50 protein-coding genes, 1 pseudogene and 1 riboswitch are annotated in these 42647 nt (G+C 35.8%); of the genes and pseudogenes, 29 read left to right on the top strand and 22 right to left on the bottom strand.

Annotated features, from left to right (window positions below):
* The first annotated feature begins 336 nt into the window (after positions 1-336).
* The 5 genes from CN288_RS23220 to CN288_RS23240 all read left to right on the top strand — a co-directional run bounded on the left by CN288_RS23220 (position 337) and on the right by CN288_RS23240 (position 5800).
* Complete coding sequence (locus CN288_RS23220; protein ID WP_098303200.1) at positions 337-1518, top strand: galactokinase; 1182 nt, start codon at positions 337-339, stop codon at positions 1516-1518.
* Positions 1519-1680: 162 nt separating this feature from the next.
* The gene (gene galT / locus CN288_RS23225) at positions 1681-3165 is read left to right on the top strand and encodes a UDP-glucose--hexose-1-phosphate uridylyltransferase (protein ID WP_176527724.1); all 1485 of its coding nucleotides are present in this window, start codon (positions 1681-1683) and stop codon (positions 3163-3165) included.
* Positions 3166-3182: 17 nt separating this feature from the next.
* Entirely contained in the window at positions 3183-4229 is a 1047-nt protein-coding gene (locus CN288_RS23230; protein WP_098303202.1) for an aldose epimerase family protein, read from the top strand.
* Positions 4230-4253: 24 nt separating this feature from the next.
* Positions 4254-5243 carry a LacI family DNA-binding transcriptional regulator gene (locus CN288_RS23235; protein ID WP_098303203.1) on the top strand — a complete coding sequence of 330 codons (990 nt, stop codon included), beginning with the start codon at positions 4254-4256 and terminating at the stop codon, positions 5241-5243.
* A 149-nt stretch (positions 5244-5392) separates the two neighbouring features.
* Positions 5393-5800 carry a DUF5412 domain-containing protein gene (locus CN288_RS23240; protein WP_090688326.1) on the top strand — a complete coding sequence of 136 codons (408 nt, stop codon included), beginning with the start codon at positions 5393-5395 and terminating at the stop codon, positions 5798-5800.
* A gap of 315 nt (positions 5801-6115) precedes the next feature.
* Here the strand turns inward: CN288_RS23240 and CN288_RS23250 are convergent, their stop codons facing one another.
* From CN288_RS23250 to ytzI, 3 genes are read right to left on the bottom strand one after another with little or no spacing between them, the layout of a single operon-like run.
* The gene (locus CN288_RS23250; RefSeq protein WP_090688123.1) at positions 6116-6346 is read right to left on the bottom strand and encodes a DUF3953 domain-containing protein; all 231 of its coding nucleotides are present in this window, start codon (positions 6344-6346) and stop codon (positions 6116-6118) included.
* A 29-nt stretch (positions 6347-6375) separates the two neighbouring features.
* Positions 6376-6606, bottom strand: coding sequence for a DUF3953 domain-containing protein (locus tag CN288_RS23255; RefSeq protein ID WP_026593823.1), 231 nt, complete (start codon positions 6604-6606; stop codon positions 6376-6378).
* Between the two features lies 1 nt (position 6607).
* Positions 6608-6757: a YtzI protein gene (gene ytzI, locus CN288_RS23260; protein WP_026593822.1), complete on the bottom strand. Its 150-nt coding sequence runs from the start codon at positions 6755-6757 to the stop codon at positions 6608-6610.
* A 108-nt stretch (positions 6758-6865) separates the two neighbouring features.
* Between ytzI and CN288_RS23265 the strand changes: the two genes are divergently transcribed.
* Together CN288_RS23265 and mutTA are read left to right on the top strand one after the other, a co-directional pair.
* Entirely contained in the window at positions 6866-7183 is a 318-nt protein-coding gene (locus CN288_RS23265; protein WP_026593821.1) for a hypothetical protein, read from the top strand.
* Positions 7184-7268: 85 nt separating this feature from the next.
* Positions 7269-7748 (top strand): antimutator 8-oxo-(dGTP/GTP)ase, encoded by a 480-nt coding sequence (gene mutTA / locus CN288_RS23270; protein ID WP_026593820.1) that lies wholly within the window; start codon positions 7269-7271, stop codon positions 7746-7748.
* Positions 7749-7765: 17 nt separating this feature from the next.
* Here the strand turns inward: mutTA and CN288_RS23275 are convergent, their stop codons facing one another.
* The gene (locus tag CN288_RS23275; protein WP_026593819.1) at positions 7766-8416 is read right to left on the bottom strand and encodes an HAD family hydrolase; all 651 of its coding nucleotides are present in this window, start codon (positions 8414-8416) and stop codon (positions 7766-7768) included.
* Positions 8417-8625: 209 nt separating this feature from the next.
* Here CN288_RS23275 and CN288_RS23280 point away from each other — a divergent pair, with 209 nt between their 5' ends.
* Positions 8626-9711: a hypothetical protein gene (locus CN288_RS23280; protein WP_098303204.1), complete on the top strand. Its 1086-nt coding sequence runs from the start codon at positions 8626-8628 to the stop codon at positions 9709-9711.
* A 34-nt stretch (positions 9712-9745) separates the two neighbouring features.
* Here the strand turns inward: CN288_RS23280 and CN288_RS23285 are convergent, their stop codons facing one another.
* From CN288_RS23285 to CN288_RS23295, 3 genes are read right to left on the bottom strand one after another with little or no spacing between them, the layout of a single operon-like run.
* Entirely contained in the window at positions 9746-10552 is an 807-nt protein-coding gene (locus tag CN288_RS23285) for an ABC transporter permease (RefSeq protein ID WP_026593817.1), read from the bottom strand.
* A complete protein-coding gene (locus CN288_RS23290) occupies positions 10545-11309 on the bottom strand; it encodes an ABC transporter ATP-binding protein (RefSeq protein ID WP_026593816.1) in 765 nt (254 codons plus the stop codon). The genes CN288_RS23285 and CN288_RS23290 overlap by 8 nt, the downstream gene beginning before the upstream one ends.
* Positions 11310-11320: 11 nt before the next feature.
* A complete protein-coding gene (locus tag CN288_RS23295; RefSeq protein WP_026593815.1) occupies positions 11321-12325 on the bottom strand; it encodes an ABC transporter substrate-binding protein in 1005 nt (334 codons plus the stop codon).
* Positions 12326-12445: 120 nt separating this feature from the next.
* On the opposite strand from CN288_RS23295, the gene CN288_RS23300 reads away from it, so the two are divergent.
* The 5 genes from CN288_RS23300 to CN288_RS23320 all read left to right on the top strand — a co-directional run bounded on the left by CN288_RS23300 (position 12446) and on the right by CN288_RS23320 (position 18198).
* Positions 12446-12742 (top strand): DUF3986 family protein, encoded by a 297-nt coding sequence (locus CN288_RS23300; protein ID WP_026593814.1) that lies wholly within the window; start codon positions 12446-12448, stop codon positions 12740-12742.
* 1 nt (position 12743) lies between these two features.
* A complete protein-coding gene (locus tag CN288_RS23305) occupies positions 12744-12959 on the top strand; it encodes a hypothetical protein (RefSeq protein WP_090688112.1) in 216 nt (71 codons plus the stop codon).
* A 471-nt stretch (positions 12960-13430) separates the two neighbouring features.
* Complete coding sequence (locus CN288_RS23310; protein ID WP_098303205.1) at positions 13431-15239, top strand: acyltransferase family protein; 1809 nt, start codon at positions 13431-13433, stop codon at positions 15237-15239.
* Between the two features lie 374 nt (positions 15240-15613).
* Positions 15614-16813, top strand: coding sequence for an ATP-binding protein (locus tag CN288_RS23315; protein WP_098303206.1), 1200 nt, complete (start codon positions 15614-15616; stop codon positions 16811-16813).
* Between the two features lie 164 nt (positions 16814-16977).
* Positions 16978-18198, top strand: coding sequence for an ATP-binding protein (locus CN288_RS23320; RefSeq protein ID WP_098303207.1), 1221 nt, complete (start codon positions 16978-16980; stop codon positions 18196-18198).
* Between the two features lie 370 nt (positions 18199-18568).
* Here the strand turns inward: CN288_RS23320 and CN288_RS23325 are convergent, their stop codons facing one another.
* Both CN288_RS23325 and CN288_RS23330 read right to left on the bottom strand, forming a co-directional pair.
* Complete coding sequence (locus CN288_RS23325; protein WP_026593809.1) at positions 18569-18901, bottom strand: hypothetical protein; 333 nt, start codon at positions 18899-18901, stop codon at positions 18569-18571.
* Positions 18902-19819 carry a Nif3-like dinuclear metal center hexameric protein gene (locus tag CN288_RS23330; protein WP_098303208.1) on the bottom strand — a complete coding sequence of 306 codons (918 nt, stop codon included), beginning with the start codon at positions 19817-19819 and terminating at the stop codon, positions 18902-18904.
* A gap of 126 nt (positions 19820-19945) precedes the next feature.
* On the opposite strand from CN288_RS23330, the gene CN288_RS23335 reads away from it, so the two are divergent.
* A complete protein-coding gene (locus CN288_RS23335) occupies positions 19946-20269 on the top strand; it encodes an iron-sulfur cluster biosynthesis family protein (protein ID WP_026593807.1) in 324 nt (107 codons plus the stop codon).
* 112 nt (positions 20270-20381) lie between these two features.
* A complete protein-coding gene (locus CN288_RS23340) occupies positions 20382-21287 on the top strand; it encodes a DMT family transporter (RefSeq protein WP_098303209.1) in 906 nt (301 codons plus the stop codon).
* A gap of 28 nt (positions 21288-21315) precedes the next feature.
* Here the strand turns inward: CN288_RS23340 and CN288_RS23345 are convergent, their stop codons facing one another.
* Positions 21316-21537, bottom strand: coding sequence for a hypothetical protein (locus CN288_RS23345; protein ID WP_026593805.1), 222 nt, complete (start codon positions 21535-21537; stop codon positions 21316-21318).
* Positions 21538-21983: 446 nt separating this feature from the next.
* Between CN288_RS23345 and CN288_RS23350 the strand changes: the two genes are divergently transcribed.
* Positions 21984-22355 carry an ATP synthase subunit I gene (locus CN288_RS23350; protein WP_026593803.1) on the top strand — a complete coding sequence of 124 codons (372 nt, stop codon included), beginning with the start codon at positions 21984-21986 and terminating at the stop codon, positions 22353-22355.
* Positions 22356-22682: 327 nt separating this feature from the next.
* Here the strand turns inward: CN288_RS23350 and pckA are convergent, their stop codons facing one another.
* The gene (gene pckA / locus CN288_RS23355) at positions 22683-24269 is read right to left on the bottom strand and encodes a phosphoenolpyruvate carboxykinase (ATP) (RefSeq protein ID WP_026593802.1); all 1587 of its coding nucleotides are present in this window, start codon (positions 24267-24269) and stop codon (positions 22683-22685) included.
* 229 nt (positions 24270-24498) lie between these two features.
* Positions 24499-24620, top strand: a riboswitch (SAM riboswitch).
* Positions 24621-24788: 168 nt separating this feature from the next.
* Here pckA and metK point away from each other — a divergent pair.
* Complete coding sequence (gene metK, locus CN288_RS23365) at positions 24789-25988, top strand: methionine adenosyltransferase (protein ID WP_026593801.1); 1200 nt, start codon at positions 24789-24791, stop codon at positions 25986-25988.
* Positions 25989-26029: 41 nt separating this feature from the next.
* Here the strand turns inward: metK and CN288_RS23370 are convergent, their stop codons facing one another.
* From CN288_RS23370 to CN288_RS23380, 3 genes are read right to left on the bottom strand one after another with little or no spacing between them, the layout of a single operon-like run.
* Positions 26030-26554: a GNAT family N-acetyltransferase gene (locus CN288_RS23370; RefSeq protein WP_026593800.1), complete on the bottom strand. Its 525-nt coding sequence runs from the start codon at positions 26552-26554 to the stop codon at positions 26030-26032.
* Between the two features lie 14 nt (positions 26555-26568).
* Positions 26569-26760, bottom strand: a complete 192-nt coding sequence (locus tag CN288_RS23375; RefSeq protein WP_026593799.1) for a hypothetical protein — start codon at positions 26758-26760, stop codon at positions 26569-26571.
* Between the two features lie 6 nt (positions 26761-26766).
* Entirely contained in the window at positions 26767-26946 is a 180-nt protein-coding gene (locus tag CN288_RS23380; RefSeq protein ID WP_026593798.1) for a hypothetical protein, read from the bottom strand.
* Positions 26947-27235: 289 nt separating this feature from the next.
* Between CN288_RS23380 and CN288_RS23385 the strand changes: the two genes are divergently transcribed.
* Together CN288_RS23385 and CN288_RS23390 are read left to right on the top strand one after the other, a co-directional pair.
* Positions 27236-27745: a MogA/MoaB family molybdenum cofactor biosynthesis protein gene (locus tag CN288_RS23385; protein ID WP_026593797.1), complete on the top strand. Its 510-nt coding sequence runs from the start codon at positions 27236-27238 to the stop codon at positions 27743-27745.
* Positions 27742-28350: a molybdenum cofactor guanylyltransferase gene (locus CN288_RS23390; RefSeq protein ID WP_026593796.1), complete on the top strand. Its 609-nt coding sequence runs from the start codon at positions 27742-27744 to the stop codon at positions 28348-28350. Before CN288_RS23385 ends, CN288_RS23390 begins: the two co-directional genes overlap by 4 nt.
* Before the next feature lie 47 nt (positions 28351-28397).
* Here the strand turns inward: CN288_RS23390 and CN288_RS23395 are convergent, their stop codons facing one another.
* The 3 genes from CN288_RS23395 to CN288_RS23405 form a co-directional block, all read right to left on the bottom strand.
* Positions 28398-29543 (bottom strand): glycosyltransferase family 4 protein, encoded by a 1146-nt coding sequence (locus CN288_RS23395; protein WP_098303210.1) that lies wholly within the window; start codon positions 29541-29543, stop codon positions 28398-28400.
* A gap of 12 nt (positions 29544-29555) precedes the next feature.
* Complete coding sequence (locus tag CN288_RS23400) at positions 29556-30098, bottom strand: phosphatase PAP2 family protein (RefSeq protein WP_098303211.1); 543 nt, start codon at positions 30096-30098, stop codon at positions 29556-29558.
* Positions 30099-30244: 146 nt separating this feature from the next.
* On the bottom strand, positions 30245-30757 hold the full coding sequence (locus tag CN288_RS23405; protein ID WP_098303212.1) for a gamma carbonic anhydrase: 513 nt from the start codon (positions 30755-30757) through the stop codon (positions 30245-30247).
* 74 nt (positions 30758-30831) lie between these two features.
* Here CN288_RS23405 and CN288_RS23410 point away from each other — a divergent pair, with 74 nt between their 5' ends.
* From CN288_RS23410 to CN288_RS23425, 4 genes are all read left to right on the top strand, one after another.
* The gene (locus CN288_RS23410) at positions 30832-31635 is read left to right on the top strand and encodes an alpha/beta hydrolase (RefSeq protein ID WP_026593792.1); all 804 of its coding nucleotides are present in this window, start codon (positions 30832-30834) and stop codon (positions 31633-31635) included.
* 36 nt (positions 31636-31671) lie between these two features.
* Entirely contained in the window at positions 31672-32733 is a 1062-nt protein-coding gene (locus CN288_RS23415) for a tetraprenyl-beta-curcumene synthase family protein (RefSeq protein ID WP_026593791.1), read from the top strand.
* Positions 32734-32849: 116 nt separating this feature from the next.
* Complete coding sequence (locus CN288_RS23420) at positions 32850-33788, top strand: helix-turn-helix transcriptional regulator (RefSeq protein ID WP_303745783.1); 939 nt, start codon at positions 32850-32852, stop codon at positions 33786-33788.
* Positions 33789-33848: 60 nt separating this feature from the next.
* Positions 33849-34235 (top strand): GyrI-like domain-containing protein, encoded by a 387-nt coding sequence (locus CN288_RS23425; RefSeq protein WP_098303214.1) that lies wholly within the window; start codon positions 33849-33851, stop codon positions 34233-34235.
* 224 nt (positions 34236-34459) lie between these two features.
* Here the strand turns inward: CN288_RS23425 and CN288_RS23430 are convergent, their stop codons facing one another.
* From CN288_RS23430 to CN288_RS23450, 5 genes are all read right to left on the bottom strand, one after another.
* Positions 34460-35143 (bottom strand): aspartate/glutamate racemase family protein, encoded by a 684-nt coding sequence (locus tag CN288_RS23430; RefSeq protein WP_098303215.1) that lies wholly within the window; start codon positions 35141-35143, stop codon positions 34460-34462.
* A gap of 53 nt (positions 35144-35196) precedes the next feature.
* Positions 35197-35889, bottom strand: a complete 693-nt coding sequence (locus CN288_RS23435) for an ABC transporter permease (RefSeq protein WP_098303216.1) — start codon at positions 35887-35889, stop codon at positions 35197-35199.
* The gene (locus CN288_RS23440; RefSeq protein ID WP_026593786.1) at positions 35858-36745 is read right to left on the bottom strand and encodes an ABC transporter ATP-binding protein; all 888 of its coding nucleotides are present in this window, start codon (positions 36743-36745) and stop codon (positions 35858-35860) included. Before CN288_RS23440 ends, CN288_RS23435 begins: the two co-directional genes overlap by 32 nt.
* A gap of 95 nt (positions 36746-36840) precedes the next feature.
* Positions 36841-37413, bottom strand: coding sequence for a class I SAM-dependent methyltransferase (locus CN288_RS23445; protein WP_098303217.1), 573 nt, complete (start codon positions 37411-37413; stop codon positions 36841-36843).
* A complete protein-coding gene (locus CN288_RS23450; RefSeq protein WP_098303218.1) occupies positions 37410-38369 on the bottom strand; it encodes a TIGR01212 family radical SAM protein in 960 nt (319 codons plus the stop codon). Before CN288_RS23450 ends, CN288_RS23445 begins: the two co-directional genes overlap by 4 nt.
* A gap of 112 nt (positions 38370-38481) precedes the next feature.
* On the opposite strand from CN288_RS23450, the gene CN288_RS23455 reads away from it, so the two are divergent.
* The 6 genes and pseudogenes from CN288_RS23455 to CN288_RS23480 all read left to right on the top strand — a co-directional run.
* Positions 38482-38745 (top strand): YtzC family protein, encoded by a 264-nt coding sequence (locus CN288_RS23455; RefSeq protein WP_026593783.1) that lies wholly within the window; start codon positions 38482-38484, stop codon positions 38743-38745.
* Between the two features lie 16 nt (positions 38746-38761).
* A complete protein-coding gene (locus tag CN288_RS23460) occupies positions 38762-38911 on the top strand; it encodes a hypothetical protein (RefSeq protein ID WP_003208774.1) in 150 nt (49 codons plus the stop codon).
* Positions 38912-39007: 96 nt separating this feature from the next.
* Positions 39008-39370, top strand: coding sequence for a VOC family protein (locus tag CN288_RS23465; RefSeq protein ID WP_026593781.1), 363 nt, complete (start codon positions 39008-39010; stop codon positions 39368-39370).
* A 201-nt stretch (positions 39371-39571) separates the two neighbouring features.
* Positions 39572-40333 (top strand): ABC transporter ATP-binding protein, encoded by a 762-nt coding sequence (locus CN288_RS23470; protein ID WP_026593780.1) that lies wholly within the window; start codon positions 39572-39574, stop codon positions 40331-40333.
* A 16-nt stretch (positions 40334-40349) separates the two neighbouring features.
* The gene (locus CN288_RS23475) at positions 40350-42200 is read left to right on the top strand and encodes an FtsX-like permease family protein (protein WP_098303219.1); all 1851 of its coding nucleotides are present in this window, start codon (positions 40350-40352) and stop codon (positions 42198-42200) included.
* A 53-nt stretch (positions 42201-42253) separates the two neighbouring features.
* Positions 42254-42493 (top strand): annotated as a pseudogene (locus CN288_RS23480) (potassium:proton antiporter); the annotation flags it as partial.
* Positions 42494-42647 lie beyond the last annotated feature (154 nt).

A 42647-nucleotide genomic window follows, 5' to 3' on the forward strand; every position in this document is an offset into this window, starting at 1 on the left:
ATTTTCAGGGTTCACTTCATAAAAACAGGGAGCTTTTTATAGTCTCAAGAACATCTTAGGGGAGTTAATCAATAAAAATTCAGAGGATTTTCTGCGCGATTAAACCAATTATGAGAGATTGAATTATTATATGTAATCCATTTTAAACTGCAAAGTAAAATTATGTGGTATTTTTTTACTAAAATATGTACAAAAATGATGCAGTTTTTTACTAAAAAATTTTGACTTTTTTGAATTTTTTTAGTAAAAAGATAATAAGTCTTTATTTTTGGTAGAATGAATTCGGAGTTAGAATGGAAAAACTTTTTAGTTCGTATTATATAAGGGGGCCTTTAGATGATACATAACCAGTTAATGGAGAACTTTAAGAAAATATTTCATCAAGAGGAGTATCGTACTTTCTTTGCGCCTGGTCGGATTAATTTGATTGGAGAGCATACTGATTATAACGGAGGAAATGTGTTTCCATGTGCTATTACTTTCGGCACGTATGCGTTAGCAAGCAAGCGAGATGATGCGTTAATATGTGCCTATTCATTGAACTTCCCCGAAAAGGGTGTTATTTCATTTTCTTTACAGGATTTAGATTATAAGCAAGAACATGAGTGGGCGAATTATCCAAAAGGTATGATTCGTTATCTCATAGAAGCTGGATATAGCATTGATTCAGGAATTAACATTATGTTTTATGGAAATATTCCAAACGGTGCGGGATTGTCATCGTCTGCCTCTATTGAGCTTGTAACAGGGGTAACGATGGAAGGATTATTTCAATTCGAATTAGATCGTATAGAATTGATTAAAATTGGTAAAAAAGTAGAGAATTATTTTATCGGTGTAAATAGTGGCATTATGGATCAATTTGCTATTGGGATGGGAAAGGCAAGATATGGGATGTTATTAAATTGCCAAACAATGAATTTTACGTATGCGCCACTGCACCTGGATAACTACAATATCATTATTATGAATACAAACAAGCGGCGAGAGCTTGCTACTTCTAAATATAATGAGAGAAGAACGGAATGTGAACAGGCACTTGCAAATTTACAAGAGATAATTGATATAAGCTCCCTAGGAGAAATAACTGAAAAAATGTTTGAACAATATAAGCATGTAATTAAGGAAGAGAGCTTAAGAAAACGGGCTAAACATGTTGTGTATGAAAATTGCCGAACATTGCGATCTGTAAAAGAATTAAAAGAAAATAATATAAAAGAATTTGGAAGGCTGATGAATGAATCCCATTGTTCTTTACGTGATGATTATGAAGTGACAGGGCAAGAACTAGATACATTGGTTGAATCAGCCTGGAAACAAGAAGGGGTTATAGGAGCACGTATGACAGGTGCGGGGTTTGGTGGTTGTGCAATTGCGATCGTTGGGAAAGAATATACGGATCAATTTATTTGCAACGTTGGACAAAAGTATAAAGAAGTCATCGGTTACGAAGCGACATTTTATGTTGCTGATATTGGGGATGGGGCACGAGAGCTGCAGAGAGAGGCAATGCAATAAATGGCAGGTTATATCGGTGTTCGTGCTTGTATAGCAATTCGTAGGGCAAAGTTTAATGTAGTAGTTACAGCTAATGTGTAACTATTTTATTTTTCTTTATAGTTTAGGATGGGAATGAAAATAGTCCGAATGGATATAACGATTCAGCGGAGGGAAAGTATCATGAATGTTTATCAAGTCATTGAGCAACTTATAAAACGAGCATGTTCACTTCGGTTTATCGAAAGAGAAGATGGAATTTATATAAGAAATCAAATTCTTCACCTTCTTCATTTAGAGCGTTTTGAAAAGCAAGAAAGTAAAGCGGAAGAAAAAGAAATAACAGATTTACTAGAAGATTTAGTTCAGTATGCGAGTGAACAAGGAATTATTGATGATTCTTCTTATAAAAGAGACATATTAGCGAGTCAAATTATGAACTGCTTTATGGCAAAACCATCAACTATTAATCAATGTTTCTATCAACATTACGAGTGCCATCCAGAACATGCAACGGATTATTTTTATGAATTAAGTCGAATAAGTAACTATATTCAAACGAAGCATGTTCAGAAAAATATTAATTATAAAGCCAATACAGAGTATGGAGAACTGGACATTACGATTAATGTATCTAAACCGGAAAAAGATCCAAAAGAAATTGTAAACGAAAATCTAATACAGAATAAGGATTATCCGAAATGCTTACTTTGCATTGAAAATGAAGGATATGCGGGTAGACTTGGCCATCCGGCACGTTCTAACCATAGAATGATTCGAATGGAATTATTAGGAGAGCGCTGGTACTTACAATATTCTCCTTATGTATACTATAACGAACATTGCATTGTGCTAGCGGAAACACATCGGAATATGGAAATAAATCGTCAAGCTTTTGAAAGATTACTTTCTTTTGTGAAACGGTTCCCTCATTATTTTATTGGCTCCAATGCGGATTTACCTATTGTAGGCGGATCCATTTTATCACATGATCATTATCAAGGTGGTAAATACGAATTTGCAATGGCAAAAGCAGAAGATGATTATGTATTTCAATTAGATAGATTTCCGAAGGTTCAATGTTCAGTAGTGAAATGGCCTATGTCTGTTATTCGCTTAAAAGGTAAAAATTCTAATTTATTAGTAAACGTGGCAGCTTCCATTTTGGATAAATGGAAGCAATATAGCGATCCATCCGTTCATATTTACGCAAGTAGAGACGGTGTGCCGCATAATACGATTACACCTATTGCTCGCAAGCGAAATGAACAGTATGAGTTAGATCTTGTACTACGAAATAATCGTACAAGTAAGGAGTATCCTTTTGGTATCTTTCATCCGCATCAAGATGTACAACACATTAAGAAGGAAAACGTAGGTTTAATTGAAGTGATGGGATTGGCTGTACTTCCAGCAAGGTTGAAATTAGAGTTACAAGAGGTAGAACGATATGTATTGTATAAAGACAATTGTGTAGCAGAATATCACAAACGATGGGCAGAGCAATTGAGAGAGCGGTACAAAGTAGAAGCGAATGAAGAGAATATTCATCACATTGTTCAAAAAGAGCTAGCAGCTAAATTTTTAAGGGCATTAGAAGATGCTGGAGTTTTCAAACGAAACGATGGAGGAATAGCTGCATTTAAACGTTTTATACAAAGTTTATAGGAGCGGGCGATAGGGATATGACAGTCTTTCAAAATATATTTGGTAAAGTAAATGGAAAAGATGTGTACGCTTATACATTAAAAAATGCCCAGGGTATAGAGGTTACGTGTTTAAATTACGGTTGTGTGATTACGAAAATTATTACGCCTGATAGGAAAGGAAAGTATGAAAATATCGTTTTAGGGTTTGAAGAATTGGAAAACTACGAGAGATATTCTCCATACTTTGGAGCAGTTGTAGGAAGAGTAGCTGGTAGAATCAAAGGGGCTCAATTTGAGTTGGATGGCAACACCTATACGTTAGTAAAGAACGAGCAAGACAATCACCTTCATGGTGGTTTGAAAGGATTTAGTTATATCGTTTGGGATGCTAAAATAATAGAAAATGAGAAGGAAATCGGAATTGAATTCACTTATACTAGCCCTAACGGAGAAGAAGGATATCCAGGAACTGTACATGTAAAAGTATTCTATACATTAAATAATGCGAATGAATTTTTGATTCGTTATGAAGCACAATCGGATAAAACGACGATATTAAACGTAACGAATCATACGTATTTTAACCTAAGTGGAAATTTAAAGCGGGATGTCTTACAGCATACTTTAAAAATTGACAGTGATCAATTTCTAGAATTAAACGAGCAATTATTACCAACCGGTGAAATATTGGATGTAATAGATACGCCCTTCGATTTCCGAGCAGGAAGGCAAATAAAAGAGGGAGTATATTCTCGCTATTATCAAAATGAATTAGTAGGGAAGGGATATGATCATCCTTTTCTGTTGAATAGCAACTACGATCAGGAAATTATATTATGGGATGAAGAAAGTGGCCGCAAATTAGTCGTGGAAACAGATGAGGTTGGCGTAGTTTTGTATACAGGAAACCAATTACCAAGTGAGTTTGAAATATGTGGGGTACAATCCAAAAAGTATTTAGGACTTTGTCTAGAAACGCAAGGATTGCCTGATGCCATTCATCATTCGAATTTTCCTTCGTACATTTTAAATAAAAATCAATTATTCTCTTCCTCGACGAAATATACGTTTCGGGTTGAATAATTGAGAAGAGTAGGTGGATTAGGTATGGCAACGATTAAAGATATAGCAGAGAAGGCAGGCGTATCCATAGCTACTGTTTCTCGGGTGTTAAATAATGATGTATTACTTTCTGTCAGTGATGAAACGAAGAAGAGGATATTTGAGGCAGCAGAGGAGCTTTCTTATAAGAAGCGTACAAATCGTAAAAAAGAATTACCGAAAATTGCTTTGATCCATTGGTATACAGAGGAAGAAGAGCTTAACGATTTATATTATATGTCCATTCGTTTAGGAATAGAAAAAAGATGTGAACAGCAAGGGGTGAAAATTGTAAAACTTTTTCATAGCCAAATGGAAGAGTTGATGAAGGAAAATATTCAAGGCATGATTGCAATAGGGAAATTTAGTGAACGAGAAATAGGTTTATTTGAAATGATAACAAAAAATATTGTATTTGTAGATTATTCTCCAAATGAAGAGATTTTTGATTCGGTTGTGGTAAATTTTGAGAAGGCAACAATGAAGGTGATTGATTATTTAATAGAAAAGGAACATCAAAAGATTGGATACATAGGAGGACGGGAAACATTTAAAGATCAGACTTCCGAAATTGAAGATTCAAGGGAACGTGCCTTTATAACATATATGAAGGAAAAAGAATTATTTTATGAGAACTATATATACACGGGTCAGTTTTCAGTAAACGATGGTTATTTATTAATGAATCAGGCGATAGAAGAGCAGCAGGATCAGTTACCGACGGCTTTTTTTGTTGGAAATGACGCGATGGCAATCGGATGTCTAAGAGCACTAAATGAACATGAAATTGCTGTTCCAGAAAGAGTAAATATAATTGGTGTAAATGATATTAGTATTTCCCAGTATCTTTCTCCAGCGCTCAGTACAGTGAAAGTATATACAGGACTTATGGGAGAAACGGCAGTGGATTTATTAATGGAACGATTGTTAGGACGGAATGTAGCTAAAAAGGTAATTTTGTCAACGAAATTAAACATTAGGGAAAGTAGTTTTTAGTAAATGAATAAATGAAAAAAGAAACTTCTGCTTATTGAAACAGGGGTTTCTCTTTATGAGGTTATCTTAAAGGTTAGTGTGTAGTGTAATATGGTTTTAAGAGGATTATATTCAATATTATAGGGGATGGTTGAGTGAGCGATACAAAAATGCAAATCAAAAAGACAAAGAGAAAAGTAGCATTGGTATTATTTGCTGCGCTAGTAATAATCATTGGCTTCGGATATTGGAAATTTTTTAGTTTGCAAGGCGTTCCGAAAGGGGAATGGATTCGAACTGTGCAATCCCCAGATGGAAAGCATGCTATAAAAACTTATTTTCATAATGCTGGGTCATTAAGTGCAGATGCTGTTAGAGGAGAGCTGGTTAATCTTAGTTCCGATTCCACCAAGAATATATATTGGAACTATCCAGATACAGATCCATACATTCAATGGATGGATAAAGATAGAGTTAGAATTGGAGATCAAACTTTAGATATTTCACGGGAAGAAACGTATGATTGGCGTGAGGATGATAAGCATATTAAAAAAGAGCCGAAACAGTTTATTCAGTAAATGATATGTAGTAAGAGAAGTAGAGTATGGATGGTTATTTTAACTCTATAAATTGCTCTATTTAGTGAAAAAATTTGGATACCATAACGAAGAACATAAGAGCGGAAATCCCAAAATACGGAATGCTCATTGATTTTCGCCCTGCTTTTATTTCATTTATGCCGATAAGGATAAATGAACAACTAAAACTAAGTTGTACGTAAGGGGTGATTGCGAGGCTATTGGTAAAAAAAGAATATATACAAAGAATAAGTGTAAGCAAGAGAAAAATACGTAATCCAGTTAGCATTAAAGTCCCTCCTTTGAAAGTTCGAATTAACAGAATAAATCGAATGTAGCTAGAAATAAAGTAAGTGTTTCGGCTAATAAATAGAATGTTCCACTTGCTTTCTTTTGTTCACGTAATTCGTCAATGCTCATAGTGAAAGACACTAAGCCTAAAGCAATGAACATATAAAGCAGAATACCTCTGTTATCTGTGATAAAACTATAGATAGATAAAGCTAATGCAATGAATGCAAAGGTAACCCGAACGGTCTTTAACATATGTTCATTCCTCCGTAAGAAAATAGTTGTTACATAATATACTTTACTGCGAGGACAGCCCACACGAAAACTCCTGCCACCATACAAGTTAGGCCAGTACTTGGGTCTTTCTTTTGTATTTGTTCAATTGCGATTATAAACATTAAGGCTCCTACGAAAAATTGTGAGAGTGTAAGAAATGCATCATTCTGTGTAATGAGGCTATATAAGGATACGATAATGACAATGAAAGTAGTGAGGAGGCGGGATATACGAAGCATATTATTGATCCTCCTGTTTATTTGTTAGATAAGGATTAGCCTCTGGTTTGTCCACTGAATGTTTGTAAGAATAACCTTTATTGATTGTCAGCACAGAGAGAACCAATACGATAAGTACAATAATGACTCCAATAATTAATATTTTAATCAAATGGACCCCTCCTTTTCTCCATTTTATCACTAAACGAAACTTCGTTTTACATAATTTTGTAATTGTTGAAAACAATAGAAGTTAAAAAGGTGAAAGAAGGAGCGTTATATGGATAATAAGAAAACTTACTATATATCAGTAGGAAATGGACAGATTTCGCAGGTGAAAACGGCGGATACATATAGCTTTGAAATCCAGGCGAATGATGAGGAAATTATTGAGTTACGGGAATGCTTCGATCAGGCATATCGCGAAGATCTTGGCTCTTTTGTACGTTCACATGTTCCATATGTGGAATATCATCATGATTCAAATAATGACCGGTATGATGCTGAGCTGCAGAAAGCATATAAGATGATTTATGATTTAGGGAATCATGAAACGAAGGAATTAGTCGCACAAATGGGAATAATCAATGGATTATAGTTGGATAACATTATGCATATGAATACGAATTGTGCTACAATTTGTGGTAGGAAAATCTTGTAACCATCTATAGGGGAGTAATGGCATGTACAAATTTAAAGATTATTACCACAATACTGTACAATTATCGTTTGAACGTTACCCATTTTCTCCTGAGCCAAAGCATGTTTGGGTTGTATGCCGGTACGGGGATCAATGGTTATTAACGCATCATTTGCGCCGCGGTCTTGAATTTCCAGGTGGTAAGGTAGAACTCGGGGAAACACCGGAAGAAGCGGCAGTTCGAGAGGTTCATGAAGAAACTGGCGGGATTGTTTCTGATTTAACTTACTTAGGACAATACAAAGTATCTGGAAAAGACAAAATAATCATTAAAAACATTTATTTTGCAACAATTAGCGCAGTAGAAGAACATACGCACTATGAAGAGACAAAAGGGTCTGTTCTATTAAAAGAAATCCCTGATAACATTAAAAGTGATAGGAAATTTAGCTTTATTATGCGCGATGATGTATTAGCGCGTACGATGAAACATATAGAAGAACTCGGCTGTTTTACGAAGTAAAGGAGCCGAGTTCTTTTTTATACAAAAGATAGTATTTCAAGCAAATCTCGAACTGTACGAGAATGTTCAAAATCCTTCCAAAATGAATCCTTCTTCCAAACCGCAGTCATCCCAGCCTTCTCAGCTCCCATGACATCATTTTCAGGATGATCTCCAACATAGATGCATTCTTCTGCCTGAACGTTTAATTGTTTGAGAGCACGCTCAAAAATAGCTGGATGAGGTTTCTTAATGCCTTCTGCTTCTGAAACAAGAATTGTATTTGTATACGTATGTAGCTGCAAGGCACGAAGGTTATTCATTTGGAATTCGGTAAAGCCATTCGTAATAATTCCAATTGCGATATTCTGATTTTGTAATTGTTGTAGCAATTCGTGCATATTTGGAAATGGAATACAGTGGTTTGTGAATTCTGTGACGTAGTCGTGTAAAAGTTGTTCAACTGTTAGAGTCGTAATGTTATATTCTTTGAGCAAGATGGCATAGACTTTATCTTTCCAAGTGTAGCCGTTATTATCAAGTTGGACAAAGCGAGTACAATACTCATTTTTTTCTATTTCAGTAAAGTGCGCTGCGTAACGACTATATTGGTCGCCAATAAAACTTTCCAAAGATTGACGTCGATCTAATAATGTCCCGTCTAAATCAAATAATACAGCACGTATCATAATACATTCCTCCTTCTTAAAGTAAAAAGCCCACTTAAAATAATTATCGCATATTTTCAAAAAAATGATTATCCCACTATTTGCAGGCGGTAATACTCCCAATTTAAAATGTAAATAGAAATGAGGAAATTAGGGGGAAGAAAAGGTTCACCTACTGATTAAATTTTCACTGTATAATATCTTTGTAGAATGGAATAATGGAGGGTTATATGGAGAGATATTATGGTAAGATATTCCTTTTTATTTTAGCGATTTGTTTTACGGTAAGTTGCAATAAATCGGTGAATGTTGCCGAAAAGAAAGAAATATGTAAAACAGAAGAAGAGTGTACGAAGATTGGGGATGGTATGATTCAAAAAGTATATAAGAAGATGGAAAATCTGTCTCAGCTAGAAGTACCGGGGGAATTTGAAGAAGGTGCAGAAGTAATTAAGGAAGCGCAGCAAAAGAAGAATGATGATGAAAATTATTTCTTTTTAGCATCTTACTATATTGATAATGAAGATATTATAGATCCTTATTTTGAAAAACTAGATAAGAAACGTTTAAATAAAGTGTTTGCGGATGATAAAGAAGCAAAAGAAGAAGTCATCGCCCAGCATGAGGATATGGATTATCATGATACATTATGGGAAATGTATCGTACACTGATCCCTGCTAAATATAGAGAGAGTATAAAAGAATTTGATATTGTGACAGATGGATATGATGGAGTTGTTGCACATGTGGCTCCTAGTATGGAAAATCAGAAAGAGTGGGTGTTAAGTTTAGATACACTTGATTCCGGCATAAATATAGATGAAGTGATGAAAACGTTAATTCATGAAACAGCTCACGTATTAACATTAAATGATACGCAAATTCCAGTAGATAAAAAGTATATAAAAGCATTTGAAGAGGATAAAGATATTTCATCGTATAAAGCCAAATGTGAAAATCTTTTCTTACAAGAAGGTTGTACGAAAGAGAATTCTTATATCAATAAGTTTTATGAATCGTTTTGGAAGCAAATTGAAAATGAATGGAAAGAAAAAGAAATTGAAACAAACTTAGAAGCACAAATCCAATTTTTTAAAGATAAACAGGATCAATTTGTTTCAGAATATAGCACAACAAATGTAGCAGAAGACATTGCTGATACATTTACTGCATTCATTTTACAAGATTCAAAGAAAGTGAAGGAAGGTACAGAGATGAAGTATAAAAAAATTGCTTTCTTCTATCAATTCCCTGAGCTTGTAAAAATGCGTACTGAAGTGTTATCTGGCCTATATGAAATTTCAAAGGAAGTATAAACGAAAGAAGCTGACCTCGGCATGTTGCCTTGAATCAGCTTCTTTTTCTTTTCCCTACAAGTAATTTTTCAAGTCCTTCCACAAATACATACATAAGAGTCGCGAGGATACATGTCAGTAACACACTCAGCAGTACAAGTGTAAAGTTAAACACTTGGAAGCCATAGCTAATTAAATAACCGAGGCCTTGTTTGGAAACGAGAAGTTCACCGAAAATTACACCAACCCACGATAATCCAACGTTTACTTTTAAAGTTGAAATGATAGATGGAAAGGAAGACGGTAAAATAACTTGTTGATAGGTTTGCCATTTATTTGCGCCAAACGTATCCATTACTTTTATATAATTCGAATCAACTTCTTCAAATGCACTGTAAATAACAAGAATGGTGATGATGATGGAAATAATGACTCCCATTGCGATTGAAGAAGAAAGATTTGGGCCGAAAATAACGATAATAATTGGACCAAGTGCTACTTTTGGCATCGCATTTAACACGACAAGGTATGGGTCTAATACACGTGCTAGAAGTGGTATCCACCAAAGGAGTGTGGCGATAATTGTTCCGAGCACCGTGCCGAGAATAAAGCCGATACTTGTTTCTAAGAGTGTCGTCCATATGTGAATCCAAAGTGAGCCATCTCCCCATTTACTTAAAAATAACTCCCAAATACTTGAAGGAGAGCTGAACAGTAAGGGGTCAATCCATTCTTTCTTACTAGAAATTTCCCATAATGTAAGAAAGAGTACGAGCAGTAGTAATTGTAAAAAGGCAGCAGTCCAGGTACGCTGACGTTCTTTTTTTCGAAACTGTTCGTGTAATTGTTTAATATTATCCAAGACGTTCCAGCTCCTTCCATATGTCTTGAAAAAGGGCCGGAAAATCGGAATGGTACCTTGCCTCAAGTGGTGGTAGAGAGCGAATGCTTTCTGGTACGGTAAATGTTTTAGCAATTTTCCCAGGGTTTGCTTGAAGCAAGTAAATGCGATCACTCATTGCAATTGCTTCTTCAATATCATGTGTGACGAGAAGAGAAGTTTTCTTATACTTGTGTAATAAAGAAAATACGAGCTCCTCTAATTTTAATTTTGTTTGATAATCAAGAGCTGAAAAGGGCTCATCAAGCAAAAGGATTTTCGGATTTGTCGCAAGTGTACGAACGAGTGCGGCTCTTTGACGCATACCACCGGATAATTCCGAAGGATATTGCTTTTCGACGCCTTCGAGGCCAACTTGCTTTAAAAGTTGTAATGTATGCTCCTTTGTTTCCGTTCCGTATGTTTTTGTAATATGCAGTCCAAGCATTATATTTTCTTCAATCGTTTTCCAAGGGAATAAGTAATCTTGCTGAAGCATATATCCCATTGAATCTGTTGATTTTATTACTGGTTTATCATCAAAAGAGACAAAACCTTGGATTGGTTGAAGTAGTCCTGCAATAATAGAAAGGAGTGTTGTTTTGCCGCAGCCACTTGGGCCGAGAAAGGATATAAATTCCCCTTCTTCTACGTGTAAGCTAATATCTTCAAGGATAAGCCGAGCTTTTTCTTTTGAAAAAAAGCATTGGGAAACATGAGATATTTGTAAGAAACTCATCGTATTCGCCCCTACTTCTTAATAACGCTTTCGGCAATTTTTGTATTGACGAGCGCCTCATGTGGAACCTCTTTTTGTAATTCCCCAGCCTCTTTCATAATGACTTGAAGTTGCTTCCATTCTTCCGCATCTAATAATGGATTCGTTGCGTAGGAATGTTGCTTTTTGTAACGTTCAATGACCTTCAGCGTAATGTCTTGTGAAGTATCTTTGAAAAGAGGTGTAACAGTTTTTGCGATTTCTTCTGGGCTATGTGTATCTACCCATTGCTGTGCTTTATATAATGCACGTGTGAATTTCTCCGCAGCTACTTTATCTTTCTTTAAAAAGCTTTCCTTTGCCATAAATGTTGTGTAAGGAACAGTTCCGGATTCAGTACCGAAAGAAGCGACGATATAGCCCTTTCCTTCTTTTTCTAAAATACTTGCAGTTGGTTCAAAGAGCTGCACAAATTCACCTGTACCAGACGCGAAGGCATTTGCAATATTGGCAAACTCAACATTTTGAATTAAATTTGTATCTTTGTGCGGATCAATACCATTTTTCTTTAAAACGTATTCCCCAACCATTTGCGGCATACCGCCTTTACGTTGACCAAGGAACGTAACACCCTTTACATCGTTCCAATTAAAGGAGCCTAACTTTTTACGTGAAACTAAAAATGTACCATCAGTTTGCGTGAGCTGTGCAAAGTTAATAACTGGATCTTTTGCCCCTTGCTGGTGAACATAAATGGATGTTTCAGAGCCCACAAGTGCAATATCAATTCCGCCAGATAATAAGGCTGTCATTGTTTTATCGCCACCAGCTGTCGTTTGCAGGTCAATATCTAATCCTTCTTCTTTAAAAAATCCTTTTTCAATGCCAACATATAGCGGTGCATAGAAGAGAGAGTGTGTAACTTCACCAATGCGAATCTTTTTTGTCTGCTGCTTCGCGTCATCCTTTTTATTACACGCTACAAACGTAAAAACAGTAAGTACAAATATACAAAAAACAGCTATGAATTTTTTCAAAATATGACACCTCCTAGAAATGAATCTACTGCCATAATATGTAGGTAAGTGCCTAGATGTGAGTGGACATAGAAGGAATTTTTTGGATGGTAAAGAAGTACAAATATAAGGGGTGATAAAATGAAGTATGAATATGATGATAGCATGCATTTACATCTTGATTATTTCGGAGAAGAGTACGATATGGAATCGATTGCTTATAAAAGAAAACATGAAGATGTGTGGGATGTCTTTTTCAACTTTTCATTTTATGGGATTTCGCCAAGCAAGATGCAAGAAAATGCGTATATGGATGAGTATGCAGGTTATCGCGTTTTTTCCGTACATGCCAATGATTTAAGCTGGGAATTTGGCAGTGCGAAGTTTGAAGAATGGCTTTTGGGGCACGGTATATTGGAAAAAGCTGTACAGAAATAGGATGGTTGATTTTTTTGTTTTGTTATTTATATTTGTAGCGGGTTTTATGATTTTGCAGGTTCTTGTTTATCGATTTGCAAAGAAAAATATTCATAAATATAAAAGAATAAAGCTCGTTTATATGTGGCTGGATATGCATGTGAAGAAGGGTCCTACATTAGATTTTGGTGATTATACACTTATATTGGTTATATGCATTCTATGGGGGATTTGGTAGAGTCTAGCGTGTCGGTTAATACAAAAAGAGGTTATCCTAAAAGTAGTTTTTTAGGATAACCTCTTTTTATATATCCACTTTGATTTTTCAGCTACAAGTTACGGCCTCTGAAACAAAAGCGAATTCCCCCTCGTTTTCTCCCTCTGTTTTTATGGCATGAGGCAAGCCCATTTCTATCTATGAGCAGACGCTCTCTTTCACCCTAAAAAGGATTTATGCAGGTTTTTTAATTTGTATATTTGAATTTTTATTTATTTATAAAAGAAAGTTTATGCATGAAACTATTTTATGTAGTTAGATAACATGTTAAAATTCTAATTACTGTGCATGCAATTATAAACAGTGAGAGTGTTTGTAATTTGGTTCTGTAATATTTTGACTAGGTTTATATGTTTTTAGAGGATTGATAGCGCTTTATATTACTGTTGTTATTGACGGAATTTTTAGATAAATATAGGGAGGTGACTGTGAATGCCTAAACCATTACAGAAAAATAGTCGCTATATGGTTGGATTGGACAGTCTAAGAGGTCTAGCCATACTAGGTGTTATTTTATATCATATCAATTTTAATTGGATGCCTGGGGGGTTCCTAGGGGTTACTGTATTCTTTGTATTGTCGGGTTATTTAATTACGGATATTCTCGCTATAGAATGGAAGAGAAATAAGAGAATTGACTTGAAGAATTTCTGGTTGCGTAGGGCAAGAAGATTGCTTCCAGGAATGTTTGTCATGCTTGTAGTTGTTTTAGCATGGATTACAATTTTTCATAGCTCTTTGCTAGGAAAGATGCGAGGAGATTCACTAGCAGCTTTATTATACTTCAGTAACTGGTGGTATATTTATCACAAATTATCATACTTTGATAGTTTTAACCAACTGTCCCCGTTGAATCATTTTTGGTCGTTAGCAGTTGAAGAACAGTTCTATGTAGTCTGGCCATTTATTATTAGCCTGGCATTTCGTTACATAAAACAGAAATCACGTATCATTTTATTTATTGTTTTAGGGGCAGCTGCTTCTGCATTAGCGATGGCTATTCTGTATGAACCAGGAGTTGATCCAAGCAGAATTTATTACGGTACTGATACGAGGGCTTTCTCCTTATTAATTGGAGCGGCACTTGCTTTAATTTGGCCAAGCAGTAGACTTGCGAATAAAATTATTCCAAAGGCACGTCTTATTCTTGATGTAGTTGGAGGAATTGCTCTTATCGTCATCCTCGTTATGTTTTGGAAAACGAATCAATATGATCCGTTTTTATATCAAGGAGGAATGGTCCTTTTATCAATCGCTACAGCATTGCTAGTAGCGAACCTTGCTCATCCAGCTAGCCGAATCGCTCTATTTTTAAGGTTTAGACCATTACGCTGGATGGGTGTACGATCGTATGGGATATATCTTTGGCATTATCCGATTATCGCATTGACGACTCCGAAGGTACATGCTGGAGAGTTTTCACTTACAAGAGCAATTCTTCAATTTGTACTTATTATAGTTGTGGCACAAATTTCATGGAAGTTTATTGAAAATCCAATCAGACAAGGGGCACTCCGGAACATTCGATCTAAGAACTGGAAAATAAGAAACTTAGCATTAAGTGGTAAGTTAGCTATAGTAGGTGCATTATTAATTTCTTCGATAGCTGTTTTTGGATTATCAACAGCTAGTAAAGCAAAGGAGAATTCTCAAAAAGATAAGGTAGAGTCGGTACAAGCGGAACCGGCGAAACACCCAGTTGCAGTTCAGGAAAAATCAGCTGAGGAGCCGCCTCAAAATAAAGAACAACAAGAAGCTAATACGCCGCCTAAAGATCCTCTAACAGTTACAGCTGTAGGTGATTCCATTATGATTGATATCGCTCCGTATTTGAAAAATGCATTTCCTAATATTGTAATTGATGCGAAGGTTGGTCGACAGTTGTCTAAAGCAATTCCTGTTGTAGAACAGCTAAAAAATCAGGGGAATTTAGGAAATCATGTTATCGTTGGATTAGGTACAAATGGAGCGTTTACTAAGGATCAATTAGTATCATTAGTACAATTGATTGGGAATGAACGTAAAATTGTATTAATCAATACGAGGGTACCACGTCCATGGGAATCATTAGTGAATGAGAAATTAAAAGAGGTAGCATCTGAGTATAAAAATGTGACGTTAGTCGATTGGTATACAGCAAGTGCTGGAAATAAGGCATATTTTGAACCAGATGGTGTACATTTAACGAAAGCAGGTGCAGAAGCATATGCTGCGCTTGTAGCAAAAGCGGTGAATCAATAATTTGATTTGCATCACATTTTGACATAACTTCAAAGTGTGATGCAATAGATTGATTGAAAACAAAAGAGAACTTGTAGAGATGCTACAAGTTCTCTTTTGACTTATATTTCATAACGGGGTAATCAGACAAAATAGCTCAAACACAAAGAACCGGGGAGTTCTCTTTACAGTTAACCTGACAAGTTCAGTATATAACACATAATAACGTTTTTAAGTACATATTATTGAAAATTATGTGAATTATCAAATTCGTGAATTAGGTTAAAATTTTCTGCATTATTAGATATTATTTTGGTCAAACACTACTATCATTTATTATAATAAATATTGATAATAATATAGTGAAAGTATATGGGATTTGGGGAAGTGTTAAAGTGAAAGAAAACTTTATCTCATTTCAAGAAGAAAAGAAAAATGCTCGACTCTTTTTATGGGTATTGAATATTGTATGGGGTATATATGAAACAGCTTATTCTGTTATGCTAGGAGATTCTGAACTACTAATAAGATTAAAGGTTCAAGTTCCAACGCTTTTGTATGGAGCTTGCTTAATAGCATACAGTATGTATCTAGTAAACAAGGAACAGTCATATCGTATTAAGTATATATATTTATTAGCTTATATGCTTTCGGAGATTTTCAATTTGTACTGGTATGCAACTCACAATAAAGTAGCATTTGATGGTGGGAATATACTTGAATTTGTTTTTATTTTATTTGTGCCAATTTTTATGAGTAAACGGTACTTGAAGTGGTTATTTTTAGTTATTATGGGTAAATATAGTGCACTTTTGATCCTGGGGAAAAAAACAGCATTTATGCAGTTGGTTATGTATAGTCTCTTATTATTTGTAGCCTATCTCCTATTGAATCGATTTTTACAGTACCTTTCTACTGTAAACAGTGTGATGATAGAAAAACGAGAGTCCGAAAAGCTCGCGGTTATTGGGAAAATGGCAGCGTCTGTTGGACATGAAATTAAAAATCCACTTTCCTCATTAAAAGGATTTACACAATTGCAGAAAGAGAAATATGCGGATGATAAGGTGTATGAACATATGATTGATGAGATTGAACACATAAATAATATGATAAGTGAACTGATGGCGATGGCAACTTGTAAGCCTTCTACATATAGTAGTCATTTAATAGAAGAAATTGTATCAAAAGCGATGAAAGAAATGAGTGCAGAAATAAACAAAAAACAGCTGTATCTCACTTATGATGTTGCACCTGATCAAATAAAAATAGAGTGTGATAATCGTAAATTAAAAGGAGTATTTCTATATATAATAAAGAATGCGATTGAAGCGATGGGACATGGGGGAACACTTTGGATAGATATAAAGAAGCGAAACAAGGATGATGTAATAGTAAGTATTGTAGATAATGGGTGTGGCATAGAGGAGGAAGATTTAAATCGTATAACAGAGGCCTTCTATACAACAAAAAAAGATGGCATAGGTTTAGGGCTTACTGTTGCTTGCAAAATTATTGAAGAACATAATGGGGAAATACATATTACGAGTAAAAGAAATGTAGGAACGAAAGTAGACATTATTTTACCTATATAAGAATAAGTTGGAAAATCGACATATAATCTTTCCAAGGAGAGAAAACGAGTACAGGCCATCTTCTGTTCTTTATAGCAGAGACTTATATGTTAAAAAATCAAAATAGATTTATATAGAAGGAAAGATTTGTGAAGTATGTGTATTGTGAATAGAGGAGTTACTACATGGACAGTATTGATAGATTAACAAGGGAACAGGTTCGAACGTTAAGGCTGTTTTTAAGTTTATTCATTGCTACTTTTTTTATTTATGATGTTGCATCTTATTATATTATGCCGAAGCTAGAAGGCGTAAATGAGGCCCCAATTGTAGAACAAGGTTTAGGGGTATGGTTGTATATTCTTACGGCTATATTGGTGCTTGTAGGAATATATGTGATGAGGCGAAAGAATCCATATGCTGTGAAATATATTATTTTCATAGGATATAATACATTAGATTTTATTCATAATTTTATCATTTACTATGGAACAGATTTAGAGTTTGATGCAGGAAATATAGTGGAAGGATTTTTCTTTCTTTTTGCACCATTCTTTTTGAACAAGCGCTATTTTTGGTTAGTAGCAGGAGGAACAATAGTAAAGTATGCCTTAATGGGAGTGGTTGTACATTCTTTTATTGTTCTCGTTCCTATCGTCCTTTGTAGCTTGTTTTCGATTATAGGATGGGTTATTTTATTGAGATTCCAAGCTTATATACGCACAATTGAAATGACACATAAGGAATTGCAACAGTCGGAGAAGATGGCTGTAATTGGCAGGATGGCAACAGTTATCGGTTTTAAAATGCGTAATCCATTAATGCTTTTGAAAAGCTTTATTAGAGGGCAACACGAAAAGTATCCTGATGATAAAGTATATTGTGATATTATGGAGCAAGAAATTGAAAGAATCGATACAATTGCCACCGAACTTGTGGAGCTTGGGAATTCTAGGCCGATGGAATACAAGAATCATGATATAAAGGATATTCTTTCATACGTGGTAAGAATTATGGGACAGCCTGCTTCGGAACGAGGAATTAAAATACATACCATTTATAAAGGTGAATTGCCAAGTATAATATGTAATGAAAAACGTTTAAAACAGGTGTTTTTAAATGTAATAAAAAATGCGATTGAATCCATGCAAGATGGTGGAATAATTATCATTGAAGTTACATTAAAAGATGCAATGGTAATTCGAATCAAGGATGAGGGATGCGGCATACCGAAAGATAAAATTCCTAAACTGAGCGAAGCTTTTTATACAACGAAAGATGAAGGAACTGGTTTAGGATTAATGGTTACATATAAGATTATTGAAGAACATCAGGGCAAGTTACAGTTTGAGAGTGAAGTGGGAGTTGGAACTACGGTTGAGATTGTGCTTCCAATTTCGCAATAAAATAAAAAGAGAAAATCCGTTCAATAAACGAATTTTCTCTTTTTTGATGTAATAAGTTTTACATATTATTTGGGTTCTAGTAGCCCTTAACTTTTCAAGTTAGCGATTTGCATGAAGAAGGATTACTAACAGATTGCCTTAGGATTATATCATATAAAGATATGAAGGAATGATATGCAATATTTCATATTATAGCTTAGGCTAATATAGCCTATTGATAGGTAGATGTTTACATGAATACTCCCCCACTTAACTTCGTTTGAAGTAGGGGTACTCTTTCAGCAAAATCTGATAGAAAAAGGAAGTGATTATTTTTTTAGAAACCGCCAAGCATGAAGAAAAAAGGATTCTTAGTGGTACCTTTTTATAATTAATCTCGCAGACCGAATCCAATGATTTTCTTCGTTTTCATATCAACAAACGCATCTACATTTCCAAGTTTGTAAGAACGATCAGATGGAAACGAAACACGATAGACCTCTTTTCCAATATAAGAGGAATCTTTGACAGAAGATATTCCAGCTTGCAACGTTTCTGTCGTAACTGTAGCATGCTTCCAGCCAGTGCTTATTTCTTCTTTCGCATGCTCAGATAATTGATTCCATACCGTTTTCTTTAATTCGTCCTTAGGAGTACCTTTACATGAGCTTAATAGAAAACAAGCAAGAACGAGGAGTGCGAAAGAAAGTATTCGACCTCTCATTTAATACCACCATTTCTTCTGCGGGAGTAAAACAATATCCACATTAAAGTTTTCTATAAACCAATCACGCATCAAAGTTTTCTTTATTAAGTATTCAGAAGCTGAATGCGATACGCCGATAAGCGACATATTTGTTTCTTTCACATAATCCATAATTAATGAATATTTGTATTTGCCGTATTCATTATCGATATGACAATGAATTTCCCCTGTAATATACGCCTCGGCGCCTTTTTCTTCTGCTTCTTTGAGAAGATCTACTTTATCACCGCAACCAGCGATAATCGCAATTTTTGTGATAGATTCATGGTGTTTACCTTCAAAGTCTATGTACGGAACGTGGAAGAGTTCTTTTAGACGTTGTTCGAGGTTGCTTGTTGTTGTTTCATGCATTTCGCAAATGAGTCCACAGGGTATATCTTTTCCATCATAAGCAAATCCATCTACTATATTGGCCTCTAGAGCTTTAGCAATCGCAATGCTTGTTCCATATGTTTGATGATGATCCATTGGAACGTGGCATGTATAAATAGAGAGTTCTTTTTCTTTGATAGTTTGTAAATCGTGCATTGGAATAGGTACAAATCCTCGTCCAGATTTTCCGAGTGGATCACCACATTCCATCACAAGAGGGTGATGCATAAAAAGTAAATCACCTGGCTTGGATTGTGAGATGAATTTTTCAAGAACATCATCTGTTGGAAAGACAGCTAAAAAGATTGTGTTTACAGTTTCAGCACCTTTTATCATAAGACCGTTAAAGGTATTTACAAAGTCTGCTTCAAAAAATTGTCGCCAAGGAAATTCGATTGGATCGTATACAGCTGGAATAAATCGACTAAAGGCACTGTCTTTTCCGTATTTTTTGATTTGAAATAAAGAATCTAGTGCATGTTGTACTTCTTTTAAGGCTGGCATAATCTCTCCTCCTTTATCACATTCATTGTATAGTAGTTGTAATTTTCTGTATATAACAAGTGGATAGAATTCACAAAAAGAATGGTACAATATAAGAATTATGTATAGAAGTAGGAGGAAAGAGAAATGAACGTGACTGTAACAGATGCAGCATATAAAAAGATTATGGATACGATTCCAAGTGAAACAAAGTTTATAAAATTATTTTATGATAATGAAGGGTGCGGCTGCGTGATGAGCGGGATTATCGACTTAGTGGCTGTATCAGAAAAAGATGAACGTGATGTCGATATTGAATCAAATAAATTACAATTCATTGCAGATCGAACAAAGCTTGTGTTTATGGATGATAAGCTTATTGTTGATTTACATGAATCAGGCGGGCATTTTCAACTGAAAAGTCCGAGCCAATTTTATAATCCAACTATGAAACTGCATATTCGAGTATAATTTATTAAAAAGGGGCAAATTGCATGCTCCTTTTTCTTATGTAATTTTTCATGTAATGAAATGTACATATAATTGAATTTTCTGTATAATTCTCTGTGCGGAGGGGATACATATGAGAAGATGGGGGATTGAATTATTACTTTTAAGTGTGGTTATGATTTGGGGTATCAATTATACAATTGGAAAATACGGACTTGTAGAACTTACAGCAATTGAGTTTACTGCGCTCCGGATGATTGCAGCAGCACCGCTATTAGTAGTACTTACATTTTATATTGAAAAGTCATTGTACATGGAATTAAGGGATATACCAAGGCTCATTGTAGTTAGTGTTGTGGGAATCGTGCTGTATCAAACATTATTTATGGAAACTATAAAGTATACATCCGCTACGAATGCTTCTTTACTTATTTCTATTTCACCTATTTTTACAACGGTGTTTGCAATTTTTCTTAGACAAGAGAAGTTTTCTTCGCGAAAATTAGTTGGCTCTATTATAGCTTGCATCGGTGCCTCCCTTGTTTTATTAGTAGGACATTCACTTGCTGGGTCTTTTTATGGAAATGGAATTGGACTCATTACATCGATATGCTGGGGGCTATATCCAGTTTTAGCTGGACCACTTATAAAAAAATATTCGGCACTTCGTGTGACTACATGGTCAGCAGTTGTTGGAGCAATTCCGCTTGTTATACTGAGCGGCCCACATGTTTTTTTGCTGCCATTCCAAATTGAACAAGGGATGTCATGGTTTGCACTACTATATTCTATTTTCTTTGTAACGGTATTTGGTTTAGTCATTTGGTATGTCGGGGTTCAAAAAATTGGTGCTTCACATACGATGGTATATATGTACATTACACCGCTTGTTGCGGTTGTATTTGCGGCGGTATGGGCGAAAGAGCATATTTCGTTCCAACAGATGATTGGTGGTTGTATTATCTTTCTCGGCTTATGGTTTGTAAAGTCTGAAAAACTTGATGCACAGCATATCGCATCAGAATATATATCAAAATAGGAAAACAGATCAGTCATGATCTGCTTTCCTATTTTTTTATTTTTGGTAAAAACATAAGGAATAAAATGGAAATGATAAGTGGGATAAAGTTGAGAAAAGGTATGCGGAATAGTGCAATAAGAATAATTCCGGAGAGAAGAACACCGAGGACAGCATAGAAGATACTATGTTCTTTTGTGTACCAATATAATGAGAGTCCTATAAGTGCAGGGATAATGAGGTGAATGAGAGCCATTAAAAAATAAATCATTAGACGCCCCCTTTATTTGTGTACTCATTACATACATATAAATTGAAAAACTGACATAAAACCTTTCTTTATAGGTGGGAGAGAGGATTTGGTCGAGCGGAGAAGTGGTAAGAACTTTTTTTGCCGCATGCCATGTGAGAACAGAAGGAGAAAACGAGCGGAGATCTCTTTTTGTTTCCAAGGCCTTGGTTTATATGTTGGAAAATGAAAGTGGATATATCTACATCATATCCATATTTTTGTAGATTGATATCACTTTTTTGTAAATCTATGAGAAATGTTTGAAAAAAAGTCACAAGTTGCGCCTGCTTCCAAACTAAAAATCTTGTATAATATTATTTCCAAAAAATATTTTAACAACATAAGTGTAGTGTTTATGTTGTTTATTTTCGAATGTAACAGATAAAGTCTGATGATATGTAAATAAGATGATAAAGGAGAACTGCATGATTAGTATGTCATTAAGGTCATTTAAAATCCAAATGTATTATTTGCTAGGTGCAATGCTATTAGGTTGGGCGATGACACCTTTTTCTGCACACTTTTTAGGTGTAGGGATTGGTTTACTCGTTAGTATGTATTGCGTTTGGATTTTAGGAAGACGTATTGAAAAGCTTGGAGATAGTATTGTAAAAAAGAGTAAAGCACCGACACTTGGTATGGTTAATCGTTTTGCAGCAGCGATACTCGGCGCAATTATTATGTATGAAATTGAACATCATATGGTTATGTGGGCATTTGCTGTTGGAATTATGGGTGGTTATTTCTTGATCGTTATTAATTTAGGCTATTACAGCATGAAAGATGCGAAGAAATAGGTAAATACAGAACCTTTTCTTTTTTAGGTAAGAGAGAGGATTCGATGGTGAATAGAAGTGGTCAGAGAATTTTTTTACTCTATGTCATGTGAAAACAAATGGAGAAAATGAGTCGAGAATCTGTATTTGTTTGCCAAGCAACGATTTATATGTTAGAAAATCAAGATATATAGAAAGAAGCTTACGTTTTAGCGTAAGCTTCTTTTTTATTGTAAGTATGTGTAACCTATAAAGTCGCATGGGTTTTGTCGGTGAGTACGCGAACTTTTTAGGCTACACTATACTTATTCATATGAGTAAAGGGGTATTCAAACAGTAAAGGTTAAATTAAGCGATTGGACCGCCTAATTTGATAATGCTTTCGGAAACGTTCTCGAACTTTTTGAAGTTTTCTTTGAACTTATCTGCAAGCTCGATTGCTTTTGCTTTGTAAGCTGCTTTATCAGCCCATGTTTGTTCAGGCATTAATACTTCATCAGGTACACCTGGTACATGAAGTGGCACTTCAAGACCGAAGATGTCATGTTTCGCTGTTTCAGCGTTATCAAGCTCGCCGTTTAATGCTGATTGTACCATTGCACGAGTGTAACCTAAGTTCATACGTTTTCCAACGCCGTATTCGCCACCAGTCCAGCCAGTGTTTACTAAGAATACTTTCGCATCATGTTTCTCGATCTTTTCACCAAGCATTTCAGCATAGCGAGATGCATCAAGTGGCAAGAATGGAGAACCGAAGCAAGTTGAGAACGTTGCTTGCGGAGATGTTACACCGCGCTCAGTTCCAGCTAGTTTACTAGTGTAACCGCTTAAGAAATGGTACATAGCTTGCTCTTTATTTAACTTACTGATTGGAGGCAATACTCCAGATGCATCAGCAGTTAAGAAAATAATTGTATTTGGATGTCCTGCAACACTTGGTACTACGATATTATCAATCGCATCAATTGGGTATGCAGCACGTGTATTTTCTGTTAATGTAGTATCATTATAATCTGCAATACGTGTTTGATTATCAATTACAACGTTCTCAAGCACTGATCCAAATGTAATTGCATCAAAAATTTGTGGCTCTTTTTCATGAGAAAGGTTAATACATTTTGCGTAGCAACCGCCTTCAATATTGAATACGCCGTTATCAGACCAACCGTGCTCATCATCACCAATTAATTTACGGTGTGGGTCAGCAGATAATGTTGTTTTACCTGTTCCAGATAAACCGAAGAATAGAGCAACATCACCTTCTTCACCTACGTTTGCAGAACAATGCATAGATAAAATATCTTGTTCCGGAAGTAAGAAGTTCATAATAGAGAAGATTGATTTTTTCATCTCTCCAGCGTATTCAGTACCACCGATTAATACGATGCGTTTTTCAAACGAAACCATAATAAATGCTTCAGAGTTTGTGCCGTCAATCTCTGGATCTGCTTTAAAGCTTGGTGCAGAAACAATTGTGAACTCAGCTTCATGATTTGCTAATTCGTCTTCAGTTGGACGAATAAATAATTGATGTACGAATAAATTGTGCCATGCATATTCATTAACAACTTGTAATGGAAGGCGATAGTTACGATCAGCGCCAGCGAATCCTTTAAATACGAATAATTCTTCTTTTTCTTTTAAGTATTCTAATACTTTTGTATATAATTTATTAAAATGTTCTTCAGAAATCGGTTGATTTACAGATCCCCAAGCGATCTTATCTGCAACCGATGCTTCTTTCACAATAAATTTATCTTTAGGAGAACGTCCTGTATATTTTCCTGTAGAAGCAGATACAGCGCCAGTAGAAGTCAATTTCCCTTCATTTCTCATTAGAACTTTTTCTACTAATTGTGGAACGCTTAGTTGAACCTGTGCATTGCTTCCGTTCAGTAATTCGTGTAATCCAATTTGGACATTCACAGTACTCATATTTATATACCATCCTTTTCATTTTAATGAAATTTTTCTCGTAATCCCCAACAAGAGTATAACACAATCATATAAATAATGTATACTATTTATTTATTTTTGTTTGTGTGAATGTATTATTTTCCTATTTATATTTCGTTCGACAAATAATCCGAAAAACTTGTGGGAATATGTGAATATTAATTGACAAATGAATATCATTTCTTTAGTATAGGTTGGGACGGATACTCTCTTATCCCGAGCTGGCGGAGGGACAGGCCCGATGAAGCCCGGCAACCTCACTTGTAACGGTAAATACAAGTGAATAGGTGCTAAAACCTGTGCGAGGCGAACGGTCTCGAACGATAAGAGCGAAGGGCAAAAAGCAGTATGCAAGTAGCAAATTAAACCTTTCCTCTATGTTAAGTGGGAAAGGTTTTTCTTTTACTTGTTTGGGAGAATATATGAATGTCGCAGTTTGTGGCAAATTAAGGATGAGTTCCGTACAATATATACAATTACTGTAGGGAGGTTTACCACATGACAAAACAACGTCATCTGTTCACATCTGAGTCTGTAACTGAAGGACATCCAGATAAAATTTGTGACCAAATTTCTGATTCAATTTTAGACGCGATCTTAGCAAAAGACGCAAACGCACGTGTAGCTTGTGAAACAACAGTAACAACTGGTTTAGTATTGGTAGCGGGGGAGATTACAACTTCTACTTATGTAGATATTCCAAAAATCGTTCGTGAAACAATTCAAGGTATCGGTTACACTCGTGCAAAGTATGGATTCGATGCAGAAACTTGTGCAGTTTTAACATCTATTGATGAGCAGTCTGCTGACATCGCTATGGGTGTTGACCAAGCGTTAGAAGCGCGTGAAGGTCAAATGACTGACGCTGAGATTGAGGCAATTGGTGCAGGGGACCAAGGTTTAATGTTTGGTTTTGCATGTAATGAAACAAAAGAATTAATGCCACTTCCAATCTCGCTTGCTCACAAATTAGCTCGTCGTTTAACGGAAGTTCGTAAAGATGAAACATTAGAATATTTACGTCCAGACGGTAAAACGCAAGTTACAGTTGAGTATGATGAAAATGGTAAACCAGTACGCATCGATACAATTGTAATTTCTACACAGCATCACCCGGAAGCTACATGGGAACAAATCGATCGCGACTTAAAAGAGCACGTAATCAAAGCTGTAGTACCAGCAGAATTAATGGATGAAGAAACGAAATTCTTCATTAACCCAACTGGTCGTTTCGTAATCGGTGGACCACAAGGGGATGCTGGTTTAACAGGACGTAAAATTATCGTTGATACTTACGGTGGATACGCTCGTCATGGCGGCGGTGCATTCTCTGGTAAAGATGCAACAAAAGTTGACCGTTCTGCAGCATACGCAGCTCGTTATGTTGCGAAAAACATCGTTGCAGCTGGTCTTGCTGAAAAAGCAGAAGTACAACTTGCATACGCAATTGGTGTAGCACAACCAGTATCAATTTCAGTTGATACATTTGGCACTGGTAAAGTATCTGAAGAAGTACTAGTAGAACTAGTTCGTAACAACTTCGATCTTCGCCCAGCTGGTATCATCAAAATGCTAGACTTACGTCGCCCAATTTACAAACAAACAGCAGCTTACGGCCACTTCGGACGTACTGATGTAGATCTTTCATGGGAACGTACAGACAAAGCAGCAACTTTAAAAGAGCAAGCTAGTCTATAATATAAGAATGAAAAGCTTTGCGCGGAGCGCAAGGCTTTTTTTTATTTGTAATTAGACTGTAGCAAGGCAAACGTTTCAATATCATGCCATTTACCATTTCGGAATACAGCCTCCTTACACGTACCTTCATGCTGAAAACCGAGCTTTTTATAAAGGTGAATCGCTCTGTCATTAAATGAAAAAACACGTAAGGATATACGGTGTAAGTTTAATTCTAAAAAGGCGTAATCCAATAATAAAGTTAATGCTTCTTTTCCGTATCCCTGCCCCCAATAATCTTTCCTTCCGATATCGATAATACATTCTGCATTTCGATTATGTGTATCGATGTTAATTAAAGATGTGATGCCAATGGGGAGGCTACTCTTTTTTTGTTCAATGATATAACTTTTAGAAGTAGAGGAGTGAATGATTTGCCCGCAAAATTGCTCTACTTCCTGAAATGAATACGTATCAAGATTGAGACTGGTAGCGCTCATAACTTCTATATCATTTCGCCAATGGTAATAGGTTGGAATATCACTTTCTGAAAACTTTCGTAAACGAATCCGATTTGTTTCGAACAAGTGAAAAACCTCCTTTACTTTACTGTATTATTTTGGCTCTTACATACTCCAGCACACGAACTGCAATATACTTCTCCATCAAGTTCAATATATTTTCTCATATTCGTCATTCCGCTTGGAGGAAAAGGCATATGAACCCAAGCTTTTTCATATGTTTGAATTTCTTTGTCGCATGATCTGCAAAGTGTAGGTTTTTTGCGAAACAATGGCCATCAACCTTTCTTTTGACGTGCTTTTCCGGCGCAAAATGCACTGCATAGTAAAAAGAGTGTCGCAAATCCCCATCCGCCGATTGCTGAGTATGGGACAGCGTCCTTTAATGCCATTCCAGCACTGATGGAAGCGATAAATAGAAGGATAAATACCGTTGTGAGTTTCTTATAAAGTTCCATGAACGAGCCTCCTAATTATGAAAAATTATTTAGTATTTATCAGATCGTTTCGCACGAATTTAAATGCAATGAAATAAATAGCGAGTAAGAGGGGAATCGCTGTACTTGTTAAGTATGTGCGGTTAGAATCATAGGACCTCTTTTTTTATGGTTATATATACCAATATTGTATCATAATGTTTTAGCCGTTCACTAGATAATTATGTAAATGTGATGTACTGCACATTCGAGAGAACTTCTATCAGGTATGATAAAATTATGAGTAGTTCATAAGAAGGAGCGAATAAAAATGAGCGTAATAGAACATAAAAAGCAAGCGCCTAAAAAAGTACGCTGTAAAATTATCACAGTTTCTGATACACGCACAGAAGAAACAGATAAGAGTGGTAAGCTATTAAAAGAATTATTAATGGAAGCAGGACATACGGTAACTGCTTATGAAATTGTAAAAGATGATAAAGAAAGTATTAGACAGGCTGTATTAAGTGGATATCATCAAGAAGATGTTGATGTGGTGTTAACAAATGGAGGAACAGGCATTACAAAGCGTGATGTTACGATTGAGGCAGTTTCGGCATTATTAGATAAAGAAATTGTTGGATTTGGTGAATTGTTTCGGATGATTAGTTATTTAGAAGATATCGGAAGCGCTGCAATGTTAAGTAGAGCAATTGGCGGAACAATCGGAAGAAAAGTTGTCTTTTCAATGCCAGGTTCTAGCGGGGCTGTTCGCCTTGCGATGAACAAATTGATTTTGCCAGAGCTTGGGCACATTACATTTGAGCTGCATCGACAATGAAAAAACTCGCCGGAATTGTATTAGCAGGTGGTAGGTCGAGACGTTTTGGGGAGCCGAAAGCGTTGGCGATTTGGCAAGGACATACTTTTATTGAACACATCGTTCAGGTGATACAGACTACTGTGCAAGATGTAGTTGTAATTAGTCATCCTGATATAAAAGAGAAAATTGTTACTTTGGTAGACGTTCCTGTTATAGAAGATATTCCTTCCTATAAAGGAGATGGACCGCTTGCTGGGATTGTATCTGGAATGGAGCATATTGAAGCAGAATGGTATATCATTTTGCCTTGTGATACGCCGAACCTTTCAAATGAGTGGATTACCGCATTAGTAAAACAAATCAGTGAAGGCTATGAGGCAATTGTTCCAGTGATTGATGGCAGAAAACAGCCGTTATTAGCGGCATATCATCAGAGTATGAAAGAGGAAATTTATACGCTATTAGAGGAAGAAAAGCGAAGTATGGGACAACTTTTATCACAGTGTAACGTAAAGTATGTGATGGGAGAAGAATGGAACGCGGTTAAGGAATTGTTTGTGAATGTAAATACGAAAGAGGAATATGTCCGGGTACTCAAGGAGAACAAGACCAAAAAGGTATGACGTTATAGAAGTCATACCTTTTTTCTTTATGAATGGAACTTTCCTATTTAAGCAAGTAGTTCGGCATTATTTTGCTGAAGCACCTCTTCATATTGCATGTATAAGCTGTGAAAAATTTCATTCCAACTTTGTGTGGTGGCATAGGATCGAGCCGCTATACTCATTTGTTTACGCGCTTCTTCGCTATTTAACAATTGATAAATGGATGATAAAAATGAGTTCGTATTTTTGGGCTCGCAAAGAAAACCTGTTTTTCCATCTGCAATAATATTTTTTACTCCGCCAGAATTTGCACCAATCACTGGTGTACCACATGCGAGAGATTCAAGCACGACATTACCAAATGTTTCTGTGGCTGATGGAAATATCATAAGGTCAGAGCAGGCATAAGCTTCTGCTAGGTTTTCTCTTTCCAAATATCCAGTAAAGGTTACGTTATTGGTTGGTGTAGTTTCACGTAAATCTTTAGCAAGAGGACCATTTCCAGCAATAAGCCAATGAATCGCATCTTTTCGTTCTTTTATTGTTGTATGAATAAGCCTACGAAGGGTATCAATATCTTTTTCAGGGGCAATGCGTCCGACGTATGAAAGAATGTATGAAGCAGTAATATTATATTTTTTTCGGAATACGTCTTTATTGTAAGCAGGATGGAAGAGAGAACAATCTACTCCTCGTCCCCATATATATAAATTTCGAAATTTCTTTTGAGTTAATTGCTGCAATGTTTCAGAAGAAGGGACAAAGTTTTTTTGCATATGACTGTGGAACCATTTCAAATAATTCCATAACATATTGGAGAAAAATTCAATTTTATAATATTGTAAATAAGCGTCAAAGTCAGTGTGATAAGAACCGACAAGAGGAATACCTAGTTTTTTCGCATAATACATGCCGCAAAGCCCCATGTTAAAAGGAGTAGCAACATGAATGATATCAGGATTAAATGCAAGAAGTTCCTGTCTAATACGCGGGGTTGGAAATGCAAAGCGGCATTCTGGATATAGTATTTTCAGCGGGATGCTTCTCATCTTATTCACATTGGCGACAAAATTATCTTCTGCTGTATGTTGTGGTGCGAATACAGAATAGGCAATATTTTGTTTTTGAAAATAACGAGTTAAACGATCTAAAGTTTTTGCTACACCATTTACTTGCGGTGTGAATGTATCAGTAAATATGGCGACTCTCATCTAATCTCCCCTTTACATAACAAGTGGAATGAATTGATAAAAAGAGATAATGCCAGAACATGTGCCAAGGCACATACCTACAAATACATCAGATGGATAATGAAGTCCAAGATAGATGCGGGAGATTCCCCCAATCATTGCTAATGGAAGTAAAAAAAATATTAAGGTTGGATCATAACAAATAAAGGGAACAGCTACTGAAAAAATAGCTGTTGTATGACCGGATGGAAATGAATGATCTTGTAGTGGATGCAATGGGTATTTTGCATCTTGAATCGTTAAGTAAGGTCGTTTACGTGGGTACCATCTTTTTAATATTTGCACAGGAATATGACTCATTGTTAATGAAAGAGCTGCTGCAATTGCGGCAGTGTGCAGAAGTCCTTTTGAAAAGATAAGAAGGCATAACGTGAGCGAGATAGAAAAGGTTGCACCACCGATATGTGTAATCGTGCGGAAAAAGATATTTAATGTTTTTTGATCAAAGTAACGGTTAATTCCTTTGAAAATGTAACATTCTATTTTGTATAAGGAGTTGACGGATTTAGCTTTCATGAAACCTCTCTCCCCTCATTTATATATGTATTGAGATGATATCTTTTATTTTAATAAGAATTTATTGAGGGAATAATAAGATTTTGTAAAGAGAACGTTAGAGTTTTAATGAAAAAAAGCTGCCACCTTAATGGCAGCAAGCAGAACTATTTTTGAAGTGACTTATAATATTGCCCTTTTTCAACATACTGTTTGCGAATGCGATCCATATCTTTTCGATCTTCATCTGTTAGTTCGCGAATAACCTTTGCAGGACGACCGAAAGCTAGTGTATGAGGAGGGATCTTCTTTCCTTGTGAAACTAAGCTATCGGCACCGATGAATGCACCTTCGCCAATTTCAGCACCATCTAAAATAATGGATCCCATCCCGATTAAAGCATCTTTTTTTAAAGTGCAGCTATGTAAAATCACTTGATGTCCAACTGTAACATCGTCTTCTAAAATAAGGGGATACTGTGGACTTTGATGAAGCGTACATTGATCTTGTACATTTACTCTATTTCCAATGATTGTTGGCGAAACATCACCGCGAATAACAGTATTAAACCAAATGCTTGATTCTTCGCCGATTGTAACATCACCTGTAATCGTAACGTAGTCAGCGATAAAAGCACTACTCGCAATTTTCGGATTTTTATCTTTATAAGGATATATCATGTAAAGCCTTCCTTTCCTAGAAACTAGTTTTAGTGTATCAAATTACAGAAAAGAGTGAAATGGAGGAGTTTCGTATGTGGAATTATGAAGCAGAAACAGCCAAAGCGGTAATCGTGATTGTGCACGGGGCGATGGAATATCACGGACGTTATGAGGCACTAGCAGAAATGTGGACTCATTTTGGGTATCATGTTGTTATGGGAGATCTTCCGGCTCATGGAACAACTTCAAGAAATAGAGGACATATCGACTCATTTGATGAATACATAGAGGAAGTAAAATTATGGGTGAAAGAAGCAAGGAAATATCGGCTTCCTATTTTTTTATTTGGTCATAGTATGGGCGGACTTATTGTCATTCGTATGATGGAAGAAACGAAGAGAGAAGACATAGATGGAATTATATTAAGCTCGCCATGTCTAGGTGTTTTAGCTGCACCTGCTGCTCCGCTTCGAGCTGCTTCAAAGTTGTTAAATATTCTCACACCGAAACTCCAATTCCCCACAAATCTTACAGTAGAAATGTCAACTAGGAATAAAGAAATTCGCGATGCGATGGAGAATGATTCGTTGTTCTTGCGCAAGGTGTCAGTTCGTTGGTATAGTGAATTGATAAAATCAATTGAGATTGCTCATGAAAAAATTGATGAGTTTCCAGATGTTCCGCTCTTGCTAATGCAGGCGTGTGAGGATAAACTTGTAGATAAAACACGTGTCCGTAAATGGTTTGATAACTTAAAGGTTAATGATAAGACGTATAAAGAATGGTCAAATTGTTACCATGAGCTATTAAATGAATATGAGCGAGATGAAATTTTAAGCTATATCAAAGCATTTACTGAAATACATGTAAATAACATAATAGAAACAAATAAATAATGATTTGGACATTTAATAGAGGAGATGAAGGAAGAAGTGAACGTACCGAGTAATCCCATAACGCTCATGGCGAAAGTATACCGTGATGTGTTTCCGGTTGTACACCATGAGCTAGCGATGTGGAAAGAGCGTGCCTACCATATTCCGAATGATGAGCTTCATAATCAGGCTATTGCAAGTATTGAACATAAAACGTTTCATTGTGAAGGTGGTGGTATTTTAGCACTGCTTGCAAATGAACACCGTGAGGACTGTATTCGTTTTATTGTAGCGTATCAGACAATTAGTGATTACTTAGATAACTTATGTGATCGTAGTACATCGCTTGATCCAAATGATTTTGCTGCACTTCATGAATCAATGCTGGCTGCATTAACACCAGAGAGTGAAGGAAGTAATTACTATCGTTATCGTGATGATCAAGATGATGGTGGTTATTTAGATGAGCTTGTTGCAACATGCCAAGATGTTTTGCTAAAAACAAAACACTATGACAGGATAGCGCCAATCCTTCACGAGCTTGCTTGTTACTATTGTGATTTACAAATTCATAAGCATGTGAAACTAGAAGAGAGAGAACCGCGCTTGCGAACATGGTTTGAAGCTCATAAGGAAAATGTACCACCGATGAGCTGGTTTGAATTTTCGGCATGTGCAGGATCTACTCTTGGAATCTTTTGTCTTGTTGCCTATGCGTTTCATGATGAATTACTTGATGAGGATATTGCAAAGATTAAGCAAGGTTATTTCCCTTATGTACAAGGTCTTCATATTTTACTTGATTATTTCATCGATCAAGAAGAAGATCGTATCGGTGGAGACTTAAATTTCTGTAGTTATTATGAAAATGAACAAGTGATATTAGAGCGAATGAAGCATTTTGTGGAAGAAGCGGAAAGAAATATTGGTGACTTACCACATGCGAAGTTTCATCGTCTTATTAGTCGCGGTCTTCTTGGAATGTATTTATCTGACCAAAAGGTATCAGAGCAAAAGAATATGCAGCAAATGGCAAGGCGCATTGTGAAATACGGGGGGTTCACTTCACGATTCTTCTATTGGAACGGGAAGATGTACCGAAAGAAAATGGCACAGTGATGAAAAGACCACTCTTTTTAGGAGTGGTCTTCTTTACTATGTATATTTGAAAGTTGTGATTTACTTAGGAAAAACATATTCTATAAAATGAAAAGTTCGATTTCCTAATCTTTTACATATCCCTCGAGGAGGTCAAGCATGCTATGAAAACAGAGAGGATGTTTTCGATACTTATTTATTTGTTGAAAAAAGATATCGTTCCTGCTGAAGAGTTGGCTAATACATTTGAAGTCAGCAAAAGAACGATTTATCGAGATATAGATGCTTTATCGGCAATTGGTATTCCTATTATTTCTTATTTAGGAAAGAATGGTGGTTTTACGTTAATTGATAACTATCAACTAGATAAATTTACATTTAGTGAAGAGGAAAAGAAATTTTTACTAGAAGGCTTAACCTTAAAAAATGAACTATTTGATAACAATCAATTATCAATGCTACAAAAAAAATTAGAGTTATTGAAAGAAAATAAAGAGGAATATCATTCCAATATCACAATATCATCATCTACATTACATAGAGAAACGATAGAAGAAGAGACAAAACGAAAGGTCAAAAAAATACTGTCTATAATTGATGAAGGAAATAAAATCCATATTTCTTATGTGTCACAAACAGCAAATATATCTAGTCGAATGATTCAGCCTTTAAAACTAAATTTTATGAACGGTAGTTGGTATTTAGAAGCTTTTTGTGAGTCTAGAAAAGCTTTGAGATTATTTAAATTGACTAGAATAAGAAGTATGGAAATTATACATGACAATACTAGAGCGGCCTATACTGAGAAAAATGAATATGTAACGAATAAGGCAGCTAAAGTAGAGAGGATTGTATTATTATTCTCAAAAAGTGAACTTGGAAAATTATACGACTTCTTTACTGATGATGAAATAGAGTTTCTTGAAGATGGAGAGTTAAAAGTAACTTTTCAATATGATAGCAATAAAAATATATTGCCATTTCTCTTGATGTTTGGGAGGCATGTAAAGATACTAGAACCTTTATGGCTTAAAAATAAATATAGAGGTGAAATTGAATATATTTATAAAAGCTGACAGACTGTTGTCATATTATGAATGCTATACTTTCCATATTAACTAGTGGGGGAATGATCTATGAATACAGCGATTACTGAAAAACATATTTATGGAAAAAAGGTAAGAACAAATAATCAAAATACAGATGCCATACTTAATCTATGGGAAGAATTTCTTCGTTTAGATTTAAAAGGTGATGTATATGGTGTTTATACGAACTATGAAAGTGATTTTACAGGTGATTATGATTTATATATTGGCACGGAAGAGAAACTTGTTGAGGAAAGTAATGTCATCATTCCCGCTGGTAACTACCATGTTGTAGAAGTAGATCATAGTGATCCCAAAGGTGTCTTTAACGCTTGGGTGGATATTTGGAACAGTGATATCAAAAGAGCATATAAAACAGATTTTGAATTTTATTCTAAAGATGGAAGTATAAAAATATTTCTGTCGGTTGAATAGTAAATAATTAACCGGTTCCTATACAAGGAACCGGTTGTTTTGCTCCAATATCGGAAAGAATTCACAAAAAAAATCGCATTCGCCTTTTGAAGTCTGTTTCCCAATGATAACCATAAGCGAGGCGGAGTTTATTAATAAAAATCCCTCGGGTATGTTGGAGTTTTTCATAACATTGTATAGCCCATTTCAAAAGGAATATTTTTTGTTTTCATGAAATCTTCCTTCTATCTTTTTTGATAGGATACATATTTGTTTACAACGGCTTTAGCCAGACAAGTAGATGAATCCACAAAACAAAGGTTATGTAGTTCTGTACCCCATATAACATTCAAATCTGTACAAGCGATAATAACGGCATCTACGGATTCACCCAATTCTGTGCAAAGTGTACGCCATAATTCGCTTGCTTCACTTATGTTTCCAGATTTTATTTTCGATATAATTTGAGTGCCATCTCTTTGCCAGTTGTCTTTATGTATGTAGTCCATACCGCGTTTTGAAATTCCATCTTGATATATGCCAGATTGAACAGTCGCATCAGTAGCTAAAAGAGCTACTTTTTTTACGTGATCGGGTATTTCTTTTATTGTTTCATCAACCATATTTAAAATGGGAACTGAAATAGAATTTTGTAATTGATCAAAATACAGATGAGCTGTATTACATGGCATGGCGATAAAATCCACACCTGTACTTTCCAGTTTTTGTGCACCATGTACAATAGCCTGTTTCATATCCTTATGATTAATAGGCCTATCCATATAAAAAGGTGTTGGACAAGAATAAATCATCATATGTGGGAAGTCCATATCGTACTTTGCGCCGTATATCTTTTGGCATTGTTCAACTACTGTATCAACGAATGGTCCTGTTGATTTTGGTCCCATTCCTGCTAGTATTCCAATCATTGTTGTATCTCTCCCTAATTTCATAATCTAAATTTAGAAATTCTTGTTTTCATCTACATGTTCCTTCTTTTTCGTACAAGAGAAAGAAATAATCCTATTAATACAACTGAATATGCAAGTGCCCATGCAGTAAGCCAAAGCACACGGACAGGTAAATGATGTTCATGTTGACCAAGCATCATAAAATGATTAATAGGAGGGAAGAACCATAATAATTCTGGCATGTCTTTTTTGAGACGAATGGATGCGATTGTAATCAGTAATACAAATGAAAGGCTAAGCCAAGCTGTACTTGCTTTTTGTATGATATTTCGTGTAAATAAAGTTGTGATAGAAGTACCCAGTATAGATAAAGAAAAGTGGACAAGGAAACCAGTTATAAATAATGATACTGTCATTTTTTCGTTAAACATATGAAAGGCAATTGGGTATATAACAGATATAAGGGATAGAACACTACAAATGAGAAGTACTGTTACATATTTACTAAGGTATAAGGCCTGTATGCTTTTGGTATGAGAAAGAGTAATTTGTTCTTGAACAGGGTCTTCCGTATGAAACAGTGTGATGGTGATCCAAGCTGAAAGTAGGTAGAGCATAAGTGCGGTTTCTAAATATGTTGTAACAATCGGATTTGGCGTATAGGCATAGACAAAGAGCAAACTTATGATGTACATCGCGATTGGTGGAACATACTTGTACGACTTTGTATAATCAAGAAAATTGTAGCGAATGAGTGCAATCATAAAGATCCTTCTTTCGGTTTTGGAATTTAGGTTGTAGCAATGTAACGGACGCATTGTTATGTAATAAATAGTGAAGTATGTCATTTGTATAAGCCTTTTCAATTTGTAATTGAATGAGGCTCTGGTTAGATGCGACATGTATGCAGCCAGATTGTTTTTGTAACTTTGTAATAGAAAATGTATACGGTACAGTTGCTTCTATGTAGATATGCTCTTTCGGGATTGCATCAGATGTTAAAAGTCTATCCTCTGCAATCGTACGATTAGCTAGTGTCACAATTCGGTCAGCAAAATTTTCTAATAGCTGTTTCTCATGGCAGGTGAAGAGAACGGTAAGACCTTGTTGTTTTAATGTAAGCAATATTTGCTCGAGTTCTTGTTGTGATTTTAGATCAAGACCTGAAAGCGGCTCATCTAAAATTAAAAGATCTACGTTGCTAAGGAGTGCTTGGATAATACCAGCCTTGTGCTTCATTCCTTTTGAAAAATTCTTTACAACGGAATGATTGACGTGCTCTAAATGAAAAAGCTCTAGTAGGGGTGGGATTTTATTTTGTAAATGCTCTTGAGATAACCCGTGAATACGACCAAGGTGATACAAATAGTCTTCCAGTGTAAAACGAATATCCTCTGGAAAATGTTCAGGTACATATCCGATTTTCATGTCGGGTTGTTTCTTGATTGTTCCAGTTGTAGGAGTAATAAATCCAGTAACTATTTTGAGGAGTGTACTTTTTCCAGTACCATTCCCACCAATAATGGCAGCTGCTTGTCCTTTTGGAATAGATAAGTGAATGTCTTCTAAGATTAGCTGTTTTCCATATCTCTTTGTTAGCCCTTTCAATTCTATCAACAAAATATTTACCTTCCTTCTTTGTAAGGTTTACACATCCATTATATGGTAAATTTTGTCGATAGGACAATAAAAAAGCCGTGCAGTGTATGCACGGCTTATCGCTTTTCAATCGCCACGATAAATGGCGGATTATTTTGTTGGTTAATGAATCCGTAACGAAGCACGTGGGTTTGTGTTTGATCCAGTTCTTCAGCGAATTTCAGTACAGCATCACGTTCTATTTGTCCTTCAGGATGTCCGTGATAAATGACAAGAACGATGATTCCTTCTGGTGCCATGATGTCTAATAATTGTTCGATGGCAGCTATCGTTGAATTTGGTTTTGTAACGATATGTTTGTCACCGCCAGGAAGGTAACCTAAGTTAAAAATGGCTCCAGTCACTTTCCCTCTTGCTTCTTCTGGTAATACGGATAACAAAGTGTCGTGGCTGTCATGAATAAGAACAGTTCGTTCTTCTAGGCCTTTTTCTTTTAGACGAGCAGTCGAGTTTTCAATTGCTTCCTGCTGAATATCAAATCCAAATACTCTCCCGCTCTCTCCAATGATTTCCGCTAGAAAGCAAGTATCATGACCGTTTCCAAGTGTTGCATCTACAGCATAATCGCCTTCTTTAACAGCTGTTTGCAAAAGAGTGCGTGCAAACGGCAAGACACGTTCTAATTTCATACTGATTTCACCTCGTTTGCATATTTCCCTTGCCAGCTTCCGCGGCGTACAAATTCTGCATCTATGGAATTTAATACCTCCCATTTGTTTAAGCTCCACATTGGACCAATCATTAAGTCAGGTGGACCGTCACCTGTGATACGATGCACAATCATATTTGCTGGAATAATCTCAAGTTGATCGACAACGAGACTTACATAATTCTCGAGAGAAAGAAATTCTAATTGTCCTTTTTCATATTGCTTCACCATTGGCGTTCCTTTTAATAAATGGAGCAAATGAATTTTAATTCCTTGCACATCAAGTTTGGCTACTTCACGCGCCGTTTCCATCATCATGTCGTAGTCTTCAAGTGGGAGACCGTTAATAATATGAGAGCATACTCTAATGCCGTGTTTACGAAGCTTGTTTACACCTTCCACATATGACGGATAGTCATGGGCACGGTTAATAAGATTTGCTGTGCGCTCGTGAACAGTTTGTAGTCCAAGTTCGACCCAAAGATATGTCCGTTTATTTAAATCAGCTAAATATTCCACAACATCGTCAGGTAAGCAGTCAGGGCGAGTAGCAATGGAAAGACCAACAACGTCTTTTTCTGCTAAAAGTGGTTCGAATTTTTCTTTTAACACTTCTAATGGAGCGTGTGTGTTTGTGTATGCTTGGAAATAAGCGATACACTTTCCATCCTTCCATTTTGAATGCATTTTTTCTTTCATTTCATGATACTGCGTTATAACATCATCGCGGCGATCACCAGCAAAGTCACCAGAACCGGCAGCGCTGCAAAATGTGCATCCGCCGTATGCAACTGTGCCATCACGGTTTGGACAATCAAATCCAGCGTCTAATGAAACTTTAAAGATTTTTTCGCCGAACTCTTTTCGTAAGTGATAATTCCACGTATGGTAACGTTTATTGTCATTTGTATATGGAAAAGGGTTTTGAGCCTTCATTACATATCCCTCCTAAAACCTAAAATGAAACAAAATCCATTATAACATACTCATAAGGTCAATATGGAAGGGACACACTAAGGGGGAATTAACGGCAAGGAGGAAAAATGTAATGGCAGAGCGTCAATCACTTGAAGAATATATTACGCAAGCAGAGCAAGCGATCGAATATGCAAAAGAACAATTAGATATTGGAAGTAGACAAGAGCATTACAACACAATGGAGTATTCTGATGCGCAGTTAAAATTGGAACAGGCTTATAACGATTTACAAGTAATGCAGCAACACGCAAATGATGAACAGCGTGAACAGTTAAACCGTGCACGTATGGCGGTTCGTCAATTGCAGCATCAAATGATTATTACACCACACTAATAAGGAGTGAATGAAAGTGGCAAAGCGCTCAGATCAAAACAACCCAGAGCAAAAAACACAAAATGGGCATAACGCAGAATTTTCAAATGAACTTGATCCAGTAGTACAAGCAAAACAGCGGAATCGTAAAAAGGGACAACCGCAAAAATCGAAACAATCAGAGTAAGCCAGGTCGCAGTATGACCTGGTTTTATTTTTTGTAATTTTGAGCACCTACATTATAATTAAGTTTCAAGTAAGAATAGTAACGGAGGAATGAATAATGATTGCACATATCGGTACAGTAGCAGTTTACGTAGAGGATCAACAAAAGGCACTTGAATTTTGGACGGAACAGGCTGGATTTGAAGTATACCGTAATGACCCAATGGGACCAAATGCAAGCTGGATTGAAGTAGGACCAAAAGGAACACGTTCTCACTTAGTTATTTATCCAAAATCAATGATGCCAAATGCAAATGAATTAAAAGCATCGATCGTATTTGTAACAGAAAATATTACAGAAACGTATGAAACAATGAAGAAGAACGGGGTAGAGTTTACGCAAGAGCCGAATGAAATGGCGTGGGGAACGTTTTCTATTTTTAAAGATAATGAAGGAAATGAGTTTGTTTTAAAGGGTTAGTGCTATGAAAAGTTGAGTTTATACAAACTCAACTTTTTTATCATATTTAGCGAGAAGACCCCTACCTCAAGCGCTTAACGGTAGGTGGGGGGAGTTCAATTATATTACAAAAGTGTAAGGTGAATGTAATGTTAAGCAATAGCAGATATCTTCCAAAAGGCGCAAAATAGGAAATGGAAAAACAAGCGTAGGAGGATATATATGAACAAACCAGTTGTAGACGTTAAAAGTGTTCAAAAAGTGTACGGTAAAAAAGGTGAGAGTCAATCACACGCATTAAAAGGTGTATCATTCTCAATTCAAGAAGGTGAATTTGTTGGCATCATGGGGCCATCTGGTTCGGGGAAAACAACGTTACTAAATGTAATTTCAACATTAGATAAAGCAACAGGCGGTGTTGTTGAAATTGCAGGTACGGATATTACAAAGATGAAGCAAGGTGAACTATCTGATTTCCGTTCTCAAAAATTAGGATTTATTTTCCAAGACTTTAATTTATTAGAGAACTTATCAATCTATGAAAACATCGCTTTACCGTTATCACTTCAAGGTGTTCCATCACGTAAAATTGGACCAAAAGTAGAGAAGGTAGCGGAAATGCTAGGAATTTCAGCAATACTTCAAAAGTACCCTTCTGAAGTATCTGGTGGACAAAAACAACGCTCAGCAGCAGCGCGTGCACTTGTGCATGAACCAGCAATCATTTTAGGAGATGAACCAACAGGAGCACTTGATTCTAAAAACGCAACAAGTCTTCTAGATGCGATGACAAATTTAAACGAAGAACAAGGCGTTTCTATTATGATGGTTACTCACGATCCATATAGTGCAAGTTACTGTCAGCGTATTTTATTCATTCAAGATGGAGAGCTATACAAAGAAATTCATCGCGGTGGTACGCGTGAAGCGTTCTATAAAGAAATTTTAGATGTACTTGCAGACTTAGGTACACAAAAAGCATAAGAAAGGAGGTTCAGGCATGTTATTTAAGCTTTCTATGTCAGGACTAAAAAGTAAGCTGAAAGACTATATCGTCTTACTTGTTGGTCTTGTTATGTCTATTTCAATTTTTTATATGTTTCAAACGTTAGCACTGAATAAGGCGTTTCTTGAATCAAATTCTATTATTAGGTCGATTGGATTTGTATTCCAAGCTGGTTCATTCTTACTAGCAATTATCACGTTTTTCTACATTTTATACGCGAACTCTTTCTTACTATCACTTCGTCAAAAAGAGTTCGGTATGTATATGATGCTGGGAGCAAAAAAGCATAAGATTACACTACTTATGTTTATGGAAACAATCATTATTGGAGTAGCATCTCTAGTGATTGGGATTACAGTAGGTGTAGGTCTTGCACAAGGAATTGGGCAGCTACTTATGAAGCAGCTTGAGTTTACTGCAGGTGGTTATCAAGCATTTTATGTCCCATCAATGACTGTTACTTGCATTTTCTTCTTTGCACTATTTGTGTTATCTGCAATTATGAACAGTATTAAGCTATCACGTATTTCAGTCTTACAACTTGTACATGCAGATGCACAAACAGAGCGTGTTGCGGTGAAAGGAAAATTGACGGGTGTAGTAGCATTTTTAGCAATTGTTTTATTAGGCATTGGTTATGCTTCCATGGTTTATATGGAGAAGTTAAGAGAAATGGGAATTATTATTGCGTTAATTACAACAACAGCAGGCACTTATATGTTATTTGGATCTGCCCTACCATTTATTATTAAAAAGCTAAAGAACAATAAGAAGCGTAGTGAAAAGGGGCTTAACGCATTTACATTTGCGCAATTAAACTTCCGTATCAATAGTTTAACAAAGGTACTTGCAACAGTTGCGATGTTAATTGCACTTGGTGCAGGAGCAATTTCTGGCGGTATGGCTTTTAAAAATAATGTTATGAAGACTGTTGATGGTGTTGAAATATATGATTCAGTGGTTCATAACCCAACAGCAAAAGAAAAGAAAATTTTAGATGGTATTCCATTTAAAGAAAAAAGTGAATATCGTTACAAAACAGATGATAAATATGTTTACTACTTAAAAGAAGATTTAGAGAAAAATCGCCCATTGGTACGCGATGGTGTAGGTAAAGAAAGTTTTGATAAATTTAAGAAGGTTTCTGAAGAGCTTCCCGTAGGTGCTATTTCAAGAAATATGAACGAAAAAGATGCGAATACAAAAAAACTTCCAGAAGAATGGGAGGAAGCTTTTAGAACGCTTCAGCCATTTTATTTATTCCCTGATCAAGCAATTAAAATTGTCGATCAAAAAATGTACGATGGTATAAAAGGTAAAGAAGGTATTGTATGTATTGGAAAAACAGATGATTTTGTAGCATATACAAAAGAATGGAAAAAACTTGACGAGTTGCAACTAGATAAATATAAAAATATAAAAGCAGATAATTTACAAACTAAATATGTGATGTATACTGGGTTTCACGGTATTGCAAGTGGAACAGTATTTATGGGCTTCTTCCTCGGAATTGCTTTCTTAGCAATGATGGCAAGTTGTTTAATGTTTAAAATTCTTTCTGGTGCATCAAAAGATATTACACGTTATCAAATGCTTCGTAAAATCGGTGTTCGCCGTGAATTATTAACGAAGTCTATCTATAAAGAGTTATTCTTAGTATTCTTATTCCCAGCGATTGTAGGTATCGCTCACGTATTGGTTGGAATGAACATTTTCGGATTTATTTTACTTGATCCGTATTTCCGTATTTGGCTTCCAATTGTTATTTTCGTAGTCATTTACGCAATTTATTACTTCATTACAGTTCAATTGTATAAAGGAATAGTTCTTCCGAAAGAAGACTAAGATTTAGAAAATACCGAGCAGAGGGTGCTCGGTATTTTTTGATTAAAACGTTTAAGGCTTCTGTGAATATTGGATTAACAATTGTATCAAGAGGAGAATTTTCTATTATTTTAGCGAATATCGGAATGGCAGGTGGCTTAATGGCTACAATTAAACCATTTTCAGCTTTATATGTTTTGATATTGGCATCTATAGGACCTTTACTAGCGAAGGAATCCAATAGGATATATGCTGTATTAGATAAAATATTTAAATGGAGTTCTAAAGAGCGGTCAAAATCAGAAATAGGATGAATCTCCTGTGGGAAATTAAAATATAAAGATTAGTCATAAATAGTTCTATTGATGTAATTACAAAACAGAATGCAAGTTATAACAGGAAATCATGTGGGATAGAATGTATGTTTTAGAGATCGATTCCAATATAGAAAGGAGCTGCCTCAAAAGA

Source organism: Bacillus sp. AFS023182, from assembly GCF_002560575.1.
In the GTDB taxonomy this organism is placed as follows: domain Bacteria; phylum Bacillota; class Bacilli; order Bacillales; family Bacillaceae_G; genus Bacillus_A; species Bacillus_A arachidis.

Bases quoted from the DNA above. Each gene is read 5' to 3' on its own strand.
- CN288_RS23220 (WP_098303200.1), top strand. From the start codon at position 337: ATGATACATAACCAGTTAATGGAGAACTTTAAGAAAATATTTCATCAA.
- galT (WP_176527724.1), top strand. From the start codon at position 1,681: ATGAATGTTTATCAAGTCATTGAGCAACTTATAAAACGAGCATGTTCA.
- CN288_RS23230 (WP_098303202.1), top strand. From the start codon at position 3,183: ATGACAGTCTTTCAAAATATATTTGGTAAAGTAAATGGAAAAGATGTG.
- CN288_RS23235 (WP_098303203.1), top strand. From the start codon at position 4,254: ATGGCAACGATTAAAGATATAGCAGAGAAGGCAGGCGTATCCATAGCT.
- CN288_RS23240 (WP_090688326.1), top strand. From the start codon at position 5,393: ATGCAAATCAAAAAGACAAAGAGAAAAGTAGCATTGGTATTATTTGCT.
- CN288_RS23250 (WP_090688123.1), bottom strand. From the start codon at position 6,346: ATGTTAAAGACCGTTCGGGTTACCTTTGCATTCATTGCATTAGCTTTA.
- CN288_RS23255 (WP_026593823.1), bottom strand. From the start codon at position 6,606: ATGCTTCGTATATCCCGCCTCCTCACTACTTTCATTGTCATTATCGTA.
- CN288_RS23265 (WP_026593821.1), top strand. From the start codon at position 6,866: ATGGATAATAAGAAAACTTACTATATATCAGTAGGAAATGGACAGATT.
- mutTA (WP_026593820.1), top strand. From the start codon at position 7,269: ATGTACAAATTTAAAGATTATTACCACAATACTGTACAATTATCGTTT.
- CN288_RS23275 (WP_026593819.1), bottom strand. From the start codon at position 8,416: ATGATACGTGCTGTATTATTTGATTTAGACGGGACATTATTAGATCGA.
- CN288_RS23280 (WP_098303204.1), top strand. From the start codon at position 8,626: ATGGAGAGATATTATGGTAAGATATTCCTTTTTATTTTAGCGATTTGT.
- CN288_RS23290 (WP_026593816.1), bottom strand. From the start codon at position 11,309: ATGAGTTTCTTACAAATATCTCATGTTTCCCAATGCTTTTTTTCAAAA.
- CN288_RS23300 (WP_026593814.1), top strand. From the start codon at position 12,446: ATGAAGTATGAATATGATGATAGCATGCATTTACATCTTGATTATTTC.
- CN288_RS23305 (WP_090688112.1), top strand. From the start codon at position 12,744: ATGGTTGATTTTTTTGTTTTGTTATTTATATTTGTAGCGGGTTTTATG.
- CN288_RS23310 (WP_098303205.1), top strand. From the start codon at position 13,431: ATGCCTAAACCATTACAGAAAAATAGTCGCTATATGGTTGGATTGGAC.
- CN288_RS23320 (WP_098303207.1), top strand. From the start codon at position 16,978: ATGGACAGTATTGATAGATTAACAAGGGAACAGGTTCGAACGTTAAGG.
- CN288_RS23325 (WP_026593809.1), bottom strand. From the start codon at position 18,901: ATGAGAGGTCGAATACTTTCTTTCGCACTCCTCGTTCTTGCTTGTTTT.
- CN288_RS23330 (WP_098303208.1), bottom strand. From the start codon at position 19,819: ATGCCAGCCTTAAAAGAAGTACAACATGCACTAGATTCTTTATTTCAA.
- CN288_RS23335 (WP_026593807.1), top strand. From the start codon at position 19,946: ATGAACGTGACTGTAACAGATGCAGCATATAAAAAGATTATGGATACG.
- CN288_RS23340 (WP_098303209.1), top strand. From the start codon at position 20,382: ATGAGAAGATGGGGGATTGAATTATTACTTTTAAGTGTGGTTATGATT.
- CN288_RS23345 (WP_026593805.1), bottom strand. From the start codon at position 21,537: ATGATTTATTTTTTAATGGCTCTCATTCACCTCATTATCCCTGCACTT.
- CN288_RS23350 (WP_026593803.1), top strand. From the start codon at position 21,984: ATGATTAGTATGTCATTAAGGTCATTTAAAATCCAAATGTATTATTTG.
- pckA (WP_026593802.1), bottom strand. From the start codon at position 24,269: ATGAGTACTGTGAATGTCCAAATTGGATTACACGAATTACTGAACGGA.
- metK (WP_026593801.1), top strand. From the start codon at position 24,789: ATGACAAAACAACGTCATCTGTTCACATCTGAGTCTGTAACTGAAGGA.
- CN288_RS23380 (WP_026593798.1), bottom strand. From the start codon at position 26,946: ATGGAACTTTATAAGAAACTCACAACGGTATTTATCCTTCTATTTATC.
- CN288_RS23385 (WP_026593797.1), top strand. From the start codon at position 27,236: ATGAGCGTAATAGAACATAAAAAGCAAGCGCCTAAAAAAGTACGCTGT.
- CN288_RS23390 (WP_026593796.1), top strand. From the start codon at position 27,742: ATGAAAAAACTCGCCGGAATTGTATTAGCAGGTGGTAGGTCGAGACGT.
- CN288_RS23395 (WP_098303210.1), bottom strand. From the start codon at position 29,543: ATGAGAGTCGCCATATTTACTGATACATTCACACCGCAAGTAAATGGT.
- CN288_RS23400 (WP_098303211.1), bottom strand. From the start codon at position 30,098: ATGAAAGCTAAATCCGTCAACTCCTTATACAAAATAGAATGTTACATT.
- CN288_RS23405 (WP_098303212.1), bottom strand. From the start codon at position 30,757: ATGATATATCCTTATAAAGATAAAAATCCGAAAATTGCGAGTAGTGCT.
- CN288_RS23410 (WP_026593792.1), top strand. From the start codon at position 30,832: ATGTGGAATTATGAAGCAGAAACAGCCAAAGCGGTAATCGTGATTGTG.
- CN288_RS23425 (WP_098303214.1), top strand. From the start codon at position 33,849: ATGAATACAGCGATTACTGAAAAACATATTTATGGAAAAAAGGTAAGA.
- CN288_RS23430 (WP_098303215.1), bottom strand. From the start codon at position 35,143: ATGATTGGAATACTAGCAGGAATGGGACCAAAATCAACAGGACCATTC.
- CN288_RS23435 (WP_098303216.1), bottom strand. From the start codon at position 35,889: ATGATTGCACTCATTCGCTACAATTTTCTTGATTATACAAAGTCGTAC.
- CN288_RS23445 (WP_098303217.1), bottom strand. From the start codon at position 37,413: ATGAAATTAGAACGTGTCTTGCCGTTTGCACGCACTCTTTTGCAAACA.
- CN288_RS23450 (WP_098303218.1), bottom strand. From the start codon at position 38,369: ATGAAGGCTCAAAACCCTTTTCCATATACAAATGACAATAAACGTTAC.
- CN288_RS23455 (WP_026593783.1), top strand. From the start codon at position 38,482: ATGGCAGAGCGTCAATCACTTGAAGAATATATTACGCAAGCAGAGCAA.
- CN288_RS23465 (WP_026593781.1), top strand. From the start codon at position 39,008: ATGATTGCACATATCGGTACAGTAGCAGTTTACGTAGAGGATCAACAA.
- CN288_RS23470 (WP_026593780.1), top strand. From the start codon at position 39,572: ATGAACAAACCAGTTGTAGACGTTAAAAGTGTTCAAAAAGTGTACGGT.
- CN288_RS23475 (WP_098303219.1), top strand. From the start codon at position 40,350: ATGTTATTTAAGCTTTCTATGTCAGGACTAAAAAGTAAGCTGAAAGAC.